Origin of the sequence: Bacteroides acidifaciens (genome assembly GCF_024623065.1) — a bacterium.
Classification (GTDB): domain Bacteria; phylum Bacteroidota; class Bacteroidia; order Bacteroidales; family Bacteroidaceae; genus Bacteroides; species Bacteroides acidifaciens.
Genome location: NZ_JANJZR010000007.1, coordinates 1 through 56,792, shown reverse-complemented (window position 1 = coordinate 56,792; position 56,792 = coordinate 1). Strand labels below are relative to the sequence as shown.

64 protein-coding genes and 2 pseudogenes (1 of these 66 running past the window's edge) are annotated in these 56,792 nt (G+C 43.7%); 44 read left to right on the top strand and 22 right to left on the bottom strand.

Translation table 11 applies throughout. The annotated features are described in order from the left end of the window. Both bcp and NSB03_RS03415 read right to left on the bottom strand, forming a co-directional pair. Positions 1–25: the 5' end (the start) of a thioredoxin-dependent thiol peroxidase gene (bcp, locus tag NSB03_RS03420; RefSeq protein ID WP_065538116.1), read on the bottom strand. The gene continues 431 nt to the left of window position 1, outside the view; 25 of the gene's 456 nt are visible here — the first part of the coding sequence; it begins with the start codon at positions 23–25; the stop codon falls past the left edge of the window. Positions 26–47: 22 nt separating this feature from the next. Next, positions 48–1,241, bottom strand: coding sequence for a saccharopine dehydrogenase family protein (locus NSB03_RS03415; protein WP_024986467.1), 1,194 nt, complete (start codon positions 1,239–1,241; stop codon positions 48–50). 237 nt (positions 1,242–1,478) lie between these two features. On the opposite strand from NSB03_RS03415, the gene NSB03_RS03410 reads away from it, so the two are divergent. The 3 genes and pseudogenes from NSB03_RS03410 to NSB03_RS03400 form a co-directional block, all read left to right on the top strand. Beyond that, on the top strand, positions 1,479–2,267 hold the full coding sequence (locus NSB03_RS03410) for an META domain-containing protein (RefSeq protein ID WP_024986468.1): 789 nt from the start codon (positions 1,479–1,481) through the stop codon (positions 2,265–2,267). A gap of 333 nt (positions 2,268–2,600) precedes the next feature. After that, positions 2,601–4,514 (top strand): molecular chaperone DnaK, encoded by a 1,914-nt coding sequence (gene dnaK / locus NSB03_RS03405; protein ID WP_024986469.1) that lies wholly within the window; start codon positions 2,601–2,603, stop codon positions 4,512–4,514. An 84-nt stretch (positions 4,515–4,598) separates the two neighbouring features. Then, positions 4,599–5,156 (top strand): annotated as a pseudogene (locus NSB03_RS03400) (MobV family relaxase); the annotation flags it as partial. Between the two features lie 7 nt (positions 5,157–5,163). Here the strand turns inward: NSB03_RS03400 and NSB03_RS03395 are convergent. The 3 genes and pseudogenes from NSB03_RS03395 to NSB03_RS03385 all read right to left on the bottom strand — a co-directional run. Continuing rightward, positions 5,164–5,670: pseudogene (locus NSB03_RS03395) on the bottom strand (tyrosine-type recombinase/integrase); the annotation flags it as partial. 333 nt (positions 5,671–6,003) lie between these two features. Then, a complete protein-coding gene (locus NSB03_RS03390) occupies positions 6,004–6,213 on the bottom strand; it encodes a hypothetical protein (RefSeq protein ID WP_024986471.1) in 210 nt (69 codons plus the stop codon). Between the two features lie 384 nt (positions 6,214–6,597). Next, a complete protein-coding gene (locus tag NSB03_RS03385; protein WP_024986472.1) occupies positions 6,598–7,122 on the bottom strand; it encodes a helix-turn-helix domain-containing protein in 525 nt (174 codons plus the stop codon). A gap of 137 nt (positions 7,123–7,259) precedes the next feature. On the opposite strand from NSB03_RS03385, the gene NSB03_RS03380 reads away from it, so the two are divergent. Both NSB03_RS03380 and NSB03_RS03375 read left to right on the top strand, forming a co-directional pair. Beyond that, the gene (locus tag NSB03_RS03380) at positions 7,260–7,511 is read left to right on the top strand and encodes a hypothetical protein (RefSeq protein WP_024986473.1); all 252 of its coding nucleotides are present in this window, start codon (positions 7,260–7,262) and stop codon (positions 7,509–7,511) included. A gap of 27 nt (positions 7,512–7,538) precedes the next feature. Continuing rightward, a complete protein-coding gene (locus tag NSB03_RS03375) occupies positions 7,539–7,853 on the top strand; it encodes a hypothetical protein (RefSeq protein WP_128824241.1) in 315 nt (104 codons plus the stop codon). Positions 7,854–7,991: 138 nt separating this feature from the next. Here NSB03_RS03375 and NSB03_RS03370 read toward each other — a convergent pair whose 3' ends face one another. Further along, positions 7,992–8,294 carry a hypothetical protein gene (locus tag NSB03_RS03370; protein WP_024986475.1) on the bottom strand — a complete coding sequence of 101 codons (303 nt, stop codon included), beginning with the start codon at positions 8,292–8,294 and terminating at the stop codon, positions 7,992–7,994. 121 nt (positions 8,295–8,415) lie between these two features. Between NSB03_RS03370 and NSB03_RS03365 the strand changes: the two genes are divergently transcribed. The 13 genes from NSB03_RS03365 to NSB03_RS03305 all read left to right on the top strand — a co-directional run bounded on the left by NSB03_RS03365 (position 8,416) and on the right by NSB03_RS03305 (position 16,650). Then, positions 8,416–8,592 (top strand): hypothetical protein, encoded by a 177-nt coding sequence (locus NSB03_RS03365; protein ID WP_242357547.1) that lies wholly within the window; start codon positions 8,416–8,418, stop codon positions 8,590–8,592. Positions 8,593–8,784: 192 nt separating this feature from the next. Next, positions 8,785–10,977, top strand: coding sequence for a hypothetical protein (locus NSB03_RS03360; RefSeq protein WP_024986476.1), 2,193 nt, complete (start codon positions 8,785–8,787; stop codon positions 10,975–10,977). A gap of 28 nt (positions 10,978–11,005) precedes the next feature. After that, positions 11,006–11,920, top strand: a complete 915-nt coding sequence (locus NSB03_RS03355; RefSeq protein ID WP_242357545.1) for an ATP-binding protein — start codon at positions 11,006–11,008, stop codon at positions 11,918–11,920. Continuing rightward, positions 11,917–12,594: an ATP-binding protein gene (locus NSB03_RS03350; protein WP_008766303.1), complete on the top strand. Its 678-nt coding sequence runs from the start codon at positions 11,917–11,919 to the stop codon at positions 12,592–12,594. The genes NSB03_RS03355 and NSB03_RS03350 overlap by 4 nt, the downstream gene beginning before the upstream one ends. Further along, the gene (locus NSB03_RS03345) at positions 12,560–12,994 is read left to right on the top strand and encodes a hypothetical protein (RefSeq protein ID WP_024986477.1); all 435 of its coding nucleotides are present in this window, start codon (positions 12,560–12,562) and stop codon (positions 12,992–12,994) included. Before NSB03_RS03350 ends, NSB03_RS03345 begins: the two co-directional genes overlap by 35 nt. Continuing rightward, on the top strand, positions 12,981–13,205 hold the full coding sequence (locus tag NSB03_RS03340) for a hypothetical protein (RefSeq protein WP_024986478.1): 225 nt from the start codon (positions 12,981–12,983) through the stop codon (positions 13,203–13,205). The genes NSB03_RS03345 and NSB03_RS03340 overlap by 14 nt, the downstream gene beginning before the upstream one ends. 24 nt (positions 13,206–13,229) lie before the next feature. Then, on the top strand, positions 13,230–13,877 hold the full coding sequence (locus tag NSB03_RS03335; protein WP_024986479.1) for a DUF3164 family protein: 648 nt from the start codon (positions 13,230–13,232) through the stop codon (positions 13,875–13,877). After that, positions 13,874–14,236 carry a hypothetical protein gene (locus NSB03_RS03330; protein ID WP_024986480.1) on the top strand — a complete coding sequence of 121 codons (363 nt, stop codon included), beginning with the start codon at positions 13,874–13,876 and terminating at the stop codon, positions 14,234–14,236. The genes NSB03_RS03335 and NSB03_RS03330 overlap by 4 nt, the downstream gene beginning before the upstream one ends. Positions 14,237–14,256: 20 nt before the next feature. After that, positions 14,257–14,481: a hypothetical protein gene (locus NSB03_RS03325; protein ID WP_024986481.1), complete on the top strand. Its 225-nt coding sequence runs from the start codon at positions 14,257–14,259 to the stop codon at positions 14,479–14,481. Between the two features lie 406 nt (positions 14,482–14,887). Then, positions 14,888–15,523 (top strand): BRO-N domain-containing protein, encoded by a 636-nt coding sequence (locus tag NSB03_RS20960; protein WP_242357542.1) that lies wholly within the window; start codon positions 14,888–14,890, stop codon positions 15,521–15,523. A 26-nt stretch (positions 15,524–15,549) separates the two neighbouring features. Continuing rightward, the gene (locus NSB03_RS03315; protein ID WP_024986483.1) at positions 15,550–15,765 is read left to right on the top strand and encodes a hypothetical protein; all 216 of its coding nucleotides are present in this window, start codon (positions 15,550–15,552) and stop codon (positions 15,763–15,765) included. A 217-nt stretch (positions 15,766–15,982) separates the two neighbouring features. Then, a complete protein-coding gene (locus NSB03_RS03310; protein WP_024986484.1) occupies positions 15,983–16,210 on the top strand; it encodes a hypothetical protein in 228 nt (75 codons plus the stop codon). A gap of 2 nt (positions 16,211–16,212) precedes the next feature. Next, complete coding sequence (locus tag NSB03_RS03305; RefSeq protein WP_024986485.1) at positions 16,213–16,650, top strand: DUF2335 domain-containing protein; 438 nt, start codon at positions 16,213–16,215, stop codon at positions 16,648–16,650. 107 nt (positions 16,651–16,757) lie between these two features. Here the strand turns inward: NSB03_RS03305 and NSB03_RS03300 are convergent, their stop codons facing one another. Together NSB03_RS03300 and NSB03_RS03295 are read right to left on the bottom strand one after the other, a co-directional pair. Beyond that, positions 16,758–16,952, bottom strand: coding sequence for a DUF4248 domain-containing protein (locus NSB03_RS03300; protein WP_353957149.1), 195 nt, complete (start codon positions 16,950–16,952; stop codon positions 16,758–16,760). 136 nt (positions 16,953–17,088) lie between these two features. Continuing rightward, positions 17,089–17,580: an HU family DNA-binding protein gene (locus NSB03_RS03295; protein WP_242357540.1), complete on the bottom strand. Its 492-nt coding sequence runs from the start codon at positions 17,578–17,580 to the stop codon at positions 17,089–17,091. Positions 17,581–17,779: 199 nt separating this feature from the next. On the opposite strand from NSB03_RS03295, the gene NSB03_RS03290 reads away from it, so the two are divergent. Beyond that, the gene (locus NSB03_RS03290; RefSeq protein ID WP_024986487.1) at positions 17,780–18,037 is read left to right on the top strand and encodes a hypothetical protein; all 258 of its coding nucleotides are present in this window, start codon (positions 17,780–17,782) and stop codon (positions 18,035–18,037) included. A gap of 3 nt (positions 18,038–18,040) precedes the next feature. Here NSB03_RS03290 and NSB03_RS03285 read toward each other — a convergent pair whose 3' ends face one another. Then, a complete protein-coding gene (locus NSB03_RS03285) occupies positions 18,041–18,637 on the bottom strand; it encodes a hypothetical protein (protein ID WP_024986488.1) in 597 nt (198 codons plus the stop codon). Between the two features lie 43 nt (positions 18,638–18,680). Beyond that, on the bottom strand, positions 18,681–19,256 hold the full coding sequence (locus NSB03_RS03280) for a phage virion morphogenesis family protein (RefSeq protein ID WP_024986489.1): 576 nt from the start codon (positions 19,254–19,256) through the stop codon (positions 18,681–18,683). Between the two features lie 60 nt (positions 19,257–19,316). Here NSB03_RS03280 and NSB03_RS03275 point away from each other — a divergent pair, with 60 nt between their 5' ends. Beyond that, complete coding sequence (locus NSB03_RS03275) at positions 19,317–19,553, top strand: hypothetical protein (RefSeq protein WP_024986490.1); 237 nt, start codon at positions 19,317–19,319, stop codon at positions 19,551–19,553. Here NSB03_RS03275 and NSB03_RS03270 read toward each other — a convergent pair. The 4 genes from NSB03_RS03270 to NSB03_RS03255 are packed head-to-tail and all read right to left on the bottom strand — an operon-like array spanning position 19,550 to position 24,766. Then, a complete protein-coding gene (locus NSB03_RS03270; protein WP_242357539.1) occupies positions 19,550–22,255 on the bottom strand; it encodes a phage portal protein family protein in 2,706 nt (901 codons plus the stop codon). The genes NSB03_RS03275 and NSB03_RS03270 overlap by 4 nt on opposite strands. 32 nt (positions 22,256–22,287) lie before the next feature. Beyond that, positions 22,288–22,710 (bottom strand): hypothetical protein, encoded by a 423-nt coding sequence (locus NSB03_RS03265; RefSeq protein ID WP_024986491.1) that lies wholly within the window; start codon positions 22,708–22,710, stop codon positions 22,288–22,290. Between the two features lie 2 nt (positions 22,711–22,712). Next, positions 22,713–24,251: a hypothetical protein gene (locus tag NSB03_RS03260; protein ID WP_024986492.1), complete on the bottom strand. Its 1,539-nt coding sequence runs from the start codon at positions 24,249–24,251 to the stop codon at positions 22,713–22,715. After that, positions 24,251–24,766, bottom strand: coding sequence for a DUF1804 family protein (locus NSB03_RS03255; RefSeq protein ID WP_024986493.1), 516 nt, complete (start codon positions 24,764–24,766; stop codon positions 24,251–24,253). Before NSB03_RS03255 ends, NSB03_RS03260 begins: the two co-directional genes overlap by 1 nt. A gap of 202 nt (positions 24,767–24,968) precedes the next feature. Between NSB03_RS03255 and NSB03_RS03250 the strand changes: the two genes are divergently transcribed. The 24 genes from NSB03_RS03250 to NSB03_RS03135 all read left to right on the top strand — a co-directional run bounded on the left by NSB03_RS03250 (position 24,969) and on the right by NSB03_RS03135 (position 47,776). Then, positions 24,969–26,030, top strand: a complete 1,062-nt coding sequence (locus tag NSB03_RS03250) for a Clp protease ClpP (protein WP_024986494.1) — start codon at positions 24,969–24,971, stop codon at positions 26,028–26,030. A gap of 26 nt (positions 26,031–26,056) precedes the next feature. Continuing rightward, entirely contained in the window at positions 26,057–26,992 is a 936-nt protein-coding gene (locus NSB03_RS03245; RefSeq protein WP_024986495.1) for a hypothetical protein, read from the top strand. A gap of 11 nt (positions 26,993–27,003) precedes the next feature. Next, complete coding sequence (locus NSB03_RS03240) at positions 27,004–28,227, top strand: DUF2586 family protein (protein ID WP_024986496.1); 1,224 nt, start codon at positions 27,004–27,006, stop codon at positions 28,225–28,227. A gap of 4 nt (positions 28,228–28,231) precedes the next feature. Next, positions 28,232–28,672, top strand: coding sequence for a hypothetical protein (locus NSB03_RS03235; protein ID WP_024986497.1), 441 nt, complete (start codon positions 28,232–28,234; stop codon positions 28,670–28,672). A 28-nt stretch (positions 28,673–28,700) separates the two neighbouring features. After that, on the top strand, positions 28,701–29,081 hold the full coding sequence (locus tag NSB03_RS03230) for a hypothetical protein (protein ID WP_024986498.1): 381 nt from the start codon (positions 28,701–28,703) through the stop codon (positions 29,079–29,081). A 213-nt stretch (positions 29,082–29,294) separates the two neighbouring features. Next, positions 29,295–31,235 carry a phage tail tape measure protein gene (locus NSB03_RS03225; RefSeq protein ID WP_024986499.1) on the top strand — a complete coding sequence of 647 codons (1,941 nt, stop codon included), beginning with the start codon at positions 29,295–29,297 and terminating at the stop codon, positions 31,233–31,235. Positions 31,236–31,239: 4 nt separating this feature from the next. Next, a complete protein-coding gene (locus NSB03_RS03220) occupies positions 31,240–31,875 on the top strand; it encodes a DUF6046 domain-containing protein (protein WP_024986500.1) in 636 nt (211 codons plus the stop codon). Continuing rightward, the gene (locus NSB03_RS03215) at positions 31,872–32,843 is read left to right on the top strand and encodes a hypothetical protein (RefSeq protein WP_024986501.1); all 972 of its coding nucleotides are present in this window, start codon (positions 31,872–31,874) and stop codon (positions 32,841–32,843) included. The genes NSB03_RS03220 and NSB03_RS03215 overlap by 4 nt, the downstream gene beginning before the upstream one ends. Next, positions 32,840–33,343, top strand: coding sequence for a hypothetical protein (locus NSB03_RS03210; RefSeq protein ID WP_024986502.1), 504 nt, complete (start codon positions 32,840–32,842; stop codon positions 33,341–33,343). The genes NSB03_RS03215 and NSB03_RS03210 overlap by 4 nt, the downstream gene beginning before the upstream one ends. Further along, complete coding sequence (locus tag NSB03_RS03205; protein WP_024986503.1) at positions 33,340–33,639, top strand: hypothetical protein; 300 nt, start codon at positions 33,340–33,342, stop codon at positions 33,637–33,639. Before NSB03_RS03210 ends, NSB03_RS03205 begins: the two co-directional genes overlap by 4 nt. Positions 33,640–33,650: 11 nt before the next feature. Next, positions 33,651–33,950: a hypothetical protein gene (locus NSB03_RS03200; RefSeq protein WP_024986504.1), complete on the top strand. Its 300-nt coding sequence runs from the start codon at positions 33,651–33,653 to the stop codon at positions 33,948–33,950. Between the two features lie 12 nt (positions 33,951–33,962). Next, positions 33,963–34,211: a hypothetical protein gene (locus NSB03_RS03195; protein WP_024986505.1), complete on the top strand. Its 249-nt coding sequence runs from the start codon at positions 33,963–33,965 to the stop codon at positions 34,209–34,211. Next, positions 34,204–34,701, top strand: a complete 498-nt coding sequence (locus NSB03_RS03190) for an N-acetylmuramoyl-L-alanine amidase (protein WP_024986506.1) — start codon at positions 34,204–34,206, stop codon at positions 34,699–34,701. Before NSB03_RS03195 ends, NSB03_RS03190 begins: the two co-directional genes overlap by 8 nt. After that, positions 34,701–35,204, top strand: a complete 504-nt coding sequence (locus NSB03_RS03185) for a hypothetical protein (protein WP_024986507.1) — start codon at positions 34,701–34,703, stop codon at positions 35,202–35,204. Before NSB03_RS03190 ends, NSB03_RS03185 begins: the two co-directional genes overlap by 1 nt. Then, a complete protein-coding gene (locus NSB03_RS03180; RefSeq protein WP_008766334.1) occupies positions 35,201–35,479 on the top strand; it encodes a LysM peptidoglycan-binding domain-containing protein in 279 nt (92 codons plus the stop codon). Before NSB03_RS03185 ends, NSB03_RS03180 begins: the two co-directional genes overlap by 4 nt. Beyond that, positions 35,479–36,327, top strand: a complete 849-nt coding sequence (locus NSB03_RS03175) for a hypothetical protein (RefSeq protein ID WP_024986508.1) — start codon at positions 35,479–35,481, stop codon at positions 36,325–36,327. The genes NSB03_RS03180 and NSB03_RS03175 overlap by 1 nt, the downstream gene beginning before the upstream one ends. Continuing rightward, positions 36,317–36,805 (top strand): hypothetical protein, encoded by a 489-nt coding sequence (locus tag NSB03_RS03170; RefSeq protein WP_008766336.1) that lies wholly within the window; start codon positions 36,317–36,319, stop codon positions 36,803–36,805. The genes NSB03_RS03175 and NSB03_RS03170 overlap by 11 nt, the downstream gene beginning before the upstream one ends. Further along, entirely contained in the window at positions 36,798–37,640 is an 843-nt protein-coding gene (locus NSB03_RS03165; protein ID WP_024986509.1) for a cupin domain-containing protein, read from the top strand. The genes NSB03_RS03170 and NSB03_RS03165 overlap by 8 nt, the downstream gene beginning before the upstream one ends. A 6-nt stretch (positions 37,641–37,646) precedes the next feature. Beyond that, positions 37,647–43,943 carry a hypothetical protein gene (locus tag NSB03_RS03160; protein ID WP_242357535.1) on the top strand — a complete coding sequence of 2,099 codons (6,297 nt, stop codon included), beginning with the start codon at positions 37,647–37,649 and terminating at the stop codon, positions 43,941–43,943. Between the two features lie 3 nt (positions 43,944–43,946). Continuing rightward, on the top strand, positions 43,947–44,738 hold the full coding sequence (locus NSB03_RS03155) for a hypothetical protein (RefSeq protein ID WP_024986510.1): 792 nt from the start codon (positions 43,947–43,949) through the stop codon (positions 44,736–44,738). A 25-nt stretch (positions 44,739–44,763) separates the two neighbouring features. After that, a complete protein-coding gene (locus NSB03_RS03150; RefSeq protein ID WP_257466210.1) occupies positions 44,764–45,573 on the top strand; it encodes an Lcl domain-containing protein in 810 nt (269 codons plus the stop codon). Between the two features lie 145 nt (positions 45,574–45,718). After that, positions 45,719–46,099, top strand: coding sequence for a four helix bundle protein (locus NSB03_RS03145; protein ID WP_024986511.1), 381 nt, complete (start codon positions 45,719–45,721; stop codon positions 46,097–46,099). Between the two features lie 14 nt (positions 46,100–46,113). Next, a complete protein-coding gene (locus NSB03_RS03140) occupies positions 46,114–47,535 on the top strand; it encodes an RNA-directed DNA polymerase (RefSeq protein WP_024986512.1) in 1,422 nt (473 codons plus the stop codon). Further along, on the top strand, positions 47,501–47,776 hold the full coding sequence (locus NSB03_RS03135) for a hypothetical protein (RefSeq protein WP_007766002.1): 276 nt from the start codon (positions 47,501–47,503) through the stop codon (positions 47,774–47,776). Before NSB03_RS03140 ends, NSB03_RS03135 begins: the two co-directional genes overlap by 35 nt. Positions 47,777–47,943: 167 nt before the next feature. Here the strand turns inward: NSB03_RS03135 and NSB03_RS03130 are convergent, their stop codons facing one another. The 8 genes from NSB03_RS03130 to NSB03_RS03095 all read right to left on the bottom strand — a co-directional run bounded on the left by NSB03_RS03130 (position 47,944) and on the right by NSB03_RS03095 (position 56,424). Beyond that, a complete protein-coding gene (locus NSB03_RS03130; RefSeq protein WP_257466216.1) occupies positions 47,944–48,411 on the bottom strand; it encodes a restriction endonuclease subunit S in 468 nt (155 codons plus the stop codon). A gap of 17 nt (positions 48,412–48,428) precedes the next feature. Further along, entirely contained in the window at positions 48,429–49,973 is a 1,545-nt protein-coding gene (locus NSB03_RS03125; protein WP_024986514.1) for a restriction endonuclease subunit S, read from the bottom strand. Next, the gene (locus tag NSB03_RS03120) at positions 49,970–50,446 is read right to left on the bottom strand and encodes a Fic family protein (protein WP_024986515.1); all 477 of its coding nucleotides are present in this window, start codon (positions 50,444–50,446) and stop codon (positions 49,970–49,972) included. Before NSB03_RS03120 ends, NSB03_RS03125 begins: the two co-directional genes overlap by 4 nt. Beyond that, positions 50,439–51,455: a hypothetical protein gene (locus NSB03_RS03115; protein WP_024986516.1), complete on the bottom strand. Its 1,017-nt coding sequence runs from the start codon at positions 51,453–51,455 to the stop codon at positions 50,439–50,441. Before NSB03_RS03115 ends, NSB03_RS03120 begins: the two co-directional genes overlap by 8 nt. A 15-nt stretch (positions 51,456–51,470) precedes the next feature. Then, complete coding sequence (locus NSB03_RS03110) at positions 51,471–52,979, bottom strand: class I SAM-dependent DNA methyltransferase (protein ID WP_024986517.1); 1,509 nt, start codon at positions 52,977–52,979, stop codon at positions 51,471–51,473. Positions 52,980–52,981: 2 nt separating this feature from the next. Further along, entirely contained in the window at positions 52,982–55,300 is a 2,319-nt protein-coding gene (gene hsdR / locus NSB03_RS03105; RefSeq protein WP_024986518.1) for an EcoAI/FtnUII family type I restriction enzme subunit R, read from the bottom strand. Between the two features lie 8 nt (positions 55,301–55,308). After that, on the bottom strand, positions 55,309–55,518 hold the full coding sequence (locus NSB03_RS03100; protein WP_024986519.1) for a helix-turn-helix domain-containing protein: 210 nt from the start codon (positions 55,516–55,518) through the stop codon (positions 55,309–55,311). Between the two features lie 168 nt (positions 55,519–55,686). After that, positions 55,687–56,424: a hypothetical protein gene (locus NSB03_RS03095; protein WP_024986520.1), complete on the bottom strand. Its 738-nt coding sequence runs from the start codon at positions 56,422–56,424 to the stop codon at positions 55,687–55,689. Between the last annotated feature and the right edge of the window lie 368 nt (positions 56,425–56,792).

Genomic DNA, 56,792 nt, shown 5'->3' with positions numbered 1-56,792 from the left:
GTGCTTTATCTCCAACGTTAATCATAACTTTCTTTTTAATGAATGTCTTACAATTCTAAATCCTGATCGATTACTTCATGCCAAGGCAGACCTTGCTTGTTCAGTTGCTCCATAAACGGATCTGGATTGAATTCTTCCACATTATTTACCCCCGGACGTTTCCATTCTCCTTTGAAGAACATCATGGCTCCGATCATTGCCGGAACTCCGGTGGTGTAGCTTACTCCCTGCATACCTGTTTCCTTGTATGCTTCTTGGTGGCTACAGTTATTGTAAACATAGTAAGTACGTTCTTTCCCATCTTTCAGACCACGGATACGGCAGCCGATGGATGTTTCACCTTCGTAATTTTCACCCAAATCCTGCGGATTAGGCAATACGGCTTTCAAGAATTGCAGAGGTACAATTTTTACTCCGTTATAGTCGATTTCATCAATACGCGCCATGCCGATATTCTGAATAACACGTAAGTGAGTTAAATATTCCTGTCCGAAAGTCATCCAGAAGCGTGCACGTTTGATAGTTGGGAAGTTTTTCACCAACGATTCCAGTTCTTCGTGATAAAGAAGATAGGAGTCGCGCGGTCCGATATTCGGATATGTCAGGTCTTTATGGATTTCCAGCGGTCCGGTGGTTATCCACTTGCCGTTCTCATAATAACGACCGTTCTGCGTAATTTCGCGGATATTGATTTCGGGATTGAAGTTGGTTGCGAATGCCTTGTGGTGATTTCCTGCATTACAGTCTACAATATCCAGGTATTGGATTTCGTCAAAATAATGCTTGGCTGCATAAGCTGTATAGATACCACTGACTCCCGGGTCGAATCCGCAACCGAGGATAGCTGTCAGGCCGGCTTCTTTGAAACGGTCATGGTAAGCCCATTGCCAACTGTATTCAAAGTGAGCTTCATCTTTCGGCTCATAATTGGCGGTGTCCAAATAGTTCACTCCGGCTTTCAGGCAAGCTTCCATGATAGTCAAGTCCTGATAGGGGAGAGCGACGTTAATCACCATTTCCGGTTTGAAATCGTTGAATAAGGCTACCAGTTCTTCCACATTGTCTGCGTCAACTTTAGCTGTCTTTATCGTGGGATTACCTATTGCCTCAACGATTTTATCGCATTTCTCTTTTGTACGGCTGGCAATCATGATATCTGTAAATACATCGGCATTTTGTGCCACTTTGTGTGCAACGACAGTACCAACACCGCCTGCACCAATAATAAGAACTCTACCCATTTCTTTAAATTGCGAATTAAAATTATGAATATTAGAATTGTTTATGGAGCAAATATACGTGATTATTTTCAGATAATCATTCGTCTATACTCCTTTTTATTTACTTTAAGTGAACTATGTAAATTGTTCGTTTGTTGTATATTCAATGGCAAATGTATATATTTTATATTGTATTGGATGTTATTTCCCAATCTTTTTGATATCTTTGCCCGCGATTTAACTTAAACGTTATAACATATGAATAAAGTATTAGTTTCAATGTGCATTGCCGGTGCAGCACTTGCAATGTCATCATGCCGTTCGGTTGAGAAGGCAACTCCATTATCATCTATCAATGGTGAATGGAATATTATAGAAGTCAATGGCTCGAAAGTAACTCCGGGCGAAAGCAGAACTCTGCCCTTTATTGCTTTTGATACCGCAACGGGACGCGTGTCGGGCAGTAGCGGTTGCAACCGTATGATGGGTAACTTCGACGTAAACGCGAAACCGGGAAGCCTTGAACTAGGTGCAATAGGCAGCACCCGGATGATGTGTCCGGATATGACGACTGAGAGAAATGTATTGAGTGCTCTTGCACAGGTGAAAGGATATAAAAAAGCCGGAAAAGACAAATTGTACCTTTGCAATGCGTCGAATCGGCCGGTTATAGCTTTGGAAAAAAAGGAGGGTGGTGTGAAATTGTCGGTATTGAACGGAGAATGGAAAGTAAAGGAAGTGAATGGCGAAGCAATTCCTTCTGGTATGGAGAAGCAACCTTTCATCGCTTTTGATGTGAAGAAAAAGACGATTCACGGTAATGCCGGATGCAACTTGATAAATGGTGGCTTTGAAACCAATACAAGCAGCGCTAAGTCAATCTCTTTCCCGGGTGTGGCAAGCACAATGATGGCTTGTCCGGATATGGAAACAGAAGGCAAGATTCTGAAAGCAATGAATGAAGTGAGGTCATTTGATGTATTAGCCGGTGGTGGCATTGGTTTGTATGATGCAAATAATGCATTGGTGCTTGTTTTGGAAAAATAGGAAATAAATATAAGTATTTATATATAATAAGGTATGCCTGTGTCGCACATGACGACATAGGCATATTTTTTTTCCAGGATTGAACCAGAGCCGCCTGCATTTGTTTAAAGAAGCAGTTGCCAATTGAGTCCGGGTGTGACTATGTCAGCAGTGTTTATTTATTAAAACTGTCTTTTTGGCAGATATTATGTCATGCATTCGTATAATTTCTTTTTGGCACACGGTTTGCTTTTTAATAAGCGTCCGTTCGGGACGAAGCTCATAATATCGAGCAGAGAAACAACCGGACAAAAAGGAATCATTGAATAATAATAAATAAAAAAAATAACGATCATGGGAAAAATTATTGGTATTGACTTAGGAACAACAAACTCTTGTGTTTCTGTATTTGAAGGTAACGAACCGGTAGTAATTGCAAACAGCGAAGGTAAACGTACAACTCCTTCAGTAGTTGCTTTTGTGGATGGTGGCGAACGTAAGATAGGTGATCCTGCAAAACGTCAGGCTATTACGAACCCTACACGTACAATTTTCTCTATCAAACGTTTCATGGGTGAAACTTGGGATCAGGTACAAAAAGAAGTGACTCGTGTTCCTTATAAAGTAGTGAAAGGTGATAATAACACTCCGCGTGTTGACATCGACGGACGTCTGTATACTCCGCAGGAAATCTCTGCAATGATTCTTCAGAAAATGAAGAAAACTGCTGAAGACTATCTCGGACAGGAAGTAACAGAAGCGGTTATCACTGTGCCTGCTTATTTCTCCGACTCTCAACGTCAGGCTACAAAAGAAGCCGGACAGATTGCAGGTCTGGAAGTAAAACGTATTGTAAATGAACCGACAGCCGCTGCTCTTGCTTACGGTCTTGACAAGGCTCACAAGGATATGAAGATTGCCGTATTCGACCTTGGTGGTGGTACATTCGATATTTCTATCCTTGAATTTGGTGGCGGTGTATTCGAAGTGCTTTCTACAAACGGTGATACTCACCTGGGTGGTGATGACTTCGACCAAGTAATCATCAACTGGTTGGTTGAGGAATTCAAGAATGATGAAGGTGCTGACTTGACTCAGGATCCGATGGCTTTGCAACGTCTGAAAGAAGCTGCTGAAAAAGCTAAGATTGAGCTTTCTTCTTCTACAAGTACAGAAATCAACTTGCCGTATATCATGCCGGTAGGTGGTGTGCCTAAGCACTTGGTGAAGACTTTGACTCGTGCAAAATTCGAATCTTTGGCTCATAATTTGATTCAGGCTTGTCTTGAACCTTGTAAGAAAGCAATGAGTGACGCTGGCTTGAACAACGCTGATATTGACGAAGTAATCCTTGTAGGTGGTTCTTCACGTATCCCAGCTGTACAGAAATTGGTAGAAGATTTCTTTGGTAAAGCTCCTTCTAAAGGTGTGAATCCGGATGAAGTGGTAGCTATTGGCGCTGCTGTGCAGGGTGCTGTTTTGACAGACGAAATTAAGGGTGTAGTATTGTTGGATGTTACTCCGTTGTCAATGGGTATCGAAACACTGGGTGGTGTAATGACTAAGTTGATCGATGCTAACACTACGATTCCGGCTCGTAAGAGTGAAACATTCTCTACTGCTGCCGATAACCAGACGGAAGTTACTATTCATGTATTGCAGGGCGAACGTCCGATGGCTGCACAGAACAAATCAATCGGTCAGTTCAACTTGACAGGTATTGCTCCAGCTCGTCGTGGTGTTCCTCAGATTGAGGTTACATTCGATATTGACGCTAACGGTATCTTGAAAGTATCTGCAAAAGATAAGGCTACCGGTAAGGAACAAGCTATCCGTATCGAAGCTTCCAGCGGTTTGAGCAAGGAAGAAATCGAAAAGATGAAAGCTGAGGCTGAAGCTAATGCTGAAGCGGACAAGAAAGAACGTGAAAAGATTGATAAGCTGAACCAGGCTGACAGCGTAATCTTCCAAACTGAAAATCAGTTGAAGGAATTAGGCGATAAGCTGCCTGCTGACAAGAAAGCTCCGATTGAAGCTGCTCTGCAGAAATTGAAAGATGCTCATAAGGCACAGGATTTGGCTGCTATCGATTCTGCTATGGCAGAAATCAATACTGCTTTCCAGGCTGCAAGTGCTGAAATGTATGCACAAAGTGGTGCTCAAGGTGGTGCACAGGCTGGTCCTGACATGAACGGTGGTGCTGGTCAGCAAGACAACAGCAAGCATGGAGATAACGTTCAGGATGCTGATTTTGAGGAAGTGAAGTAAGTTGCGATAAACAACGATAACTACAAATAGGAATATAGGGTGTAACTCAATGAGTTATGCCCTATTTTTTTATACCATTTACCCCTCATGACTGAAAAGTCTCAACTGAAAGAAAAACACAGGGGAGAGATTGAACAATTAAGGAACGGCTATCAAAAAGAGATAGACAAGGCTATACGTATGGCAGAAAAAGCTGACCGACAATCCAAAGAAAAGGATTCTGTTATAGATAAATTGAACTTACACATTGACCTGCTCGACCGTAAAGCTAACCTTCAGCGTTACAGTCTGTCATCCGGTGCGGAACTTATCCACCATTTCATCCCCAATTATAATAATCCCAGTCTGCATATTTGGACACAGGTAGGTAATGAGAAATACGACTCTATAAAATATGTTGATTGCCTCAATCCGATGTGGAAAAGTTTTACCAAAGATGAAGCTACCATCTATGAGTTGATAAATGATGTATTTGAGCCTCAGGAACAGGTCAATGAAGCGCAAGCCAACTTACTTGGAGTGGCTTTTGAACTTGCTACAGGTGGGCAGGCACAAGTCAATGTCGGAACAGGTAGCGGAGGTTCATCTTCTGAACTCCCTTGGGGAGAACAGAAGACGAAAAACTCACAGCGACGCAGATAAATTGTTTTTACCAAGTTATAATCTTATCCACAATCTCCTGCTGCTCGGCACTGCTACGCCTCAAATAAATACGAGTGGTCTCAATGCTCTCATGCCCCATCAAGTCGGCAAGTAAAGAAATATCGTTGAACTTCTCCAAGAAATTCTTGGCAAAGCGATGACGGAACGAGTGAGGATAAACCACTTTCTCGTTTAAGCCATATTTTGTGGCATAGTTTTTTAACTGCTGGGCAATACCTCTGGTGGTGATACGCTCGCCAAAGCGATTGAGGAATAGATAACCGCTTGTACGATTGATATTATCGAGCCACTCTGTAGCTTCCTTTCGGAGTGATTTAGGAATATAGATACGGCGTATCTTGCCACCTTTGGTATAGATGTCAAAATAACCCATTTGCACATGTTCAACCTTCATTTGTATTAGTTCGCTAACTCTTGCACCTGTGGCAGCGAGGAAACGAACAACGAAGTACCATTCTTGATTTTCTTCCTTTTTTAACTTGTTTTTCAAAAAGTACGGGGCTCAATACAAAATATGACATGAGTGAAATGTGAAGCGAATCGCGTGGAACTCCCTGCACATCGGGGATTGAAAGCTGTTGATCCGATATATTTTGAAGAAAACAAAAAGTTCCGTTCGTTCCATTTTGCTTCCGGTTATTTCCGTGTTGCTTCCATCATAACCGATCGGGAAAAGCCATTTTATAAAGGGCATGAAAGAAGATGGAAAGAACGAATGGTGAATCGTTCTAGTTTTGGGCAAATAAAAAGGCTACGTGCGTCAATATTGACAATGCACGTAGCCTTTTGTTTAGTGGAAAAAGTGCCAATATAAGCCAGAAAATGGCTATTCCTGTTTGCTTCTGATAAGGTGTGATTGTTTTATTATGGCTTTTTTAGTAGGGTACACACTACCATCAGATAGCCCAGCATTGCGTAGTGTATTCAATTTAACCCCTATTCTATCAGGGTCTAGAACGGTGTAGATAGCTGCTATACTACCAAAATAAAAGTCTTTCTTCTCAAATATCAAATGAACATGTATAATCTTCGTCATAACTTATCTATTTTATATTTCAAACACAAAATAAGTGCATATAATTATTATATACAAGTGTTTGCGATTGAATTGTTATAAATAATAATGCTAGGAACTGAAACCATATATTGAAAGAGGTACCTTGGTATATTCTGTTAATTTATAGTTAAAAACAGCATATTCATGATAACACCCATTCAACACCCATTCAATATATAAAACAAAATGTGAATAATACCCATTCAACACCCATTCAAAAAAGTGCATTTATGATTTTGAGTTTGCACCTATATTACACTTTTGCACGTTGAGTTAATACCTATAATACATCTTTAATGAACTTACATATTCTTATATGTATTTGATTATCAGTTATTTGATAAACTCAATTTATTGTAATTACTATAAATCCTTTAAGGGGGCAATGACAGAGCCGGCATTTTGATTGGATTGCGAAGAATGTTTCTTGATAGAAGCATCCTTCGCACTGTTTAAATCCTTAGGATGTCCTATGTTAAGTTCTAGCGCAGATTGGCATTCTTGAAGTTTAGACTCAAGAACATGTATACGTTCTTCGAGGCGACCATTCTCCCTAATTAATACTCTATTTTCTTCATCCTTCTCTTTATACATTTTATATATGAAAGAATCATTAATAGATGGTGTCCCAGAATTAGATACTACTTCTATGTTTTGTGAAGAAGATGATTGTGTTTGATCACTACGAAGCATAGAACCTTCACCGGTAAGAAGCCAATCAGCAGATATACCTATACATTTTGTATATATCAATTCGGAATCAAATGTATTTCTAGTCCCCCACGCACTGATAGTCTGTGGAGAGACTCCTAATAGACAAGCAAATTTTGCTTTATTTCCTTCCGTATAGTAGCTAATAATAGCTTCTAACATACTTGTTTTATCCATGAATCAAATATATTTTATCTACAAAATGTAGATTTTTAATTGTTATTTATTTGTATTTATCCACAAAGTGTGTATATTTGCAGCATGTTTCTTTGAAACAGCTCCAAATATACGGAAAAAACTAATGAGATAGATATATGAGACAGAAAATTGAATTAAACGCAGCTGGTAAAGCTATGCTTGCAAAGACCTTTAAAGTCAGTGTACAGAACGTAAGTCAGGCGTTATTGTTCCGCAGAAATAGTGAACAGGCTCGCAAAATTAGAGAAGCAGCTTTGATTAATGGTGGAACCTTAGTACAGATTATTGATGTGACAGACGAAATGAAACAGGCAGTGAAGGTTTTGGATTCTCACGGAAATGTAACAAGAGTAATAAGCAATAAATAAAAATCAGTAATGCAAAAGAATAAGATTTTGAAACGTATAGATCGCATCATTTTTCAAGCCATTGTCATGGGTGATAACTTGACAGCAGATGATGTGCTACGCCTCGGCAACCATGCCAGATTCAAGGAGAGACTGTTCATGGTTGGTGACACGTGCCGGGTTTCAGTGAGAAAGTTGTCCAATTCAGCGAGTATATTCACAGTCGTCAATTACTACTATATCAATAGTCTCCGTTTTACGGATCGTATTCGCCACTATTTGGGCAAATTGAGGACAACAGCATTTCGTAATATGGGCATAAGTGAAGTCATTGTCGTAATCATAGATGATACATGCCTTTAGCTTATGAACAGGACATTTTACATCTCGGAGTATACTCTTGTATATTTCTTGGTCTGATACAAGTTTAGATTCCAAATCATCAAAGAACATTTCAAAACAAGTAGTAATTTATAAAACGACTTAGTATGAATAAGAAATTTACTCAACCCGAAAAGAGAAAGACTCAACGCCTTCATCAAACAGTTGAAGTATACCAGCTTCCCCTTCTATCAGTTTACCAAAATAAAATACAGCCGCAGGCTGGTGAACCTCAACCTCTATGGTGTACACAGCATAAAGAGAAGCTGACTTTGTATTCCGGTGGGGATGTTCGAAATGAACGGAATGAGTTAGTAGGAAACGTTCTAACACACTCTCAAAAGGTTCGCTCATTGCCGGTAGAACTTCTTTCTCGCTATTTGTCAGTTTAAATGACACAATGAATTTAACTTTAGTATTCATAACAGATTGAATTATTATTTTCCATATTGGCTACAAATGTAGCAAAACTATTCCGGTTCGGGATGAATAGGAATAGCCTTTTTAGAGAAATGAATGTAGAACAAGAAAAACGATATAGTGTATGAAAACATTTAGAGTGATTCAGAATGTGTTGATAGCGGTCGGGATAATAACTACCGTTTCATTGGTTGACAGGATTGAGGTGTCTGCCTCTAATGTGCAGGCGGCTTTTGTCATTGCCTGTTTCACGATAGTGACCATCCTTGAAAGGGAATTCCGTTCGGAAAAGGACGAATAGTAAAACAAGTATGCAAGCAAGGAACTTCCCCGTATTTCGGGATAACACAGACTCATGGTTTCAGATTGAATTTGTCATGGTATTATTTAATGGTGTTAGGACAGGTTTTCAATGGGAACGGGTGAAAAGAGGGGAAGTAGCCACAACTTCGGGGCGGTGCCGGGGCTTGCGCTAATAGTTAATGAAAATGTTATGGCTGAGATTTTTAATAACCGAGTTTGTGTGTTTGCGAATGAGATTATACTATTCAATTCTAAATCGAACATTGGAAGTGAAAAAGGATTTGTTCCTGAAGGCTCATTTTATACGATGAAAAACAGAAATCAAATCATTGTTCTTCGTCGTGGCACTCCCGGTAGCTCTGCCCTTGTAGATTTTGAGACTATGAGACAAGACATTAAAAACAAGTACATCCAAGTGTATGGTGATCCCCGTGCGGAAATTGCCGCTAAAACACAGAAATCCATACTGGAAGATGCGATTGTCTACAGTAATGCCGCCTACGAGTTTTTCAGTGTAAAATACCGCTATGACGGTGACAAGAAACTTCCCCCTGCGAAGATTGACGAATATACCCTGAATGTACGCATCATGAACGCACTTCTCTCCCTCCGCGATGGCCGTAAAGCCAACTCGATAGGTGGTGGCGGTACGCGCATCAACGTTTGGGAAAAGCTCTGCAAGTTGAGCAATGACCTACTAACGCTGAAAGACCCGAACGGGCGTGATATTTTTCCTCATAACCTGCCGAAGAACTGGAAGGCTTTGAAACGTAAATGCGAGCAATATGAAGCGGCACGACGGATCAGCGAGGAAGAAGGCTATCGCAGTGTCATCCATAAATCGTATGGCAACAAATACGCGGCAGTCGTACTGAACGAGGACGCAAAAGCGGTGATGCATAAATTAATAAGTATGCATAACAATCTGAATAATGTCCAAATCATGGAGGAATACAACAAGGTGGCTTCCCTGATGGATTGGAAACTGATCGACAGTCCTACCACTGTTGAGAACTGGAGACAAAAATTTGCTCTCACAACAATGGCGGGGAACAAGGGAAGCAAAGCCCTGAAGAACACACGCATGAAACAGATACACCGCGAAGCCCCGACACAGGCACTTACTTACTGGACGCTGGACGGATGGGATGCGGAACTGTTCTATCAGAAAAAGACTCCCAAAACGGTAAAGAAAAACGGTGAAGAAAAGAGATATATGTACACCACTTATACCAACCGGAAAACGATGGTAGTCGTACTTGATGCCTGTGAAAAATATCCGGTCGGATACGCCATTGGTGATCATGAGTCTCCCGCGCTTATCCGTGAAGCATTACGAAACGCAATACAACATACCAAAGAACTATTTGGCGAACGCTATAAGCCTTTACAACTACAAAGCGACAATTATCAAAAGAAGGTGATGGTTCCCTTCTATGAAGCCATGACTAAGTATTATACACCAGCCGCTTTGGGAAATGCAAAGTCCAAAATAGTAGAACCCTATTTCAAACACCTGAATGTGGAATACTGCCAAAAACAGGCGAACTGGTCGGGCTTCGGTATCACTGCCGACAAAGATAACCAGCCTAATTTGGAAGTATTAAACCAAAATCACAAGTTCATCCCGGATGAAGCCACCGTTATTGCACAATTGGAAGCTATTATAGCGCAGGAACGGGCAAAGAAGATAGATGCTTACCGCGCTGCATGGGAACGTACCGAAGAAGCCCGCAAAATGCCTTTCGGAATCGAGGAATATCTGATGCTCATGGGAGAAACCACCGGACGTACAAATAAGATTACTGGTTCGGGGCTGTTTATCGAGTTCATGGGTGAACGAATCTGCTTCGACAGTTTCGACCTTTCTCTCCGCGACCATTACAACGAAGACTGGATAGTACGCTTTGACCCGGACGATATGAGTCAGGTGCTTGTATCGAATGCAAAACGCCTGAAATCCGGTCGTGTAGACAAAGAGATTGGGACATTGCAATACGTACTGCAACGCGATATCAAAGTTCCGATGGCTTTGGTTGATCAGAAACCGGAACATTTTGAATACCGGGCACGTGTTGACAAGTTCAACAAAGAAATGGTGGAAACCGTGAAGAAGAAAGTGAAAGACGTAGACAAGCGAATCACCACTATTTGCCAGCGTATCCCCGAAATAGCCGCAGGGACAGTTCTTGACCGTTACCTGATAACTGACAGCTTGGGACAGCACAAGGATGTCCGGTCGAAAATGAGGGATGACGCCACGGACGCGGACTTCATGGAAGTGACCCAACATATCACCCGGCAAAGTGTAGCAATGGCTTCTACCGGAACAGACGATGAAGATTACGACTACAACCCGCTGGATATGAATTTTTCAAGATGATTTAAAAACAATTTAAAAGATATACAACATGGATAATCAAGCATTAAAAACGTACATAGAGAAGTTAATCAATCGTGGTTCATCCGCAACGGAGTTGGCGCGTAAATGTGGAATATCGGACACCGCCATGTCCCAATTCAGAAGCGGCAAGTATGGAGCGAATGAAGACTCCATTGCAGAAAAGATTGCTTCCGGTCTTAATTATTACGAGAACGCCTGGAATGTAGTGGAAAGCGTCACCAGTTACCAACAGGTGCGCACCGCGTTCGTGGCAGCCAAGCGGAATCACAAATGGATGTGCATATCTTCCCGATCCGGCAGTGGGAAGACTCAATCCCTCATAGACCTTTATAACATGAGTGCCGATAATTCAGTCATATATCTGAAATGCCGGAAGTGGACGGCACGCAAATTCCTGACCAAGTTAGCCACATGCATGGGGGAAACGGTGACGCGCTATATGGATAACGATGACCTTATGGACTTGATTGTTTCACACATTAACCGTATGGCTGGAAAATCCCCCTTGTTAATCCTTGACGATGCCGGGAAACTGGCGCACAGTGCCCTCTGCACGCTTATACCTCTATATGATGACACTTTACACCGTATGGGGGCTATCGTAGCCGGAACGGAGACGCTGGAACGCAATATAAAGCGTTATGTCGGTCGCATAGAAGGATACGACGAAATAGACGGCAGATTTTGCCGCAACTATATCACACTGCTGGGAGCCACAAAGAAGGATGTCAAAGCCATCTGCGCGGCAAACGGGATCAATGATACGGAGGAACAGGAAAACATTTGGGGAAAGTTGAATAAAGAGAAAAAAGAACCTGTACCGGGAAAATATGTTTGGTTTACCGATGATTTGCGTGAACTGTCCGGCATGATCGAAGACCGTATAATCAAACAACAAATCGAGCGTGGAGAACTGGCATGAAAGTTTGGAGTCAGAAGAACCTGGAAGACATCCGACATGAATATATTGATTTTGACGGTGAATGGTATCTGGCATTCGGTCGTCCGGAAAAATCCGGTTGCTGGATCATTTACGGAAAGTCGGGACAAGGAAAAAGTTCTTTCGCTCTGCAGCTGGCACGCAAATTTGATGAAATGGGGCTCCGGGTTCTTTATTTAACACTTGAAATGGGCGCGTGCGACGACTTCGTGAATTCCGTTCTTAGTGTCGGCATTCATAGTAAAACGAATAATATAATCTATTCGGATGAAGCCACCATCACAGAACTGGACGAATACCTGTCAAAGCAACGCAGCCCGGACGTGATAATGATAGACTCCATACAATACTTCGAGCAGCAAGGGGGAGCGAAAGCCCCCGAAATAATCCGCCTGCGCAAGAAGTATCCGCGAAAGATATTTGTCTTCATCTCTCATGTAGACGGGCGCGAGGTGGAAGGAAAAACAGCCTATGACGTGAAACGTGACAGCTTTAAAAGAATCTACGTGGAACATTTCAAGGCAACATTTATCGGACGTGGCAAAGGAGGTTCACGCGGATATTACATAGTATGGGCGGAAGGGTATCAAAAATATTGGATTGAAAATATTAAAAGCGATAATGATGGAACAGAAGATGAAGAAACCTATCAGTAAGAGCCTTATCAAACGCCTGCATATCATATACAGCGCACAAGGCATTGATGACGAACAAAAGCGGGCTATCCTGCTTGACCTGACAGACGGACGGACAAATACCACAAAAGAGTTGACATACAGCGAGGCAATGTATCTCTGCGGGTATCTGAACGGTGCAAAAAAAGAAAACCGGGATTTGACTATCACCGAACGGGAAATAAGGAGACGCAGATCGGCTGTCCTGAAGAGAGTGCAGCGGATCGGAATCGACACAACGGACTGGGGAGCGGTGAATGCGTTTTGCCTTGATGTCCGGATAGCAGGAAAGAAGTTTCGCGAACTGGACGGGGAAGAACTTCTCCTGTTGATACCGAAACTGGAGTCAATATTAAAGAAGAAAGAAGATGGCGGATATTAGTGCGGAACAACACCGGATTAACCGGATTAATGAATTACTGGATCGGCTTGACAAGATTCCCGGTGAGCTGGATGCCATACACGATCGGCTGTATGCCGGCAATCTGGACCGCAATGAGTTTGCCGGGCTGACAGACCGGAGGACGGCACTCTTCATCGAGCAAGAGAACAAGGAACGGGAACTGAAAGAAGTATATAAAATCAAATTGTAATCAATCATTTAAAAAATTAATAGTATGGATATTAGTAAATTGTCAAAAGAAGAAAAGGCGGAACTGTTGTGTAAACTTAAAGAAGAAGAAAAAACAGAGTCCATCCGGCAGAAAGAAACCTACGAAGCATTGAGACATCAATTCATGTTCGATGTGGAAAGTAAACTCATGCCAGTGGTGAATGACGTTCAGGGCTTTTATGATTGGATTGTGGGTGAAAGCAAGGCTTTCCGCAACGTGATGCGTGAATACGGTCAGCTCCGTATGCGTCAGGGTGAAGAGACCGCCACATTTTCAGTAGTAGACGGGAACTTCAAACTGGAGGTAAAAAGCAATAAGGTGAAAAGTTTTGATGAACGTGCCGATCTCGCTGCCGAAAGGCTGATTGACTACCTGAAGAATTATATAGCCCATTCGGAAAAAGGAGTCGATGACCCGATGTATCAAATGGCGATGACGCTTCTCGAACGTAACCGTCAGGGAGATTTGGACTATAAGTCTATAAGCAAGTTGTATGAACTGGAGTCACGTTTTGATGAAGAATATGCGGCTATCATGCAATTGTTCAAAGAAAGCAATGTCGTGTATAAAACCGCAACTAATTACTATTTCCATAAGCGTGACGAGAACGGAGTATGGCGTCGCATTGAACCTTCATTCTGTAGATTATGATTATAGCAGTTGACTTTGACGGAACCATTAGCCGGGGAAAATTCCCGGCTATTGACGGGGAGCAACCATACGCTGGCGAATCGCTCCGGAAATTACATGATGAAGGACATAAAATCATTATTTGGACGTGCCGTACCGGTGAGCAGTTATTGGATGCCATCAACTGGCTGTTGGAACGCAAGATTCCGTTCGACCGTGTAAACGACCATGATCCTGAAAATGTCGCTAAATATGGAGAAGGCGGGAAAAAGATATATGCCCATTGCTATATCGATGACAAAAACATCGGAGGTTTTCCCGGATGGCTGGCATGTGTGGAGGAGATTGAACGGATGGAGCGAGCCTACGCTGGACAGTGACGGAAGGAGGAAGTAAAACCATGCAGCGAATTCCCGTAAAATACATCGTGCAGATAGACAACTTCCACCTGGCGGAGTTCATCTTCTACTGGAACTACTACAACCAGCCCTGTTCTCTGTTCCTACAGAAGCCCCGCACCGAAGGGCTGACCGCCATTAGGCTGGTGGTGGACAGCGACGAGGCGGCCAACTTCCTGCTCCGTGCCAAGGAGAAGACGGGATGCAAACTCTATCAGGTGGACTGAACATTATCCCGGTGTGGTTTGACTGCCTATCCGGGAACGAAAGACTCTCCATGAACCTCCTTGTAACCCCGAAAAACAGGGATTTACGCTTGCTTTTCTCCCTGTTTTTTCGTAACTTTAGAGAGTGGAAAAGCAAAAAAATATTCGGCAAGCGTGTTGGATATTCAAAAAGAATTCGCATCTTTGCGACGCTAAAGTTTTTAACATCAGGACGGAGTCATCTGTCCAATGCGTCGCATTCGGGCTTTTTTTATGCCCCGGTGCGAACCATCATAGTATGGCGGCATCTAACCCCGTGCATAGGTTGTAATGACCTGTGCAAGTCCTGATGTAAGAACTTTAGCAGCGGGAAGTGGATGCCGTTATTTTTAACTATCCACACAATGCTATTAAATTACATCAAATTATGAACAAAGAAAAAGAAATGCAGGCGACAGACCTGCAACGTTTCATCGAAGAGACTTCCAACGTGTGTATCCGCGCACAAGTGATTAACGGGCAACCTTGGTTTGTGGCGAAGGATATTTGCTTGGCTATAGGTATTAGTCAATATCGTGATGCTATCGCTCGATTAGACGATGACGAAAGGGTGTCGGTAGTACTGGACACCCTTGGGGGAAAACAGTGTATATCAGCGGTTAACGAATCCGGATTGTATGCGCTAATATTTCAGTCCAGAAAACCTACTGCCAAGTCCTTCCGCAAATGGGTAACGAAAGAAGTACTTCCATCACTCCGTAGAAATGGCATTTATGCCACTCCCTCCATCATGGTCAAGAACGGTGTACAAGGTATGTTCTATGACGGCAAAGTGCTTTATCCTTATTCGGATATGCTTCGTGCCATAGGTTTCAGCACCCGTAGCGGCTCGGTACAGAAACGCCGCCGCAATTATCCCCAATACTTTATTAAGGTTTTCGGACGCAACTTCGTTACACCAGAGCTGGTAAAGTTGCTTGAGGACGAACGCAAGTTGATTGTCCTTCGTGGCAATATGCGCAATGTCCAGCAGTTCTTACCGTTTGCAGAAGAAATGTATTAACCGAAAAAAAAGCAAGGAGGTTCATTATGGAAAAACAATATGATATGACAGAGATGCAGGCTTATTTCAGTTCCTGGTCTTCTCCGGAGAAGACAGTTGCCGGCATCGACCGTGTGATAGCGAGGATGGCGGATTGGTTTACACAACTGGACGATCCGGCCACCAATGTCTATTTCTTGCAGGAAAACATCAATTTCCTGCAAGCTTTGAGATATTCGATAGAAGAGACTAAGCCTCTCTAACAGATAAATAAAGCACGTTTTAAAAAACAAAGAGACAGCCGTTTCGTTTATAATGGAAACGGCTGTTTTCTCATTTTTAATAAAAAAATATTGTTTGAATGGAGAAAAATGCCGTTATTTGTAGCGTGTTTAAATGTAACAAGCATACTCCTGCCGGACGAACCTTTTGGGGCAGGCAGGTGTTTTTGAGATATTATCAATAAAAAAGGAGGCAAATATGTGTGTAGTAAAAGAAATCGGTCGGTTCTTGAAGAGAGGGGCGGATACGTTTCGTTCAGCTTCCCAAGGTCGGTATTGTGACGAATCGGCTGCTATTGATGAACTGAAAAAGGAGATGTTTGGAAAGGAAGAAAAACGCTCCGATGATAAGGCGAATTTATTGCGCGATCGCCAATCGGTAGGAAGTGATGTTCGTAAAGCATTGTCTAAATTGGCTGTAGAATAATAATGGGGAAACAGGAAATCAAACAGAAAGAAACGCAAGTCTCTACCAATGAAGGTATGGGCAAGCAATTGGAGCAGACTTTTACGGTAGATGATAATTGTTTACCCTCGCCAAGCGAGTTGCAGGCATATAAAAATATCGATCCCCGGATAGTGGACTATCTGATTGATGCTTCGGTCAAAGAACAAGCGCATCGTCATGCAATGGATAAGCAGAAGTTTCAGATTATAAAAAAGTCGGAAGGGCGTATCGGCAGAATGAATTGGTGGGGAATGTTCTTTGCCTTTCTTTGTATCCTTGTCTTTTCGGCAGTCACGGGTTATGCTTTGTATTTGGACAAGCCTTGGTTTGCCGGTATAATGGGAGGAGCCGTTCTGATTTCAATCGTTTCCATATTCATCAAGGGTAATGCAGAAGAGCATCCGTCAAAAAAGAAATAATTCAAAAAGAACCAAAAATCAATCGTAGAATATAAGATATAACAAAAGAGCCGTTGCAGAATATCCGCAACGGCTCTTTGTCGTAGTATGTTCTCTTTTTTGTCTTTTCATTCCCCCGGTTCCCCGAGATACTTAACGATAGCCTCGTGTTGCAGCGGCGTCAGTGCCCTCTGTCTTGGTGCAAAGTGGAGTTCTTCGAGCCTTGCCGTCAGTTCGGGATTGAGTACGATCCAGCGGTGCAGTTGCGACGTGGCGCTTCGCGGCGTGGAACGTGGGAAATACTGTTGAGCCAGTTCGCTCATGTAAATGGCATTCATCTTCGTTGAAAGTTGTTGGTATGTTTATAAAAAACTACCTGTAGGTAAATATGAATCTACCTATAGGTAGTTGTCGGTTTACTACTATGTAGTGGCATATCCACTACGTAGTAGTTTTCTCTCAGGCTGCCGGGTCGGGCGTCTCGCCTTCATCCGGATTGCCACCGCCGCCGTCGGGTGTCGGGTCGGGCGTTTCTCCGTCCGCTGTCACCTCTTTCTTTCCCGCCACGCGGCTGAAGCTCAGCGATGCGGTGCTCACCACCTCGCGAACCATCCGTCCGGGACGGAACTGCACGCTCACGCCGGTGATGTTTGCCGACGAGAAGTCCTTTTTCTCTTCTGCTCCTACGGATGACACTTGCACCTGGAACGTGCCCAATTGCTCCATCTTTACGATTTTGCCTGCCGCCAGATGCTTCTTCATCTGACGGATAAGGGCACGCACCACGTTCAGCACGTCGCCATCAGTCAGTGACGTGGCGTATGCAATGTCGTCCGCCATCTCGTCCATCGTGACCACCCCGTCCGCCTGTGCCTTGGCATAATACTTTTTCTGTGCCGTTTCATCTCCCGGCTTGCTGCTCATCAGAGCCAATGAATATTTTACACTCATGTGTTCATTAATAATTTTATTGGTTTATAATCTACGATTTGGTTGCGCTTCCATACCGTTTTGTCTTGCCTTTCGCGATAAGACGGTGCAAAAATGGGAGAAACTTGCCCAAACGTGTCGTTTTTTCCGTGTTACCAGGGCATTAGCGGGAAAAATATCTAAAAAATCCGTATATTTGCACCTGTAACAATGTTTGTCTATGCGGAATCCTGAAATGACCAAAATACGTGACCGGAGGATGGTAGAAACATTCTACCTTCTTTATGATAAAAAGCGCATCCGTCTGGAGGATGTTCTTTTGCGTATGAGTCATGACCTGTTCTTCCTTGACCAAAACTACATCTATAAACGGATTTTTTATATATCGGAGAATTTATCATATTACGAGCAATTAAAAGAGGGCAAAAAGCCCAATTCAAAAAAGAACGATGCCAATCAACTTAGTCTTGTTTTTTAGTTGCTATACATCATATAGAGGATTGTTATCTATAATTTCAGGTACAATTCCAGCTGATACGTTTATTTCTTTATTCTTCATATCAACTTGGCTTGACTGTTCCATCGTTGTGTAATCCCTGATTTTGCATTCAAAACTGATTCGATATAAGTTTCCTGCTCCCCCTGATTCTACCCTTCCGACATGGGTACGCCTGAGCGTGCCAAAATGCGTCCCCGATTTCCCATGCAACATCATTCCAAGCAAGGTTAACAAATTGAGGTAGTTCAGGGCATTTTCCTGCATCACCGCATCATTATAAGTATCAGAAAAGGTTTCCCAAAAGACATACAGGTCGATTTGCAAATCAATGTCTTGCGCCAGTATGCCGATATCCGAAATGTCAAGCGTATTAAAGCCTATGAACACAGAAGGGCTCGGAAACAGGTGTTCCTCTTCCAAATAGTCAGTCTGTTCATGCCATAAGTCAATGTACCTCACATCAGGAACAGCCGCCAGTTCCTCCGCCAGTTCGGGAGACAAGTCTGCCACACTGTCGAGCATCTTCCGCATATCCATAATACGGGCTGATAGTTCTTTATAAATATTACACCAAATCATAATTTATTTTTTTTAAGTGGTTTAAAATGCAATTAAAACCTTTTCATGGATTGAAATTTTGGTCTATTATCCGGTCGATGTCTCCCATTATTTTTTTCTCCAGTTCGTTCATCAGTTCCCGGCTCTCACCGATAAACTGCCGTTTGGGCAATTTCTTTTTCGCTTTCCCGAAGACACGGATATATCCGCCTTCGTTGTGTACTTTGGAATAAGGGAGGTCGCTACCGATAACCACTCGCTTTGAAGAAGCTTCCGCCACCCGGATACTGTTCATCAGGTTACTGCCCGAACCTATTAAGATTCCCCTTTTTGTAGCTGCTTGGCTGAAATTAAGTTTCCGCTGCTTCTTGCTGCGTACCAATCGTCCGCTCTTTTTGTCTTTGGTCACTGCAACGGAAGTTCGTTTCTCCCCCTTGTACTGGAAGCCGTACCAAGGTGACTGCGAATCACGTCGTTTCACGTCCCGCCAAGGGGTGATACCGTTATTGCGGAAGCCTTGACGGTGGAAGTTCTCGCGGAACTCATCTACTGCCATCTTTCCGGCAATGCGGGGAATGTCTTTTTCGACATAGCGTCTTACTCCCTTTTCTACATCCTTGAGAATATTTTTTGTTACCATAGATTAATTATTAAAATATTACGTTTATCTTTGTGTCTATTATTAGAAGCAAAATAAGTTATGGTAAAAAGGTTATATAAAGATGAAAACGATAGAGGCAAGTCCCTTGATGATCGTCATGAGATATTAAACGTCTACAGATCACAGTGTGCACATTGCAAGCATTTCAAGAGGGATGACTATTACTGTCCGGCATATCCGGATGGTATTCCCGACGAGTTGCTCGAAGGTGACGCCACGCATGATAAAAGACGGACTGATCAGACAGGAGACACCCTCTTCGAAGATGCCGATTAACGTGTTTTCTTCTTTTCATACGTCCAATTATATTGTTTGGCAATCTGTCTTGCCAATAGGTGAAAGTGCGTAGCATTCGCCTGGCTGGGAGTCAGTGTGTTTTTCTTTATTCTCTTCATAAATTGGTCTCTCAATTTTAATTCATTCGCCATATACACCATTTTGAGCTCTTTTACTGTCACTCCCCATCCTGATTTGGGTCTTTTCATGGAAAATGTATAATGAGGGGTAACGGCTCTAATCTCTGCCACATCATTGCCTACGGCTAAAGTCAGGTCTTCGATGCTGAACGAGCTTCCTATTCGTCCCAGAGATTTTTCCGGCTGTCCCCACCCCCGCGGATGATTGTGCGTCATGATGTTGTCCTTCATCAAAAGGCATTCACTATCTGTAAATTGAACTTGAAAGGCTTCGCCTCTTTTATCAATTATTACCTTTCCATTCTTGTCTATCACCATCCCTGTCTCATGACTTTTATTCATGCGAATTTCGTTTTCAATAGCTGTAACTTTCCGGGTCGTTTTTTCATTCCCCACCGTATTCAGTATGTTTTTATTGAGGAAGTTTTCTACTGCCTCTTGTGCTTTCTTGTCCGCATCCTTGATATAAGGATGCGACCCTGTGAACACTTCCTCCGTAATACCCGGATTCTTATCCAATCCCGGAGCCGGAGGTACAGGTTCTTCTTTCCCTTTCACATTCACCGGAGCGTCCGTACTCTTGACCCTGCACTTGCAGTTCCACAGGTTGCCCGGGAAGTTGGTGTTCCAGAACGGATCGTCTACAGGACGAATTGTGCCATAGAATATTTTGTGCGCTTCCCGTGGATTCACCGAAACACTGGGTAGCCATTCAAGATTCGGATACAAATCCTTGTTCGCCACATATCCACGGAAGTCGGCAGCAAAGCGGGCACGCCTCACGGCTGTGTCATACTCCGTCCGTAGCCAGTTCACGTTGTAGTCCTGCAGTATTTTCTCCGTGTCCTTACGGAACTGGTCAAAGCCCTTCCGCTTTCCGTCTTCATCCATTAACAGGGCATGTAACTCATTTTGCTGGCGGTGTGTCTTGAATGCAGCAAATACCATACAGTTATGCCGCAGTTCATTCAGAAAGGCAGCATCCGGAGTGTTGTACTCAACTTTTCCAAACCCCTTATCTACTCCTTTGCTGATAGAGTCGAACGTATGGGCAAACAGATCGGGGTCAATGTCTTTTTCTACATCAAAGCCTTTACTGTGCAAACGTTCCAGTATCCGGTCACGTATCTTATCGGACAGTGAGAATCCTGCGTCATCCGTAGGTGTTTCCCCGTCTTGACAATAGAGAGAATTTATCATGTCGGCTATACCGGAAGAAGTCATTGCCTTGTTCGGATTACTCTTTTTTTTTTGAGTGTTGTCCTGCTTCGATTCATCGTTTGGATGATTCTTGCTATTCGGTTGATTTCCTCCCTGCTGTTCACTTCCGGGATTTGCCTTTTGTCCTATTATTGGCAAGCCTGTTTTTTTAGCAACTTCTTCGTGGTCAAACTCAAAGGTATAAGCCAGCTTGTTGATCGCTTCGATGTATTCCGTGATAGACAGACTTTCCGTATCGTCCCACTTCAATTTCAGCCTTTCAAGCGGTTTATATACCGGACTTATCTTTACCAGTTTAGGAATGATAATATAGTTAAAATAGAACTGGAAAAGCATCTTGTCATATTCATGGCGGGACTTTTCAACACGTTCATGCACTTCTGCCGTTCCTTCCCATGCTCCATTAGTGGTCGTTCCAGTTTGACCAAGCAAACGCTTACTAATTTGATTGTCACATCGTTCCTCCAACGGCAGAAAGGCATTGGTTGTATTTCCACCGGCTTCTTTCCCATACTCGACCTTTTCATTTCCCGATAATACCGCAAAAAAGTTATTCCGGAAGTCCTGCATCATCTCGAACAGTTCGTCCAACCGTTTTTTGTCCTGTCGGTCGGAAGTAACGAAGACGGGCGGGATACCGTATTTTTCAATATAATTCATCCACGACCCCAATCCTAATTTCTTTGCAAGAATGATAACAGCCAGCTCATTGAGCATTCCCAAAGCCCATGCGTTTCCGAACTGTACATAATAGGGTTCAAGTGCACCGTCCTTATATGACCATCCGGTTTTGTCCGATTCTTCCTTGACAATAATCATCTGTTGCGGGATATAGTTTGACATGGGAACTTCTTCCACATGGCTGATTTCCAAATTATCGTCAAGATGGGAAATGTCGGCAAGCGATACTCCCTGCAACTGGTGTAAAAAACATATCCGGATTAATTGGTGATACCACGGACGATCCAGCAGCTTCTTTGCTTCCGTGTCCTCATTATCATTGTCGTCGACAAGGTTGAACTCCGCCTGTTGCACAGGTAAGACTCGATTGTCAATCGTTGTTTGCAAATGTTCGTCATTGTACAACGACTGGTAGAACCGATATAGCAAGCCACGTCGCGGGTCGTCCGGATCGGTTGCCGCAGTCACCGCCATGATCCAGTCGTCAATGGTCTTTTCGCGGTAAACCACAGCCTGCCTTTTATAAGCAGCACCTGACACGGATTGCATCCCACTGCCATCCATCCGGAAATAATACTCATTAAGTACATTTCTCAGGCTCATCCGACGGATAGCTTTCTGCTGAAACCAGTTGAATATTTCTCTTAACTTCTTGTGCATAACATACCTTTTAAAAACGGTTTAAAAACTATTTAAAGAAACCATCCGTTATTCCGTGTGTGACCAAACAGAATGGGGGATTCGACATTACCCTCTTCGTCCGTTATCAAAGGAATCCCAGGAGGCAGCGACATGATTCCGTCACGCAGCTTGACAAGTATGCTGTCCGCCCAATCGTTCAAGTCCGACAGAGAATCCGGAACTTTACGTGCGGCATTGCGACCGACAGCACGACGGGCTGTGATACAGGCAATCACACGCACCAACAGCCCTGTCCGTATCGGATGCTCATCAAATATTTTCCCAACGTCATAACGGTCGCTCAGATAGGCGGACACTTCACTGATGACAAGGTCTTCAATTCCATTCAAGACTTCTTCATCCTTTTCGATACTTTCAACCAGCAACCGATTTTGTATGACGGTTGTCAAGTCATCCATGTTGATATACCTCATAGTTACCAGGTGTATTTTCGTTTATATCTTCCCGCCTTCCACGGTCGTGTCACGGGTTCGTCCTCCGACTGCGGAGGATCAGTGTATATTTCAAGTTTCTTCACTGCCTGCTCGTCAGCGTCCGGGCTGTCATCATGTTCCGTCATGCCCGGTTCGACTGCATATAACTGTTTCAGACCGACAGCGATGTCCGGGTTTGCTTTCAGTTCCTCGTTGACATGCATCCGGGAATTCTGATAATATGGATGCATGCTTATCATACGAAGTATCTTGTTCGTTGTTTTAGGCGTCTGTACCGGAACAAGGTTCAACTCCACACCTGTCTCCGTCTCGGCTTCCCCTATGATACGTTTGACTTCATCGTTCCAAAATTGGGACTCATACTGCCAAAAGCAGATAATGTCCTTTGCCCTGAATTCAGCCTGCTTCATGCACATCCACTGTACGCAGAGTTTCATCTTTGACTGCTTTACGAATCCGTCTATCAGCCAAAAATCATTTTTATGCCGTCCCCAAATCTTACATGCGTTAAAGTCACTCGTATCTGTCCCGGCATACGCAATGTCCCAATGTGCCACGATTGCATTCATCGTGTGGAGGTCAGGGAGCTTTCCCCACTTCACCATTTCCGGCTTGAATATTTTACCCTTGACAAGCGGTACGTGGTTATACTCCGCATGTGCCGCGAGAATGCCCATGTCTTTTTCCTGTTGACGGTAGAATTGGGCGGAATACATCGATTTCCACGCCGGTTCATACGTTACCGGATCATAAGCCTTCACCAAGTTCCAGTCCCAATCAGGGTGCCGTTGTTTTAACAATGTCTGAACCATCCGGGATGCAAAACGGTTGTTGGCACCTATCAGACGTCTGCGTTTTCCCGTCATGGTTGCCAGTACGTCCGCTTCAATCCAGTCCGCATAATCATCCTGCATCCGGTTGTTTTTGATAGTCTGCGGTGTTTCCAAGTCGTCGATCACCCACAAATCCGGACGGTGTGCGCCTTTACGAAGCCCGCGCACCTTTTGCTTCGCACCGAACGCCTTGCAGATAAACCCGTTCATCGTGACGAAATTTCCCTTTTCCCAATATCCCGGATTATATTGCTCGCCAAAGTCGTGTTTCAAAAGTTCGTTTGCCTCGAATTCCGCACGTAAATCTTCCAGCAGGTCACACGCACGGTCAAACGTATCGGAAACGATACACATATAATGCGTCTCACCGTTGATCCATAACCATAGGGGAATAATCACATCGTTCCACACCGACTTTGCAAGTCCGCGTCCCCATTCGGCATATCCCTTGTAAATCGGGTCGTTCATCACCTTGTTGGCATGAGCGATCTGAAAGTCCGCACAGTCCGCTGTCGCATAATGCGGAAGATAAGTTTCAACAAGATATTTGACATCACTTTTAGCACGCTGTATGCGGTTCATCCGAACTGTCAACGATTCATCCGGATCAATCAGGTTGCCCGTGCACCGCGCACGTTTTAACTTCTCCTGATATTCTTTGAGGGCTTTGCTATCTTCGACTTTCATTATCCCAGCGTTTTTGCAGCTTCATAAAGGTGGTTCTCCTGAAAGTCCAGTGTTTTAAAATAAAGGTCTGCATTGTATACCTTCATCGCATCGAATATCCGACTCATGACATCAATGTAAATAGCCAGCGTAATCCGGTTCTTTTTATCCACCTCTTTGAGCTGGTTCCCCCATTGCGCCACACTGTTGTCAAGTGTAGCCGCCTGTTTCCGTAGTTCGAGCACCTTGTCGCTGTCACCTTCCGCAATGGCTTCGTCAATCATGCGCAGCAGCTCCAGTTTTTGGTCTGCAAGAATGTTGATAATCTGTTTCAGGTTGTCACCCTGCTTTTGCGATGAAATAACAGACGCCTGACGCTCTTTTTTCCAAAGTGCGTCATTCTCATTAATCCAGCTTGAAACAGACCTTTCCGACACGTTTATTCGTGTGGAAATCTCCTTGCACGTCATTCCTTCACGTACATAAAGGTCGTGCGCTTCCTTCTTCAATTTACGGTAGTATTCTTTGCTTGGCATATCGCTTCCTTTCGTTTACGCAGCAAAGGTCATATTTCATCATCACCTGTGGAAAACGGCTTTTCATGTTGGAACGTATTCTTTCCAAGTTGGAAAAAATACGTCCTTGTTAACACTGTTTTTTTTCCAAGATGAAAACGCTTTTTCCGTACCCGCCTTTCCTTTTCCAATTTTGCAGCATGAAATTTTAAATATCGCGAAAATGAATCTGACTGCAACAGCGGAAAACGGACGTGCCCGGATTGAACTCAAAGGCACAATATCAAAATGGAGGGAGACGGAAGCGGAATTCACTTCCAAAGTTGAGCAACTGATAAGATCAGGAATCAAGGACGTGCATATCTATATCAACAGTCCGGGTGGCGAATGCTTCGAAGCCAACGAAATTGTGAACGTGATCAAAAGGTTTCCCGGCAAAATCACAGGCGAAGGCGGTGCACTGGTAGCCAGTGCGGCAACATACATCGCTATTAACTGCACATCATTTTCTATGCCTGCCAACGGGCTTTTCATGATCCATCAGGTCAGCGGGGGAGCATGCGGGAAAGTCGCTGATATTGAATCCACTTTGGAAGTCATGCGCAAACTGAATGAACACTACCTGAACGCTTTCCTTTCAAAGTGTACCGACAAGAAAAAAATCAAAGACGCATGGGATAATGGTGACTATTGGATGAGTGCACAGGAAGCAAAGGAAAATGGCTTTGTGACGGAAGTAACGGGCAAGGCAAAGGTTGATAAGGCTACGGCACAAATGATCACCAACTGCGGCTACACAGGTGAAATTGAGATTACTGACTCTATTAATAACGAAAAATCAAAAAATGACATGGATTTAACAATGTTGACTACCCGCTTCGGGATGGACGCAAGTACCACGGAAGCACAATTTATCGCGCAGGTAGACGTGTGGAAACGTAAGGCAGACCGCGTCGACATGCTCGAAAGACAGGAAGAGGAACGCAAGGAACAGGAGATCGAGAACGTCCTGAACAAAGCTATCAAAGAAAAAAGAATCACCGCAGACGTACGCGATGACTGGAAAACGAACCTGACCAGCAACTTCGATACGGCAAAGAAGCTGCTCGACGCTATCAAGCCTGTGGAAATGCCTGAAGTTCATGCTCCCAGTCTGACGGATACCACAAACAAAAAGTTCGAAGACCTTCAAAACGATCCGGAGGCTTTGAAAAATATCATGGAGAAAAATCCGGCTGAATACGAACGTCTTTTGAATGACTACATAAAGCGTAACGGAAAATAAAATACTAACCATTTAAAAAAAAGAATATGGCACAACCAGTAGACGGTCTTTATTTGAACAAGTACGTCGATCCCCAACTGTTGATCGAACGTCGCAATTACAGGGCGGACTTCATGCAAGTTTTAGGCTCTGTTCCTGCCGGAGCTTTGGCTGCGGACGGTGTACGCAGAAACAAACTGATTAACAATGTCGGTTTTCGCGTAAACAACACAGAAGATTTCGAGCCGAAGCAAATGACCGGAAAGAATTATATCGTACCGTGGGAAATCTACGATACAGAACCAAGTTCCTGTACGGATGACGAAATCCGTTATCTCGCTTTTGACAAGCGCGCTGCTATCCGTGTGAAACACAATGAAGCCTTTCAAGTCGGTATCCGTAACCACGTGTTACATAAATTAGCTCCGGAGGATGATTCAAAAGAAGAAATGCCTGTTATCCGGACAACGGGCGAGAAAGATATTAACGGTCGTTTGAGACTGTCTTATAAGGATCTGGTCGATTTTGCGACGCTCGCAAAAACGTGGAACCTTCCCGTTACCGATGCCCTGTACATGGTGCTTTCCCCACTGCACATGGGTGATTTGTTACTGGATAAGGATGCGTCCAAGTACTTCTATGACCGTACTTTCTATCTTGATCCGGCAACCGGAAAACCGAAAGGGTTCATGGGTATCAAGTTCTTTGAGAACAACGACTGCCCGTTCTATAATGCGGATACAGCCATAAAGGTGGCGGAAGGTACAAAACCGTCTGCCGAAACGGACTTCCAGGCAAGCACGTTCTTCTATGCTCCGAATACGTATTACCACATCGAATCCGTGAAATCCCTGTATCGTCCGGAAACGACCGATACACGCAGCAAGAGTCCTACGAGTGAATACCGTACCCAAACCTACGGTATTGTAGACCGTATCGAAGACTTCGGTGTCGGTGCTATCTTATCAGGCAAATCCGTATAACGAATTATCTTATGGGAAATTTTACAGGAGTAATCATTAACAAAGCAAATGGCGGGCTGGTACGGGATACCGATACCAGTGACCGCGTCATTCTGCTCGTGGTCGGTGGTTCGGAGATCGGAGAACTTGAATATTACAAGCCGGAAGTCCTGAACGATATCACCGATTTGGAAGCGTTGGGATGGGACGCTGACATCGACCTTGAAAACAAGGAACTGGTGCATTACCATACCAGCGAAGTCTTCCGCCTGTCTCCGGAACGTTCACTGTATCTTATGCTGGTTCCGAAGTCTGAAAAGGTGTCAAGCCTGCTGACGAAAGAAGATTTCGTCAATGCGGTACGTACCATCAACGGAGTAAACACCATCGGTATCTGTTCACTGACTGCGGACGAGACAATCACCGTAGCCGTACAAGAGACACAGAAGTTGGTCAATAAATTCAGGGAAGACCACCTGTATATCGATGCGGTGATATTGGAAGGTGTCGGCAAGTATATCAATGCCATTGCCGACGCTGTCGATCTCCGGCAGTTGGATGCCGAAAATGTCTCTGTCGTGATTGCACAAGACCCGGCATGGGCGGCAAAGGACGAAGCATACCGGACACACGCTGCCGTAGGCAGTGCGCTCGGGATGTTGTCTGTCCGCTATGTACATGAAAATATGGGCAGTGTCGATATTGAGAACCATCCCCGGACAGCAAAAGGGACAAAAGACTATCCGTTGACTGACAAACTGTACGGGCTTTGGCTGGACGCTGCCTTGAGCAATGGGAAACCCTTCTCCCAGTTGGGTGAATCCGACCAGAAGAAACTGACCGACAAGGGATATAACTTCGTCGGCAGCTTTCAAGGGTATGCTGGGTTCTTTTTCAGCAATTCATGTACTTGTACTGAGAAGGAAAGCGACTATGCATATATTGAATATAATGCTGTTTGGAACAAGGCTGCACGAATCATCCGCAATACCTTGTTGCCACGTGTAAGAGGCAAGGTGAAGGCTGACCCGTCAACCGGATACATCAGCAACACCACTATCAGCAGTTGGGACGCGCTTGTCAAATCCGCGCTGGAAAGCATGGTCAATTCGGAGGATATCGCGGACTTCGACATTTACATCAATCCAAAACAAATGGCTGTCAGCGACAAGCCTTTCAATATCAAGGTAAAGCTGGTTGCTGATGGTATTGTACATGAGTTTGAGATTGACTTGGGTTTCACGAATAAAATCTGAAAATATGGGATTGTTAGGAACATTAATCAACAAATTCGGAAAAATAGCCGGATGGAACAGTGTCAAGGTTGTCATGCTCGGTCGTCAGGTGGAGGGTATCACCGCCCTTTCCTACAAGGACAGCAAAGAGAAGGAAAACATCTACGGTGCCGGTGAATTCCCCGTCGGTCGCGGTGAGGGGAATTACAAGGCTGAAGCATCGATCACCCTTCTGAAAGAAGAGGTGAACGCCTTGCAACTGGCACTCGGTCCGGGAAAGCGCCTCACGGATATAGAACCATTTGATATTCCGGTCATGTATGAGTATAAAGGGCTTGTCGTGAAAGACGTAATCCGGAACGTCGAATTTACGGACAATGGCGTAGACGTTAAACAGGGTGATAAAAGCATTGCCACACAATTCACCCTTCTTCCCAGCCATATCGACTGGAACGTGGCAATGTAGTTTAATAACCGTTTAAAAGACTTTTAAAATGAAAGAAGAAGATAAGAAAATCAAGGCTGGAAAGCCTTACGAGGAACTGACAAAGGAGGAAAAAGCTTTGATAGTTGATTTCACAGAAGAAGAACATGCAGGAATGAAACTGAAATACGGAAAACGCCTGAAGCATGTCACCGTACAGGTGGACGAGGATGAACGCTACGACTACCTGATTGTCCGTCCGAATAAAAATATCCTGCTGGCTATGGCAAAGAAAAAGGATGATCTTGAAGAAGCGAATGACATCCTGATCCGGAACTGCGTGGCGGCAGGCAATATGGAGGCGTTGGAAGATTCCGCTGTCTATACTTCCGTCCTTACCGCTATCGGACAACTGATTGCCGGTCAGGCGGCTTTTATCAGCAAAGCATAGAGGAATATTCATCAGCGTTCGGTCTTGTCGAGGGAATAGACGCCATTCTGAAAAAAGTATATGGCGTCGACGTTCCGGGCAAACTGGACGAAGATGAATGGCTCAGGCTCTATGCCGAATACCGCATGTTGCGGAAAACTGAGTTGGAAGAATTTGAAATAGTGGTGCATAATGCAGTCGCTAAAGTAGTAAACCGATTATTCTCAAAAGACAATGCAAGTGACTCAATGGATATTGGAACTGGTTGACAGGATCACCTCTCCGTTACATGCCGCGACCGATGCTGCTGAAGAAGCTACACGGGTCATCGACGACACGGAGGAAGTGGTCGACCGTCTTGGAGAAACATCGGGGAAAGCAGCCGGAAAACTGGAAGGGCTGGGAAAAGGAATGTTCTTTCTCAACCAACTGAAGGAAGGTGTCGACAATATCCGTGATTCCTTTAACGATGCTATCGAGCCGGGTATCCGTTTTGAAACTGCCGTTGCTGAAATGTCCGGTATCACCAATATGGAAGGCAAAGAACTGGACGCTCTTGCTGACAAAGCCCGGAATACGGCAAAAGTATTCGGTGTCGATGCGGCAAACGCTATGGGCGTTTACAAGGACTTGCTTTCAAAGATAACTCCGGAACTGAAAAAAGCACCGGACGCGCTGGAAATCATGTCGAATAACGTAATGACGCTTAGTAAGACGATGCAGAATGACGTTCCCGGAGCGTCCGCCGCCATGTCCACCGCCATGAACCAGTATAAGGTTTCGCTCGACGATCCGATGAAAGCCGCACAAACCATGACGGACTATATGAACATCATGGCGGCTGGAACTGTCGAAGGTTCCGCCGAAATCAAGGAAGTCGCGGAAGCCCTGAAACAAACGGGAAGTGTTGCAAAAACATTCGGTGTTGATTTCGCAGAAACGAATGCTGTAATCCAGTTGCTTGATAAATCGGGGAAAAAAGGTTCTGAAGGCGGTATTGCCCTGCGTAATACGATAGTCAAATTACAAGCTCCGACTACGGATGCGATCAAGCAGTTAAAAGCTGCCGGGGTCAGTATTGAAACGATGCAAAACCAGTCCCTTTCACTGACTGACCGCCTGCGTGCCCTGACTCCGGTCATGCATGACGCGACAATCATGTCCGCTTTGTTCGGAGGTGAAAACCTTGCTTCGGCAATGGCTTTGATTGATGGTGTAGACCAAATCGATACATGGACGGAAGCGATACAGGGTTCTACTTCGGCAGTTGATATGGCAGGCAAACAAATGGATACCTATGCCGAAAAGCAGAAACGCATGCAAGCGTTTATTGATGACTTGAAAATCAGCTTCTTTGAATTTGTAGAGCCTATTGCGCCGGTTCTTGAAGTGTTGGGAGTCCTTGTCGGGGCATTGGTGACACTCGGAACGGTCGCGTGGTCTGTCGGGCAGATCATGACGCTTGTCTCTATCAAATCATCAATTGCATGGCTGGCTGGCATGGCAAAAATGGTCGTATCAACAGTAACGTCTTCGGCTCTCATATCCACCGCTATTTACAGTATTCCGATTATTGGATGGATAGCACTTGCAATCACTGCCATCACAGCACTGGTCGCTTTTTTATGGAATAAGTTTGCGGGAGTACGCGCCTTCTTCTATGCCTTGTGGAACTTTATAAAAGTAATCTTCACGGAATACTATAAGTTCATTTTTAATGTGATGAAAGCCATTATCGATGTCATAAACCCGGCAAACTGGTTTGATGATGATTTCCATTTCAGCGATGTGTGGGACAGGCTGTCACAGCAAGCACTTGAAGGGGGTAAAAAGGTCGGCAGCGCATTTTCAGACGGTTGGAAAGAAGGCATGGCAGACTGGGAAAAGTCACACCCTAAAAACGGGGAGAAAAAAGAAGATAGCAGTTTTAACCTGAATTCTCCCTTGTCCCCGGTTAACGGGCAAACCAAACTGGCAGCCGGAGGAATAAAGGCTACTGATGGGAAGACCGGGCTTGGCGGGAAAGGTGGAAACAGCGTGAGAAACATCACCATGAACGTGACATTCAACAATAATTTCAAGGTTGCAGGTGGTGCGGATATGCGGGAAATTGCAGATAAAGTCAAACGGGAAATTTTAGCGGTGATAACCGATACAGTACCAGCAATAGGATAAAGTTATGACAGGAAATACAGCGTTAAATATTGGTGCATTGTTTACGGAGGTCTTCGGGATTTCATCCCCGATTTATCTTCCGTGGGGACGAACCCTACAAGATTACGATCCGGGGAAATACACCGGGGTGACAACGATTCCGGATGCCGAAGCCGAAGCGTACAGCTGGATGGGGACTCCGGTCATCGGGACGTTTACCCTTGACGGTAACAAGCAATACAGCACCTATAATCCGGACGGGTCACGCGGCACGATGAACATGGCTAGCTTTCCGATGCCGTATGCAACGGTCGTGGACTTTTCCCGCCCGATGAACTGTTCCAAAACGAAAGTCCTGGGCATTCACGGGACTGTAAAGGAGGTCTACGGGCTTGATGACTGGAAAATCAACATCCGGGGATTCTGCATAGCGGACAAAAGCCGGGAAGGTTACAAGACGGTAGCCGAACAGGTGAACGCACTCTGCAAGTTCCGCAAAGTGACGGAAGCAATCGGAGTAACGGGAAGCATCTTTAATAACAAGGAAATTTATTCCATCATTATCGATAACATCTCGTTCAACCCGATTCAGGGAAACAGCAGCGTAGTCCCCTTCACGATAGAGGCGACAAGTGACAACCCTTACGAATTGACATTATGAGCTATATGATGTGCAGCCGGATCACATTCCCGGCAAACAGGAAGCGCGGGGAACTGGTCATCCATACGGTTTCATCGGTTCACATTGAAAGTTCATGGAAGATGCTGACGGACTCCGCGGAAATAGTTCTTCCGAGACGTATCAGATACTTTGCGGGAAAAGACCTGAAGGAACTGCTGTCTGCCGGGGATCAGGTGAAGATTGAACTCGGATATGATTCCAACCTGTACACGGAATTTGAAGGATATATATCGCTGATCGGCTGGGGTGTTCCAGTGACGATCCGGTGTGAGGACGAAATGTATAACCTGAAAAGAAAAACAGTGTCCTATTCCGCAAAGAATGTCACACTGAAGAAACTGCTTGCAGACGTCGCCAAAGGCTATGAGGTAAAAACCAACTATGACGCGGAACTTGGTGCGGTGCGGTATTCGTCCAAGACAGTCGCGGAAATTCTGAACGACATCCGGAAGAAAACCAACCTTCACTGCTATTTCATCGGCAAAGTCCTGTATTGCGGAAATGTGTATTCCGAAAAGGTCGATACCGAAAAGGTAAAGATCGTGCTGGAAAGAAACGCTGTCAGCCAGGACTTGAACGAAACCAACGGTGAATTTCAGGTCAAGGTAGTCAGCATCGGTGCAGGCGGCAAGAAACTGGAAGCAAAAGCCGGAACGGAAGGAAGCGAGGTTTATAACCTTACTTACAATGAAAAAGGAAAAACCATCAAGGTTGAGGACTTGAAGAAGTTTGCAGAGGACTTTTATGAAAGCCTTAAAAAACAGAAGTACCGCGGGGGTGTCGAACTGTTCGGAATACCTGTCGTCCGTCATGGTATGACGGTTGACCTGAAAAGTGAAATAACACCGGAAATGAACGGATACTATTACGTTGAGAAAGTGACAAAGGATTTCAGTGACGATGCTACATACAGGCAAAAAATAGAGTTGGGAGGACGCGCGGAATGACAACGGACGAACAGTTACGTGATGCGCTTGAAAAATGGCGCGAAGGGGTTAGACAGGCACAACTGCGCTGGGTAACGGTTGACACGGTTGATAAGGACAACGGGACAATGGACGTGACCGGAGTCATTGACCAACTTGAATATTATGACGTCCAGTTGGGAATGGGGGCATTATGCATCTATCCGAAACCGGGAACGACTTGTCTGGTCGGAATCATCGAGGGACAGGAGACTGACGCCTTCTTGATTTCCGCAAATGAAGTGGACGAAATAGTGCTGAATGGCGGGACGTTGGGCGGACTGGTAAAAGTCGGAGAGCTGACGGAACGACTGAACCTGATTGAAAAGGACATCAATTCACTGAAACAGAAATTGTCCGGCTGGACGCCCGTACCGAACGACGGGGGAGCGGCTTTGAAAACGGCATTGTCCTCCTACACATCAGATTCACTGAAAGAGACACAGGTCGGGGATATTGAAAACGAAAGGGTGAAGCAATGAAGGGACTATTACTTGACAAGGACGGTGACATCCGGATTGTTCCCCATACGGGAAAAGACGGGCTGACCGGATTCGTGGTCGGTGACACGCTGATTCAGAATGCGGCAACCGTGCTGGAACTGAATCAGGGAGAGTTGAAAGAAGACCCGGTGCTGGGCGCGAACCTGATCCGGCATATACGGTCAAAGGCTGCTAAGACAGCCATTGAGAAACAAATGAAAATCCACCTGAAACGCGCAGGCATTGACTATTCGGAACTGGTGGACAAAATAAATATTGAAATTACCAACGATTAAAATTAACGAAAATGAAAGCAAGTAACGATTTGATTAAAAAGTTCGGAGTGGACAAAATCATTCACGGACTGATTGGGATGCTCATTTTAGCCGTGTGCGTGGTAGCATCCGTTTTCCTGTTTGGAGTGAGCTTCCTTAGCGTATTGGGCGGCATGGGCTTGGGAACTGTCTCCGCATGGCTGGCTGGTAAATGGAAGGAATCGAAAGACGATGTTCCGGACACGGCAGACATCCGGGCGACAGTATGCGGGGCATTGCTGGCGGATGTAGTCATATTACCGGTATGGATAGTCTTCCGCCTGATTCTATAACCCGTATGTATCATGAAAAGGCTACACGTACAGTTATGGATCGCAGTTTTCCTGTCCGTATCCGGAATGATCCTGCTGTTTTGCGGATTTTGGGTAGTACCTACGGGACAGATTGACAACTCTGTTTTAGTCGCCTATGGCGAAGTCTCGACATTCGCGGGCGCACTCTTCGGGGTTGATTACAGGTATAAATGCAAGTATAAGAAATACATTGAAAGAGAAGACGAAACAGAAAATAAGGAGGAAAAGAAAGATGAATAAGCCTACATACATTATCATTCATTGTTCCGCAACACGCGGGGACAAAGATTTCACAGAGAAGCAAATCAATGATTCGCACGTAGCCCGCGGCTTCGGTAAATGGGGATACCACTATTATATCCGGAAGGACGGACGTGTGATCCCCATGCGGGCGGAAAACGAAATCGGAGCACATGACAACTTTATCGTTCCCGGTACGAATACCAGTTATAACCGATGTTCAATCGGTATCTGCTATGAGGGGGGACTGGATAAGAACGGCAAGGCAAAGGATACCCGGACGGACGCACAGAAGAAAGCGATGCGCGAGCTCGTTCAGGACATCTGCCACCGCCACGACATTATTGATATCCTCGGGCATCGAGATACCAGTCCGGACAAGAACGGGAACGGCATCGTCGAAAAATGCGAGTGGATGAAAGAATGTCCCTGCTTCGACGTAAAGAGTGAATTTACCTCATTTTTACCACCTGTAATCGTTCGACCGTAATGAAAAAGATACTCGTTTTTTTACTCACAATCGTGGTGCTGTCCGTCTGTTCCTGCCGATCGTCCAAAACGGACACGACCGTCCATCAGGATAACACGGAGCAGAAGCAGACGGAACAGGAAGAAGTTTCTACGGACAAAACGCAGGTCGACGTAAACAAGAACGTTGAACGAATGATCGAGATGATGCAGCAAATGGAATTCAACTGGCAAAAGACGAACTATTCGCCACCGGATTCGACCGGGAAACAATACCCGACCTCTACGGAGACAGCGACGGGAACGTCTACCAAACAGGAGAAAGAAACCTATAATGAACAGATTCAGGTACAAATACAGGAAATTCAGGAAACCCTGCTGACACTGAAGGAACAACTGGAAAAACAGGAGAAGAATGATACAAAGGTCGTTGAAAAGGTCGCGTACATTCCTCCGTGGGCAAAAGCCGTAATAGCAGCCTTCTTTATTGCATTTGTATTTTTTATTTATAAAAATGTAAGATGAAAACTGTAGTACAAGCCGGACAAACCCTGCTGGACATAGCCGTGCAGGAATATGGTACAATCGAAGCGGCTTTCATGCTTGCCAGGACGAACGATATGGGCATAACGGACACACTACAAGCCGGACAGGAAATCGAAACCCCGGAAAAGGTCTATAACAGTGAACTGGCTGATTACTGCCAGCGGAACTCCGTTTGTCCGGCTACTTCTGAAACCGCCTCAAATGCGGTACGATTGAGAATTTTCACCGAACAGTTTACCGAACAATTTAAGTAATGGCTAGAACAATCGCAGAAATAAAGAAAGAAATGACGGATGCCTATATGTCAAACAGCATTATCCGTGACCTGTATGGCATCACGGGTGATGCCGACTTTGATTCGGTGTTTTCCCCCGTATCAATAGAAAGTACCCTGTTTTACATTTTTGCGGCAACAGCGCACGTCATAGAGCAAATGTTTGACCAGTTCAAATCGGACGTGGAGGAACGGATTGACGCCAATATCATACCGACCGTGCGATGGTATCATAGCAGTGCGCTGGCTTTCCAGTATGGTGATCCGCTGGTCTATGATCCGGAGAAATACCAGTTCCGGTATTCCGTTATCGACAAAACCAAACAGCTTGTCAAGTATGTGGCAGTCAAAGATCGCGGAGGAAGTATTCAGATACTCGTGTCCGGAGATGAGGGGGGACTTCCTTGTCCTTTGACCGGGGACGTTCTGACGGCATTTAAAAGCTATATGAATTCGATCAAGATTGCCGGGGTAATCTTGTCGATACAGTCAATTCCGGCAGATGACATCCGTATCAACGCGACCATAGAAGTCGATCCTATGGTTATCAACGCTTCCGGTATCCGCCTGACGGATGGTAGTAAACCAGTACTTGCCGCCATCAACGATTATCTGAAAGGTATCGAGTATGGCGGTAAATTCAATAAGACAAAACTTGTTGACGCGATACAGAAGGTTGAAGGAGTACTGGATATCGAACTTGGAGAATGTGCCGCAAAAGCGGCATCAGCTACGGAATACAATGTAATTAAAAACAATAACTATACGGCTGTAGCCGGGTGCTTCATCCTGAACAGCCTTGAAACCTCCCTGACTTATGTGGTATGATTTTGACATTATCAAATACGCGCAGTATGTGCTTCGTCCGTCATTGAGGAAAAGGAAGATATTTGCAATCATATCCATCTTCCTTCTCCCTTTAATCTTCATTTACACCCTGTTTAAAAGCTACCGTAAACAGGCTATCAACAAGCTGAATATAAACGGTCAGGTGATATATATCGAGAAAGTGCTGAACGACAGGTTTTTCTTGAAAAACAGGGAAATATACATCACTGATATTGCGGGAAAGGAGTCGTACCTGTATCACCGCAGGGAAGAGCAAATCCCGTCCTACCTGTATAAACGGGGTGAAGGAGTGGGAAAGAAACACATCCAGCAGCGCGGTGAAGGAAACTATTCGGGAAATTACATGGTGAACATACCGTCGTTCCTGTCAACGTATGAGAATGAGATTAAAAACTTGATTGACTATTATAAACCAGCCGGACGAACCTACGTCCTTAAAATATACGAATATGAATAAACTGTTATTTAAAGAAGGCGGACAGCCATTTTATTTGGATGATTTGGAATTTATGCAAGAATCCACAGCAGACGTATTGAAAGCCATTTGTTCCGGGATGAAACTGGGAGAGAAACATATTCTGTTAAGCGATCCGGTCAGCACGGAAATCCTTGGTTCCAATACAGTGTATACTATTGTCGGAAATGGATATATCGTGATAGGTGATGAAGTTTATCCGATAAAACCGGATATTCTTACTGTGCCTACATCACAACCAGTATACTGGGTGGTTGTTCAGGAAAAATTTCAAAATGAAATATTTGCGGACAATTCTGAAGCGCAAGTATATGAGCGCAGGTATGTAAAACTGTCAACAACATATACAAAGTCAGATATGTATGTAGGCAGAAATGATGTAGTAACATTCAGGAATAAAATATTGGCTATTGTCACAGATTATTTGGACAAGACCATAATAGAAAAGGACATGAAAGCCCAGTTATCCCTAAGTGAAGTCGTTTCCGGAAAAGCAGAAATCATATACCGGGCAAAACAGACGGGCAATGAAACTGTCTATTTTAATATCTTGGCTGCTGCCTATACAGGAACTCCCATGATAGCTCCTGAAGTGAACGGCAAACGGAGATTATGTACATTTGATTCGTCTGTAAAGAATATTTCCGGAGTGTTCAGTCTATCGATGTCGTATGCAGATTCATGGGATAATCCACAATCAATGATTGTTCAACTCACATTCGATAACGGCAACTGTTATATAGCTTCAGCAGATGGCAGCCCACTTGTCCAAATGCCTGCAAGTACTATTTTAATCGAGGATACATTAAAGATTTAACTGATAATGGCAACAATATACGAATTAAAAAGACGGGCACAGGAACTTTCGGCAAAGAAAGATTCCTTATCCATATCACCTGAAGAAGTGGGCGGCTTGATTGATGAAACGCTGGATGTCATCAACGAAGCGGAGAAAAACCAGATCGGGTTGGGGATTCGTAACACATACACCACCGTCGCGGAGATGAACGCGGACAGTACTTCCCCGGTCGGTTCTGACGGAAAGCCGTTGAAATTCGGTCAGATCGTGACGGTGTATGACGAAAACACCCCCGATGCAGTCGACAATGGTAACATCTACGCCTTTCAAAATCCGGGGTGGAAACTTGTCTCAACAACAGGCAACCTTTCCGTATATGCAAAAAAAGAAGATGTAGAGACGGCTAAGAATACGGCTGATGCAGCACAAAAGAAAGCCGATGAAGCCGCGGAATCCGCTAAAAAAGCGAATGAAAATATCGGAAAGCTGTCCGATAATATCGGCACGGAAGCGGAATCGGAAAGCGAAGACGGAACGGTATGGGGCGAACTCAAAAGCCTTTCTGACGATGCTGACAGTACATCGCAGGACGTGTCCTCTTTAATGGTAGACTTTGTACACCATTCGACGGAACGCTTTGACGAAATAGTGACTGACGCATCCATTGTGCTTGAGCAGTCCAGCGCAACCGTAGAGGGCGGTAAGGTTGTATTTGTTGCCAGCAAGGGTAAATTTGCCTACTTTGTTGATAACAAATATTATCCAAGTTGGACGGGCGTTGATAACTACATGAACGCTGACCGGACATCCCCGCACGAGAATAAAATATACCTGTTCGGCAACAAGACCTACATCTACTTTGCCGGGGCTTTGCTTTCTGCCGACTCTGACGCGATGCAATTAGCTGCATCCGCGGACTTGGCGGCAAAAGCGGCAAAGAAATCGGCTGAAGACGCACAGACTACCGCGTCTTCAGCATTGTCACTAGCTAACAAAGCCTTGTCCGTTATTAACGTCAACGGAATTTGTGGCGGCTCTGTTTATTCATTGCCTGCAGCCATTGCCGCAATTACGGAAAGGGAAAATATGGACAACACCATCTACCGTAAACCGGGCATTGTTTTGACCTATAAAATTGCTGAAGGTGAATGGGAATCCAAGCAATTTGCCGGATCATCCCTTGAGGGCTTTGCCACAGAAGCGAACTGGATAGACTTCGGTGGCGCTGGTGGCGATATGACGGGCAAAGGCGCAGTGTTGCTGGTCGATGAAATTGCCCCACTGTCAAACGGATACTATATTCTTCAAACGGCTATCAATGCCCTGACAACCTACGAGACAGCAAATGAAACGGAATGCATCAAGCCCGGTGTGGTCATTATCTACCGTACCGGAAAGGAAACATTCGAATCCAAACAGTTGTGCGCGTCCCGTGCCGATTATAATGACTTGGCGGCATGGAGCGACTTCAGCTCTGCTGCCGGGGGGACAGTCGAAACAGACACCGAAATCATCAAGGACAGCGTGAACCCGGTGGCGGGTGGCGCGGTCTATGATGCCATGCCCGTTGACGTGGACGGTGAACAGGCGGAAGACGGAACGGTACGTGTGTACATGAAGAACGCGGAAGGGCTTCCACTGGGAGACGGGTTCACCTTTGCTGTCGGAACAGGTGGCGGTGGGGACGTTGCCGGGACAATCGTGTATATCTACCCGCAAAGGACTTCTTTGTATGCCGCACTCGGAACTGACGACCTGACAATCAGGCTTGCAATCCTGTCGCGTACCGGATCGGGTGAAATGGTTTCATACAACAATATCGAAACCCTGCAGCTGAAAGACAAGTCAACGGGTGAAACGCTTGAAACGTTCAACGTGAACCGGGAAAGCTCCGCATCTGATACAGACTACTCTTTCACCATCCCGGTAAAAAGCTATTTCAGCGAAGCGATGAACCGCAAGTTCGTGATCGTTGCCACCGATGACGGAGGAAACACCGCACAGAAGACAATCAGCGTCACGGCTGTAAACCTGAAACTATCGCGCGTATGGGCTTTGTATAAAACATTACAGCAAGGCTCCGGACTTGTCACCATGACGGACGTGTTCAAACTGTCATCCGCCAATAAATCCACAGTCACGGCACATATCAAAGTGGGTGAAGAATGGAAACTGATATCACAGACCAGTGTGGCTTCCACACGCTCACAGGACTTGCAAATCAACGTTTCGTCTTTGGGATTGACACATGGTGCATATACTGTCAAAATCGTCGCACAAGACGTGGAATCGGGTGTGTGGTCGAACTACCAGTTCTTTGATGTGATGATCGTCAACCCGTCCAGCCTTATGCCCGTTGTCTCGTTGGCGCATTCGGAAGAAACGGAAACGGCATGGTCGGTCAGGAAGTATGCAAACCTCAATATCGAGGTGGCGTGTTATGATCCCAGCCATGTCGCCACCGATGCCCATGTCGAAATACACAGGGTCGCAAAGGTTACCAATACATCTACCGGGGACAATAATGAAACCGACACGGTGCTGACTACCGTATCAGTAGGACGTAACAGTACATTTAATCTGTCCACCCGTGTCGATGGCTTCACGATTGCAGACAACATCCGGAATACGTTGGGTATTTACGGGAAATGCGGTGCTGGGGAAAGCAATACGATTGAGTACTCCGTTAACAGTTCCGTCATTGACATTAACGGTGATTCCGGCTATACGGTTTATTTCAATCCGGCAGACAAGGACAATTCGGATCAGGACAAGTCATGGCTGTACGGACTTTATGAAATGAAGCAGACCGGGTTTAACTATTCCACGAATGCCTTTGTCACCGACAAGACCGAAGGGAAGGCATTCAAGGTTTCGGATGATGCCACCGCATTGTGTACTTATCGTCCCTATAACCGTACCAATATTGAGCAGACCGGATCAACTACCATCATCAAGATAAAAACGCAGAACGCTGCCGATCCTGACGCGAACGTCGTGTCATGCTGGGACGAGGCAAACCAAATCGGGTGGCGTATCACTTCAAAATGTGTGTACTTCAAAGCACTCGGAACTGAACTGATCGAACGGTATTTCAAGCCGGGCGACATCTACGAGTTTGCTTTCGTCATTGAAAAAGCAAATGCGGAAGAGGACGGCAAAGGCTATATCAAGCTATATTGTGACGGTGACCTGATTGGCGCATCCAAATATACGGCAGGACAAAGCGCGATCAAACAGTCCGAACAAATCAGTTTCTCCGGAACAGCCGGGGAACTGTACATGTACCGCTTGCTCTCTTGGGAAAAGGAAATGGCGGACGAACAGATTAACGATGAATTTGTGATCGGTAAATCTGATACGGACGAAATGATCGCTTTGAACAAAAAGAACGATATCCTAACCGACAATAAAATCGACCTGAACAAAGCACTTGAAATGTGTGACTGTCTGGTGGAAATGCCGCACGGGGATTATAAACTTGAAACGCTTGACAACGTAACGGATACATCCACCAAGATATATACAGACCTGTACCTGTTCTGCAAGGACAAAGGTATGAGCCTTATTATCGAGAACGTGGAAACGACCAATCAGGGAACGACATCCGCCTTCTATCCGACCTATAAGAATAGGAAATACAAGCTGAAAAAGGCAACTATCCGCGCAATGTATCCGGAACTGGCTCCGCAGGCTTTGCTCGATGCGATTGCAAACAAGAAAATCATCCTGCGTGGCAAGACTATCCCATTCGACAAGGTCTGTCTGAAGGTCAACTATGCATCACCCGACAAGGTGAACACACCGATTTCACGTATCAATAACGATATGCAGAAAGCTTTGGGCGAGGATTACATGACACCAGCGCAGAACGCGTACTATGCGGACGAAAACAATACGCTGGACTTGCGTACAAGTATTGACGGTAACAGCGTGCTTGTATTCAAGTCGGATACCGGAAATATCAATGACGCGTACTTTTGGTGTCGCGGTGACTGGAACATTGACAAGGGCAACCCGCCGACTTTCGGTTTCAAGGACGTTCCCGGCTATAATGCCGACTGCTTGAGTTATGGCGACTTCACCGACCTTCCGGACGTGACGGAATCCTATTTCATGTCCCATACTGGTGACTATGATCAGGATACAATATATATGCTTTCCAAATCGACGGACGCTTCGTACAAGTTCATGGAATACGTCGACGGAACATGGAAGAACACCACCGGTACAATCTCTTTCAACGGCAAGAAAACGGTTGTTACCGGGCGTGTCCTGAATCCGGTTGAATGTGTTGAAATGCTTGATTATGAAGGAATGTGCATTTTTGATGACATCGACAACTTCATGACCATGCAGTCGACGCACAGCAAGTGGGTGAAAGGCTTGTACGGTGGTGAACTGTCAACGGAAAGCCTTGTTCCGAAATGGACGATGTTCTTTGAATTCCGTACACCGGATGATGACGGCATGAATCTTGCCTACGCGCTCGGAAAGAAGACACCATACCGCTGGAAGCAGTTCTGCGAATGGGTGTATTCCTGTAACCCGAAGAACCGTATGGCAGGCGGCAAAATCAGTATCAACGGGGTACAGGTCAGCGACACGCTTGAAAACCGATACCGGAAGCTGGTTGAAGAAATGGACAGGTATTGCAGCGTGGCTTCTTTCCGCGCATACCTAGTCCGTATCCTGTATCATTCAGGCGTCGACCAGTTATCAAAGAATAGCATGTGGGCTTTGTATCTCTGCCCGGATGGTGTCTATCGTTGGTATATGAACCATGACTACGATTCGGACAGTACGAACGGCAAGAACAATTCCGGTATCTTCAAACTTCCGTATAACGTGATGCTTGACAGCGTTATGGAAGGGGAAAACGTGTTTGCCGGACGTATGAGCGTTGTTTGGCAAGGGATGTGGCGTTATGATCAGGTCGGGCTTGCCGCGACCGCGGAGAAAATCCGTACATCACGCCTTCCGGGTGGTGAATCCGCATTCTCCTACGAAGCCGTGCTCCGTGAATCGGAAGAAAAAGACCATTTGATGATACCCGCAATCGTCGCCTGCCGTGACTCGGTAGCAAAATATATCACCAATCCGGGCGGTCAGGCGTTCAACGTGATTTCCGGTATGGGTATCCCTTACCGTCATTATTATGTGTCTGCCCGTTATGATTTCCTTGACGCTTATTTCGGTGTCAGCACGATCCTGAAGGCGGATAATATGTGCATGTTCCGCACCATCGGTGAGAACATAAATATCGAAGTGACTGCAAGCGAGCAATGGAAATTGTGGGCGGGCTTCAATACGCCAGCCGCACAACAGGGGGCATGGGCGGAAGAAGACGGTTCAAAGGTGACATTCCATTTCGACGGCTCAAACTCATCGAGTGCGATCTATATCATCGGTGCATCGAAGATCAAGTCTTTGGGTGATTTGAGCACTGTCAATATCGACGGTACGCAGGCAAAGGACTTCACTACGCTGATTCGCGTCGAAGAACTGGTGTTCGGCAGTAAGCGCAAAGGATTCGCCAACAATAGCGTCACAGACCTTCCGCTTGGCGAGAAGCCGTATATGAGACTCCTGAACGTGGAGAACTTCAAAAAGCTGGTGTCTCTTGACCTGACCGGGGCAACACGCCTTTTGCACCTGTTGGCATACGGCAGCGCACTGCAGATCGTCAACTTTGTGGGTGGCTGTCCGGTTCAATATGCGGAATTGCCGACCACCATGACACAGTTCAAGTTGATGAACCTCGATAAGTTGAGCTATAAAGGGCTGAATGCGGACACAGGCATCGTTGTTGAATCCATGCCGAACATCACCACACTGCGCGTGGAAAACTGCCCGCTTATCGATGTTGTAAAGATGATCCGCGACATAATTGATTCGCAGGAGGGCAATGTCGTATTCCGCCATATCCGTATCACGAACCGTGATTTCGTCGGGAACGGATCGGAAGTGCTGGAAATCCTGCGTCTTGGTATCGGGGGACTGGACGAAAACGGTAATCAGGTAGAGAAGCCCGTACTTACCGGAAACTATCTGCTGGATGAAGTAATCGAGAACTCGGATATAGAAGCGATCCGGAACGGGTTTGAAGGTTTGACCGTTTCCACCATCATCGATGCCTATGTCAAGATGATTGATTGGTTCAATTCGGAAGCCTATGGCGGTGAACCTTATTATCCCGAAGTCACATTGGATAATGTGGGTGAAATAATGGATTATTATAATGGCGAATCTTACGAGGAATATCTCGAACGCTTCGCCAAGGATAACATGGATATTAACGACTTAATAAACATCAATTAAATTATGAGTACAAAAGAACAAAGCGCAACGCTGCTGCGCTTGAACAAGCAGGCACAAGTGGCGGCTCTGAACGCAGTGGGATTCTCGGATATCACCGAGAACTCCCGGGCTTCGGAATTCGGACAACGTATCAAATGGGCTGCCGGGCTTCTTGACCTCTGCCTTGCCTGTAACCGCATCTCTGATAACTCCAAGGCATACTTTACCGCTGCCGAATGGAACTCCCTAACCGCTGCCAACAAACAGCTGTATATTAAACGCGGTCTTCGAATCCGCGCTTATGGACGTTCCTTTGTGATTGCTGCCCAGGAATGCTATAATGCCGACATGACTACTACCTTCTATTGGGGCGGTCAGGGCAAAGCCATAGACGGGCTGAACCAAAAGGGACTGGGCGCCATGTACGGCTGCTTCACTGGTGAGGAGGATACCGACCTGATTATCACTACCCTGAAAGACCAGAATAATAGCGGTGTAATCGGTGCGCCGGCTGCCGAAGCCGCCCGTGCATACCGTGCTTATACCCTTGAAAGTGACGGTATCGATGACGAATCCAATTGGTTCCTTCCGTCATCCGGTCAAATGCTTCTGATGTACCGCTACCGCGATAAAATCAATGAGATGATGCGGACATTTTGGAGCAGTGACAGTATGTTGATGACCGATAAGTACTATTGGTCGTCAACGATTTGGGACAATAACTCCGCCTGGATATTCGAACTAAATACCGGGCGTATTACCACTCAAACTAAAAATTCAACCCTTCTCCATGTGAGAGCTATTGCATCAGAATAGTATTAACTTAATATTATACAATAAAATGGATAAAAATATTGCCAGCGCAATGCTTTTGCGCCTGAATAAACAAGACCAAGTTTCAGCTTTGCAGTCAATAGGTTTTACAACTGTTAATGAAAATACATCGGCAAGCGATATCGCCAAGTATATGAAATGGGCAGGTACTCTTCTTGACCTTTCTTTGGCTACGCTCCGTATCGAAGACGGCAAACAAGTCTTTTTCACCGCTTCTGAATGGAACTCCATGAGTGCGAATAACCGTTCCAAATACATCCGTGTCGGCATCCGTGTACGTGCCGAATGTCGCCAGTTCATTATCGCTAAGAGTGACTGTATTGACGCAGGCGGCGCGAAAACATTCAAATGGGGTGGTTACGGCACTGATATACGCGGACTTAAAAATTACGGTAATGGTAATCAGGGACTTTATGACACTTTCGATGGTAAGGAAAACACCGATGTTATAATAGAGACTCTTGCAGGCGTCAAGGATACCCTGGGAACTGTCGGTGCGCCAGCTGCTGAAGCCGCCCGTGCATACCGTGGTTGTACGCTTGAATCTGACGGCATCGAAGATACAACCGTGTGGAACCTGCCAGCATTGGGTGAATTAATGCTCATAGCCAAGTATAAGAAAGAAATCAACGAGCTTGCAACTTCCATGTTTGGCTCTCAAAATATAATTACAACTGACTGGTACTGGAGCAGTACCGAATACGATGCCTCGTACGCGTGGTGCGTGAGCATGAACAACGGCACCGTGAACACGTACACCAAGAATAGCGCAGGCAGGGTTCGTCCCGTTTCCGCAATAGATTCTTTATCCCTTTAACTCTTTATCTCTTAGATAGTTACGTTTAATTAGCCCCGGTAGGGGCTTTTTAAGTTTTAAATTTTTGAAAAAATGAGTGTTAATAGTTTGACAATCATTAACTTTGCGGAGCAAAAGAAAAATTTTAAAAATATCAAAATTTAACATGGGGAGAGCAGAGGACAGGCCAGTCTACCAGTGTATGTATCGGTTATTAATGTTGATACTTGATGCAAGGGACAAGTTTCCGAAGAATTACAGATACGAATTCGGTACGGAACTTATGATGTCCGCCCTTCGTTGTTGCGAACTAATCCGTTACGCAAATTCTAATCTTCCACGTCGTGTGGAATACCTGAACGAATTCCTTGTTAAGTTTGATACATTGAAACTCTTATTAAGGGTATGTCGAGACCGGAAACTGATCAATATTCAGACGACAGCAGACATCATCGAGATGGTTACGTCGATTGAAAAGCAAATTATCGGGTGGCGTAATTTCACCGCTTCCCAAGAGAAGACAGCTTCCGTAAAGCCAGAGCCATAATCTTCACGGAGTTTATGGGCGAGCAATCTAATTTATCTATTGGGCATTCCCCCGGTGATGAACCGGGAAAGACTAAGACAGTGAATGCTGAATCCTCGAACGCGTGGTACGTGAACATGAACAACGGCAACGTGAACACGAACACCAAGAATAGCGCAGGCAGGGTTCGTCCCGTTTCCGCAACAGATAAACCGATCTATGACATACCCTTATCTTCAATTATTGAAGCTTACGATGACTGCAGCAGGCAAAAGCGCAATACTGATGGCTGTATTGAGTTTTCCTTCAATTATGATACGGAACTAGTCGCTGTATGGGAAAGTATCAGATACGGTCACTATGAACCGGACTTCTCCGATTGCTTTATGCGCAAGAAACCTGTTTTGCGTGAAGTATTTGCTGCCGCCTATATTGATCGTATTGTGCATCACTGGATCGACCTCCGCCTTGACCCGATTTTGGAAAAACGCTTTCAGGCACAGGGGAACGTTTCAAAGAACTGCCGTATAGGTGAAGGATGCCTGTCCGCTGTCATGCGCATGGACGAAATGATTAAAGAAGTCAGTGCGAACTATACACAAGACGCATATATCTTTAAAGGTGATTTAAAAAGCTTTTTTATGTCCATGTCAAAGTCTCTGCTATGGGAAATGATTGATATATTCGTTCGCGACAATTACAAGGGAGATGACATCGAATGTTTGCTGTATCTGCTCCGGGTTGTCATATTTCACCAGCCACAAAAGAAATGTCATAGAAAATCCCCCTTGCATCTGTGGGATAAATTGCCGAAAGATAAAAGTCTGTTTTACAACGACCCCGAACGTGGTGTTGCCATTGGTAACCTTCCTTCCCAAAAGTTTGCGAATTTCATAGGCTCGGTGTTTGACTATTATGTAACTGTAATATGTGGAATAAAGCACTATGTACGTTTTGTTGATGACTTTGGCTTTGTCATGCGTTTTAAAGAGGATATCCTAAAGAATATCCCTTTGCTCAATAGCTACCTGAAAGAACAATTGCTTTTGGAACTGCATCCTAAAAAGATATATATACAACATTTTTCAAAAGGTGTCCTGTTCGTAGGCGCATTCATACTTCCCAATCGAATCTATATTTCAAACCGTGTCGTGGGAAATATATATGATGTAGTCAGCAAGTATAACAAGATCGCAAAGGAAGGCTTCTGCGAAGCCCATATTGAGACTTTCGTGGCTACGATGAACAGCTACTATGGATTGATGAGACATTTCAATACGTACAACCTAAGACGCAAAATAGGGAAACTTATTGCTCCGGAATGGTGGCAATATATATATGTTGAAGGACATTGGGAAGTCTTTGTAATAAAGAGCGAATTTAATTTTAAGAAACAACTAAAAAAACAAATAAGAAAAGGCAATGCGAAGAAATATCTTACCCCTGAAATCTGCTAAGCCTATCGAACAACAATCCGACGGAACATGGATAATTCGATATGCAATACAATCAATCGGTAGAACTGATAGTGAAGGAAACGAACTGGTAACGTTTGCCAGTTCTACATTCTTAGAAAAACCAACATTGGAAATGATAAAGAAGAGTATTCATAGATATGCAATGAGCGTTCTTGATGACGAAGATGTTCTTCCGCTTGTTGCTAATCCTGATTTATCTGTTTACATGATCATTGATTAAATTTAAAGCCTGTTTAAACTCAATTAAACAGGCTTTTATTTTGCACCAAAAATCACATTTTGTTTTATGTTAAGATGTGTTTCAATGACACATTTTGTTTTTCGGTCGGGAATTTTTTGATTTGGCGATTGTAAGAACAACAACGCATTGTTGCTCAAATAGAAAAACTATTTGAGCAACTGCGATAGTTCATTTATCCGTTCTGCAATACGCTGCTGTTCTTGATAAGGTGGAATACCAATAGGCAGATTGTAGAATAACTCTTTATTGAGGTGCGGAATAGCCGCACCTCTTTTGGAATTTCTCAAATCCTCTTTATAGAACAGAATGAAAGCCAAAATATATGGTTTCCACATAGCCGAAGAAAGCCATAACTGTTTGAATGTACTCCCCATATACCCATCTTGCAGAACAGTGAAAACTTCACCTGAATTTTCACCATCTACAAGAATGATGTTATCTCTGGCATAGACAAATTTTCCTTTCTCTACAATGGTAGCAGATGATTTACCACGTAGGTATTTTGCATCCAGACAGATGCCCTTTCCGTTTCTTTTTTCACCGTCTATCAGTTGGCATATATCTTTCAAACGTAGCACAGACCAATTGTTAGGATATTCAAAAGGAAGCTCAATTTCAACGGTTTGCGCATTTATCCTCTCATAATACTTGCTATTGCTTTTTCATACTTTTCTACAATTCTATATTGTTCAGACAAAGGAGGCAAGGGGAATAATAATGAATTGAGGTCTTCTTTATTGAATCCCGCTTGGGCGCAACGACTCCGATTGACAATTTCATTTTGATATATTGAACTACAATAATACAGAAAAATATATTTCTGAAATATAAGTCGGGATTCGTATAATGGGATAACTTTTGCTAAGGCTACATTATAAGCTCCATATTCTGCATAAAATACTTTTCCTAAAGAAGCCCCATAACGAGCTAACAAAATATCTCCTTTTTGAGAAATCTTACTGGCTGTAGAAAGCGGTATATATATAGGTTGTGGGTTAGAGCCATAATCTCTAATTTGAAATAATCGTATATATCCTTCTTTTTCTCGTTCAATAAACTTAGACTTTGGAGGTTGGGAACCGCCTGAAATATCAAATAAGTCATTATGTCTCACCCATACCCAAGTATTAGGTATATCAAATGGTATTTCATCAGTAATATCTTGTTCTGTTTTACCAATCTTCTCGAAGTACTTGTTATCGTCACCTTTGAAGATAATAGAATCGGTTAAGGCAGACTTCTTCAACTTGCCTTCTTTAATGAGTTGCTGCTTTTCCAATTTTATCTGTTCAAGTAACTCTTCGCCAGTTCCTTCTTCTGCTATTTGTTGTACAAGCCGACCTTGAACAGCTTCTTGTAGGATGGATTTTTTGAGATTTCCTAGAAACTCTACATTTAATTTATCTAATGCCTCTTGAGATTTTGCATATCGATCGATAACAGGTAATATTTCTTGAAGTTTTTTATCTATTTCATATTGCTCGTTAGTAGGTGGAAGTGGAATTAGAAGATTTAATATATGCTCACGGCTAATTCCAGGGATAACACCTTGTGCATTAGAAATTATCGTTTGCAAATTAGCTTCAACTACAGATTTAACATATGATAGACTTATCGCATTGGAGAAATTTCTAATAATTTGAATTTGTCTAGCAATATGTATTTTATCTACATTACAGATGCACATTTTCCCAACTCCTGAACCTTTACAAACAATAAGTAAATCTCCTAATTTTCCTATTACCGTAGGAGTTTCAGTCCAACGATTTATTACCAAATTCCCGTTCACAATATTACTTGCTCCTGTAATATAGGGAATTCCTTGATTACTCGAATTATACTTTTCAGGAATAAAGTCTTGCCCTGATAGCAGTTCTATAACATTTGACAGTTTACTCCATTCCCACCCATTCGGAATCTCAAACGGAATTTCATCATCTATGCACTTCACCTCTCCCGTAGCGAGAAACTTCTCATAATAGGAATTATCGTCACCACGGTAAATGATAGATTCGTTTTTGTCTTTCTTGATTTTCTTTTCCTTAATTAGTTTGTCTTTTTCTACTCTGATGCGTTCAAGAAGCATAGATGCAGGTTCGTCATTAGGATCTTGCGGTACAAGTTTGCCCTGTATCGCCCACTGGAGTATGCTGTTTTTAAGTTGCTTTCCGTTCATTGTTCGTAATCCTCTCCTTGTATTCCTAACTCTCCTTTGCTCATGGCATTGGCAATATCTATTTTTAGTTCTTCATCATAGTCTTTACTTGTCATAAAACTATTGACGATGCGCAGCAGCAAATCTTGGTCGATATTCGATGCTGCCACATGATAAATGATAGATTCCAATGTACGCATACAGATGCAAGCGTGCCAATAGTAATTGTTTTTGTGTAAGAAGTATGTACCCAAAGTCAGTGCAATACGCTTATTCCCATCATTGAAGAAATGCCCGGAACAGAATCTATACATCAGATAGGTTAGTTTGTCAGCAAAGGTCGGATAGTATAAATCATTTTGTACAAAATCCAATGTAGCACGAATACCACCTTCATCATGCACACCTTCAAAGCCACCATTACTGGCATCAATCATTTTGCCATAGATGCTTAAGGCTTCATCGTAATCTATGTAAATAATTTCCTTACTCATCTTCTGCCTGCTTTAAGCGTTTAAGCACATCTTTGTTATCCGCTAAGATACGGTCAAAATCAATAGACTGGTCACCGATGAATCGTTCAAACTCTTCAGGAGTAACAGTTTGTAGGTAATCTGCTATATTACCATGATACGCATCCCGGAAACTGAAATCCCTTGAAGCCATTTTAGTCCTGGCATCATTCAGATAAGGTTTCTGCATTGGATGTTCGGCAAGTTCGTTTACAATACGCTCCACTTCTTCAATGGTAAGCAACTTACCACCATTTTCTTTAAATCGTTCACTGATGGCTGCACCCACTCCGTTTTCAAAAGAAGAGATAACCAATAGAACCTCTGAATACAACGTGTGTCGAACATTGTCTTTTGAATCCAACTTTAATACTTCTCGGTATTCTTTAGCATTCTCTTTGAAAACAGCCTTGTAGATAAAATCTGTAATTTGGGAATACTTGTATGTGGGATGTCCGTCCACATATTGGTTGATGGCAGAAGTGAGATTTTTACGATAATTTTCTTCTGTGATTGCTGCAGGAAGATAATGCACATCCCTACGGTTTATATATTTTGTCCCTCCACCAGTTTTTTCATTGATGGTAGTAATCACAAAATCCAAGATAAGGCTACGGACTTTTCTCGCTTTCTCACTCTCTGTAAGTAGCATACCCATATCTAAGAATGAACGAAAATTGAACAATCCGAGCTGGGTCGTTTTGCTCCCGACATTTATGACGGGAGCAAATTGTAACTTTAACTCTTTCAGATGTTTACCTTTACATAAAACATAACCGTTAGCCGATAATTCATCGGAATGTTTTTCCAAGTAGCGTTCTATTGTTCGTTCTTCTACTTCGTAGAAATCGGCAACCATTTTTTTTGTAAAGCGATACTCTCCCGCAAAGAGCATTCCTTCAATGTCAAGATGCTCCTGTACTTTGCTGACTGCAAAACGGTTGTTAAGTACATTTTGTCTTTCTATGTTTGAGATGGTCAAATCTTTCATATCACTTCACAATTATCAGTTACACGATTTTATGTCTATACCGAGAATCTTTTGAATCTCAGAAAGGGTTTTGTCTATTTCATGGTCGAGTGCAGCACGTTTCTCAAAATATTGTTTGAGCAATTCTGCCGGAGGGAGTATTTCTTCTTCCTCTTTCGGGAATTTACATTGATCGAAGTTACAATCCAAATCTATCAGCTGTTGGGCTGTAAACACACGGCTTTTTTCTCCCACTTCGTCATTGATGATTTCTTTTCGATCTTTCCACCATTCTTGAATAGGCAGCGTGTGTTCCACCTTCATAGGTTTGGTCTTTGAGAAGTGTTTGTACCCTTCCGGCATATCAAGACGATAGAACCATGTTTCTTTGGTCTTGAATCCTTCTTCGCAACCTTCGGCTTCTTCATTATTAAAGAAAAGGATGTTGGTTGCAATAGATGTGTATGGAGAGAATATAGAACCCGGCAAACGGATGATTGTATGTAGATTGAACTTGCGAAGGAGATTTTCTTTAAGTGCAAGTTTTGCTCCATCCGTACCAAATAAGAAACCATCAGGGATAATCACACCGCACCGTCCACCAGCTTTGAGGCGATACATGATAAGGGCGATAAACAAATCCGCAGTTTCACTTGAACGGTACTGTACTGGGAAGTTGATTTTTACGCTGTCTTCCGTGCTACCACCATACGGAGGATTCATGCCGATAACATCAACCTTGTCGCTTTCCTTGAAATCAGTAACATTCGTTCCAAGCGAATCACAGTTGGTTATGTTGGGAGCTTCAATATCATGGAGCAGCAGGTTTGTGATGCTCAAAAGGTAGGGCAACGGTTTCCATTCCTGACCTACAACGGCATTTTGCAGTTTTTCTCCATCTGCCGCAGAGCCAATATTCCTGCCCATATATTTAAGTGTCGAGGTGAGGAAGCCTCCCGTTCCACTGGTGAAGTCGCCAAAGGTTTCGCCCAATTTCGGGTCGAGCATCATCACAATAAAATCAGTCAATGCACGTGGTGTGTAGAACTCTCCGGCATTTCCTGCCGATTGCAGATCTTTCAAAATTCCCTCATAAATATCTCCGAATGTGTGACGGTCGTCAGCATCGTCAAATTCGATTTCGTTTACAATGTTGACCACTTGGCGCAGAAGCGTTCCATTCTTCATATACTGGTTCAAGTCTGCAAATGTTTCTTGAACAATGCTTTTAGCTCTTGGGGTATTGGCATCTATCGGGAGATTCTTCAAGGTAGGAAACAGTTTCTCATTGACGAAAGAGAGTAGGGCTTCTCCAGTCAATGCTTCACCGTCTTTTTTATCTATTGCCCAGTTACGCCAACGCAAATCCTCGGGGATAATGGACTTGTATTTCTCATCTTTCCATTCCCATGTTTCTTCTTGTGTGTCATAGACTTTCAAGAAGAACATCCAAGTCATCTGTTCAATTCTTTGTGCGTCACCATTGATACCTGCGTCTTGACGCATTATATTTTGGATTCGCTTTATGATATTATTTACTGCCATTTTTAAGCTGATTTATATATTTGATATTCCAATTCTCTGATGGCTTGTTCAAAAGCGACTTTGCCACCAAATAGTTTTATGATTTTTGTTGGTTTTCCTATGCTATTGAATGGCGGTATCTCCAAGATGTTCGCCTTTTCAAAGTCGAGAATACCATTCTCTGCATATTTGTCAAGAAGAGCCTCCAATACTTCACGAGCTTTACCTTCGTACTTCCCGAAGTAATTACGCTTCTTTACATTGTTTGCTCTCTCTTTCCTTGTTAATGGCGGTTGGTCAAACGCAACGTGGCATATCACATCAAAGATGTCGGCATCCTTCAATGCCGGATTAGCTTCACGTACAGCATCTATCAGAATAGCATATTCCTTCAATTCATCCATAATGGCTTGTTTGCGTTCTGCTTCAGTCCACGTTTGTACGAAATCATTCAAACTTTGATAGTGTCGCAACAGTTGCTTTTTCGCAAACGACTGAACGCTTTCCGTTCTCATCGTCTTACCATCTTCTCCTAACACTGAAACGATTTCATGGGCAATGCGAATATTCTTACCGCTGATAAGATATTTCTCACGAGGCTCAGATACTATTGGAGTTTCTGGAGCATCAATGATTTTGTAAGGTTTGGGCTTTTTCCCTCCTCCTTTTGGTGGTTCCGGGTCGCCATCAAATGCTGGATCTTTGAATTTTGCGGTAGCATTGCGGAAATCAAGGATTTCCAAATGCCATTTGCCCTTGTCTTTTCTAAGTCGTGTACCTCGTCCAATGATTTGTTTAAATTCAGTCATAGAACCAATTTCTTTGTCTATGACGATTAAACCACAAGTTTTGCAGTCCACTCCTGTAGATAAAAGTTCAGATGTGGTAACAATTACAGGATAAGGCTCATCTACACTAATGAAATTGTCCAGTTGTTTCTTACCTTCTTTATCCTCACCAACAATACGTGTAACATAGTAAGGCGACTTTTTACATAAATCGCTATTCATATTGATAAGCAGAGTTCTCATTTCGGCAGCTTCCTCAATATCTGAACAGAACACGATTGTCTTTGTCATACGACCAATGTCATGTAACATTTGGGTTATCCTATTTGCTACTACTTTACGCCTTAACTTGATGGCGAGGTCACGACCTATATTCTGTCTTTGATATAGTTTCTGTTCAATCTCCTTGCCCAATAAATCTATTTCACCTTCTTCTGGAGTCCATCCTTGTAAATCAATATTAATAAAGTCTGCTGTAACCCTGTATGGAGCTAAGAAACCATCTTGAATGCCTTGAAGAAGTGAATAGGTATATATTGGTTCACCAAAATAATCCAAGTTGTTCGCTCTTTCGTCAGCTTTCGGTGTGGCTGTCATACCAATTTGGGTAGCCGAACTAAAATATTCCAATACCTTGCGCCATGCGGAATCGTCTTTTGCACTTCCTCTATGACACTCATCGACAATAATTAAATCAAAGAAATTTGGCTGCACCTCCAGGAATGGGTCTGGTTTACCCTCTTTCCCGACTAATTGGTGGTATAAAGCCATATACACTTCGTATGACGAATCAATTTTTTCCTCCTCCTCTCCAACAGAAGTTATCTTGGTCATAAACTTCTTGAAAGGCTTGAAGTCTTGCACCATTGTTTGGTCAATGAGGATATTGCGGTCTGCAAGATAAAGAATCTTTTTCTTAGCCCCACTTTTATGAAGACGATGGATAATCTGGAAAGCTGTAAAAGTCTTACCTGTACCGGTTGCCATTACGACAAGTACACGCTGTTGCCCTTTAGCAATAGCTTCCACTGTACGGTCAACTGCTATACGTTGGTAATATCTTGGCTCATGGCTATGGGCATCATAATAAAACGGTGTTTCTATTATGTTAAGTTCATCCGAAGTGTAGTTCTTGGATGCAAGATAACGATTGTATAGTTCTTCTTCTGTCGGGAAGTTTTCTAACTTGATTTCGGTTTCCTTTCCAGTGATAAAGTCATGTTCCAAGAAAGCATCACCATTACTGGAGTACGCAAATTTCAAGTCAAGGATTTGGGCATAATCCATAGCTTGTTGAATACCACCTCCAACAGCGTGTTTATTGTCTTTAGCTTCAACTACCGCAATAGGTTTACCTTTATGATATAATAGATAATCAGCTTTTTTACCCTCCGTCACAGAATGCTGGTTGCCAACAACAAGTACTCGACCATCCGTAAAATAGTATTCCTCACGCATATTTACGCTTACTGCCCACCCTTTCTGTTGAAGTGCAGGAGTAATGAACAGAGTGCGTATCTCTTGTTCTTTGAGTTCTTTCTTGTTTACTTCCATGGCAATAATCATTTATTATTTGCACTACTAACAATCAAATCTTTTACATCAATATTAAGGGCATTAGCTATGTCATTAAGTGTCTTGAGGTCTGGCTGAACAGTATTACTACACCATTTACTCACAGTGCAGTTGGATTTCCCTATCTGCTCAGCAAGCCATTTTCCTGTTTTCTGTTGCTCAGCAAGTACTACTTTTAGTCTATTAAAATTAGCCATGAGGTAAAATGTTTTAATTTAAGAGCAAATTTATATAATTTGTTTGACAACAGAGCAACTTCCGATAATAATTATTATCAGGAAGCGAAAAAATGACTGAATATAGGCGTAAATATGCGATTTTATGGTCATTATCAAGAACCATATGCACAATATCTATTGTTATCCCTATATGATGTTCTCATCTATTTCAATCTTGTGTTGTCCAGCAGTCGTGCGTAAGTTCTTCCTTATGGTATCAATGGTAGAGTTGGAAAACCATTCATTGAAAGTCTGCAAGACAAACTTTGCTGTAATGTCACCATTAATGTTATATTGAAATGCAATGTTCCATGCAAAGTTTTTCAATGAGATTTGTGTAACTGAAGAGCGTTTTTTGATGTGAATTTCTGTCGTGCTAAGAACTCGCCTATTGGTGACAAAGTATCCAACGCATTCACAGATTTGGAAAATGTCTGCTTCGTCAAAGTCTAATCGTTTGAATGTGTTTCGTGTGTATTTCATTATAGCATCAAGTTTCTCATCATCTTCTTTTTCTTTTTGTTGTCGATATTGCTGTTGCTCGTGTTGAAATTCGTAATGAAATAGCTCCATCCTTTTCGTTAGAATCTTATTGTTCTCTATAATTGATGGAATACTTTCAGAAACACATTTTCCTTTATTCTGTTGAGTAGTTATCATTGGATTTTGACTTGAAATAGAACTCCAATCCATTATATGTGCCGATAAAGAGATACATAAATGGTATAGGAACTTTAGGGCAACATAGCATGCCACTACAACGAATGGTAGCATGCTTAATTCTACACCAGCAATATCACATACAGGAAATGATATTATTGCTGCCAATAACACTGTTACCACCTCTATTACTATGGAGTGGAATGTATGTTGTTTATGTTCCATGCCTATTTTTCTTTATGATTGTTTTGCAAAGGTATAACAGATTTCCATAAAAAACGAAAGACAACAATAGGTGACAATTTTATAATCAGCTCATTTTGCGCTATTTGTGAAAAGAAAAGCATAACAAGTGAAAACATCTGGTAGCAAATGAAAACATCTGCAAATAGAAAATTTGCTATCAAATAATCATAAAAGTTTTATTGTCATGAGAGGCATTTCATGTCATCATTTTTAGAGTGTATCGCACAAAAATAAGTCATATTTGTACCATAATTTTATAACTAATTGATTTATATAAGTAGTTATTCATAATTATTTCACCTATGTCGAAATTACATTATCTTTGCCTCGAACAAAACCGCATGATA

Coding starts and splice junctions, on each gene's coding strand:
- NSB03_RS03415 (WP_024986467.1), bottom strand. CDS start 1,241: ATGGGTAGAGTTCTTATTATTGGTGCAGGCGGTGTTGGTACTGTCGTT.
- NSB03_RS03410 (WP_024986468.1), top strand. CDS start 1,479: ATGAATAAAGTATTAGTTTCAATGTGCATTGCCGGTGCAGCACTTGCA.
- dnaK (WP_024986469.1), top strand. CDS start 2,601: ATGGGAAAAATTATTGGTATTGACTTAGGAACAACAAACTCTTGTGTT.
- NSB03_RS03390 (WP_024986471.1), bottom strand. CDS start 6,213: ATGACGAAGATTATACATGTTCATTTGATATTTGAGAAGAAAGACTTT.
- NSB03_RS03385 (WP_024986472.1), bottom strand. CDS start 7,122: ATGGATAAAACAAGTATGTTAGAAGCTATTATTAGCTACTATACGGAA.
- NSB03_RS03380 (WP_024986473.1), top strand. CDS start 7,260: ATGAGACAGAAAATTGAATTAAACGCAGCTGGTAAAGCTATGCTTGCA.
- NSB03_RS03370 (WP_024986475.1), bottom strand. CDS start 8,294: ATGAATACTAAAGTTAAATTCATTGTGTCATTTAAACTGACAAATAGC.
- NSB03_RS03365 (WP_242357547.1), top strand. CDS start 8,416: ATGAAAACATTTAGAGTGATTCAGAATGTGTTGATAGCGGTCGGGATA.
- NSB03_RS03360 (WP_024986476.1), top strand. CDS start 8,785: ATGGCTGAGATTTTTAATAACCGAGTTTGTGTGTTTGCGAATGAGATT.
- NSB03_RS03355 (WP_242357545.1), top strand. CDS start 11,006: ATGGATAATCAAGCATTAAAAACGTACATAGAGAAGTTAATCAATCGT.
- NSB03_RS03350 (WP_008766303.1), top strand. CDS start 11,917: ATGAAAGTTTGGAGTCAGAAGAACCTGGAAGACATCCGACATGAATAT.
- NSB03_RS03345 (WP_024986477.1), top strand. CDS start 12,560: ATGATGGAACAGAAGATGAAGAAACCTATCAGTAAGAGCCTTATCAAA.
- NSB03_RS03340 (WP_024986478.1), top strand. CDS start 12,981: ATGGCGGATATTAGTGCGGAACAACACCGGATTAACCGGATTAATGAA.
- NSB03_RS03335 (WP_024986479.1), top strand. CDS start 13,230: ATGGATATTAGTAAATTGTCAAAAGAAGAAAAGGCGGAACTGTTGTGT.
- NSB03_RS03330 (WP_024986480.1), top strand. CDS start 13,874: ATGATTATAGCAGTTGACTTTGACGGAACCATTAGCCGGGGAAAATTC.
- NSB03_RS03325 (WP_024986481.1), top strand. CDS start 14,257: ATGCAGCGAATTCCCGTAAAATACATCGTGCAGATAGACAACTTCCAC.
- NSB03_RS20960 (WP_242357542.1), top strand. CDS start 14,888: ATGAACAAAGAAAAAGAAATGCAGGCGACAGACCTGCAACGTTTCATC.
- NSB03_RS03315 (WP_024986483.1), top strand. CDS start 15,550: ATGGAAAAACAATATGATATGACAGAGATGCAGGCTTATTTCAGTTCC.
- NSB03_RS03310 (WP_024986484.1), top strand. CDS start 15,983: ATGTGTGTAGTAAAAGAAATCGGTCGGTTCTTGAAGAGAGGGGCGGAT.
- NSB03_RS03305 (WP_024986485.1), top strand. CDS start 16,213: ATGGGGAAACAGGAAATCAAACAGAAAGAAACGCAAGTCTCTACCAAT.
- NSB03_RS03300 (WP_353957149.1), bottom strand. CDS start 16,952: ATGAGCGAACTGGCTCAACAGTATTTCCCACGTTCCACGCCGCGAAGC.
- NSB03_RS03295 (WP_242357540.1), bottom strand. CDS start 17,580: ATGAGTGTAAAATATTCATTGGCTCTGATGAGCAGCAAGCCGGGAGAT.
- NSB03_RS03290 (WP_024986487.1), top strand. CDS start 17,780: ATGCGGAATCCTGAAATGACCAAAATACGTGACCGGAGGATGGTAGAA.
- NSB03_RS03285 (WP_024986488.1), bottom strand. CDS start 18,637: ATGATTTGGTGTAATATTTATAAAGAACTATCAGCCCGTATTATGGAT.
- NSB03_RS03280 (WP_024986489.1), bottom strand. CDS start 19,256: ATGGTAACAAAAAATATTCTCAAGGATGTAGAAAAGGGAGTAAGACGC.
- NSB03_RS03275 (WP_024986490.1), top strand. CDS start 19,317: ATGGTAAAAAGGTTATATAAAGATGAAAACGATAGAGGCAAGTCCCTT.
- NSB03_RS03270 (WP_242357539.1), bottom strand. CDS start 22,255: ATGCACAAGAAGTTAAGAGAAATATTCAACTGGTTTCAGCAGAAAGCT.
- NSB03_RS03265 (WP_024986491.1), bottom strand. CDS start 22,710: ATGAGGTATATCAACATGGATGACTTGACAACCGTCATACAAAATCGG.
- NSB03_RS03260 (WP_024986492.1), bottom strand. CDS start 24,251: ATGAAAGTCGAAGATAGCAAAGCCCTCAAAGAATATCAGGAGAAGTTA.
- NSB03_RS03255 (WP_024986493.1), bottom strand. CDS start 24,766: ATGCCAAGCAAAGAATACTACCGTAAATTGAAGAAGGAAGCGCACGAC.
- NSB03_RS03250 (WP_024986494.1), top strand. CDS start 24,969: ATGAATCTGACTGCAACAGCGGAAAACGGACGTGCCCGGATTGAACTC.
- NSB03_RS03245 (WP_024986495.1), top strand. CDS start 26,057: ATGGCACAACCAGTAGACGGTCTTTATTTGAACAAGTACGTCGATCCC.
- NSB03_RS03240 (WP_024986496.1), top strand. CDS start 27,004: ATGGGAAATTTTACAGGAGTAATCATTAACAAAGCAAATGGCGGGCTG.
- NSB03_RS03235 (WP_024986497.1), top strand. CDS start 28,232: ATGGGATTGTTAGGAACATTAATCAACAAATTCGGAAAAATAGCCGGA.
- NSB03_RS03230 (WP_024986498.1), top strand. CDS start 28,701: ATGAAAGAAGAAGATAAGAAAATCAAGGCTGGAAAGCCTTACGAGGAA.
- NSB03_RS03225 (WP_024986499.1), top strand. CDS start 29,295: ATGCAAGTGACTCAATGGATATTGGAACTGGTTGACAGGATCACCTCT.
- NSB03_RS03220 (WP_024986500.1), top strand. CDS start 31,240: ATGACAGGAAATACAGCGTTAAATATTGGTGCATTGTTTACGGAGGTC.
- NSB03_RS03215 (WP_024986501.1), top strand. CDS start 31,872: ATGAGCTATATGATGTGCAGCCGGATCACATTCCCGGCAAACAGGAAG.
- NSB03_RS03210 (WP_024986502.1), top strand. CDS start 32,840: ATGACAACGGACGAACAGTTACGTGATGCGCTTGAAAAATGGCGCGAA.
- NSB03_RS03205 (WP_024986503.1), top strand. CDS start 33,340: ATGAAGGGACTATTACTTGACAAGGACGGTGACATCCGGATTGTTCCC.
- NSB03_RS03200 (WP_024986504.1), top strand. CDS start 33,651: ATGAAAGCAAGTAACGATTTGATTAAAAAGTTCGGAGTGGACAAAATC.
- NSB03_RS03195 (WP_024986505.1), top strand. CDS start 33,963: ATGAAAAGGCTACACGTACAGTTATGGATCGCAGTTTTCCTGTCCGTA.
- NSB03_RS03190 (WP_024986506.1), top strand. CDS start 34,204: ATGAATAAGCCTACATACATTATCATTCATTGTTCCGCAACACGCGGG.
- NSB03_RS03185 (WP_024986507.1), top strand. CDS start 34,701: ATGAAAAAGATACTCGTTTTTTTACTCACAATCGTGGTGCTGTCCGTC.
- NSB03_RS03180 (WP_008766334.1), top strand. CDS start 35,201: ATGAAAACTGTAGTACAAGCCGGACAAACCCTGCTGGACATAGCCGTG.
- NSB03_RS03175 (WP_024986508.1), top strand. CDS start 35,479: ATGGCTAGAACAATCGCAGAAATAAAGAAAGAAATGACGGATGCCTAT.
- NSB03_RS03170 (WP_008766336.1), top strand. CDS start 36,317: ATGTGGTATGATTTTGACATTATCAAATACGCGCAGTATGTGCTTCGT.
- NSB03_RS03165 (WP_024986509.1), top strand. CDS start 36,798: ATGAATAAACTGTTATTTAAAGAAGGCGGACAGCCATTTTATTTGGAT.
- NSB03_RS03160 (WP_242357535.1), top strand. CDS start 37,647: ATGGCAACAATATACGAATTAAAAAGACGGGCACAGGAACTTTCGGCA.
- NSB03_RS03155 (WP_024986510.1), top strand. CDS start 43,947: ATGAGTACAAAAGAACAAAGCGCAACGCTGCTGCGCTTGAACAAGCAG.
- NSB03_RS03150 (WP_257466210.1), top strand. CDS start 44,764: ATGGATAAAAATATTGCCAGCGCAATGCTTTTGCGCCTGAATAAACAA.
- NSB03_RS03145 (WP_024986511.1), top strand. CDS start 45,719: ATGGGGAGAGCAGAGGACAGGCCAGTCTACCAGTGTATGTATCGGTTA.
- NSB03_RS03140 (WP_024986512.1), top strand. CDS start 46,114: ATGGGCGAGCAATCTAATTTATCTATTGGGCATTCCCCCGGTGATGAA.
- NSB03_RS03135 (WP_007766002.1), top strand. CDS start 47,501: ATGCGAAGAAATATCTTACCCCTGAAATCTGCTAAGCCTATCGAACAA.
- NSB03_RS03125 (WP_024986514.1), bottom strand. CDS start 49,973: ATGAACGGAAAGCAACTTAAAAACAGCATACTCCAGTGGGCGATACAG.
- NSB03_RS03120 (WP_024986515.1), bottom strand. CDS start 50,446: ATGAGTAAGGAAATTATTTACATAGATTACGATGAAGCCTTAAGCATC.
- NSB03_RS03115 (WP_024986516.1), bottom strand. CDS start 51,455: ATGAAAGATTTGACCATCTCAAACATAGAAAGACAAAATGTACTTAAC.
- NSB03_RS03110 (WP_024986517.1), bottom strand. CDS start 52,979: ATGGCAGTAAATAATATCATAAAGCGAATCCAAAATATAATGCGTCAA.
- hsdR (WP_024986518.1), bottom strand. CDS start 55,300: ATGGAAGTAAACAAGAAAGAACTCAAAGAACAAGAGATACGCACTCTG.
- NSB03_RS03100 (WP_024986519.1), bottom strand. CDS start 55,518: ATGGCTAATTTTAATAGACTAAAAGTAGTACTTGCTGAGCAACAGAAA.
- NSB03_RS03095 (WP_024986520.1), bottom strand. CDS start 56,424: ATGGAACATAAACAACATACATTCCACTCCATAGTAATAGAGGTGGTA.